Below are 56,671 nucleotides of genomic sequence, written 5' to 3'. Positions count from 1 at the left end.
TCGTCGGCACCCAGGAGCGTCGTGCCATCGGTGGTGATGATGTCATTGCCGATCTGGTCGAGCAGCACAGGATGCTCGCTGACGCGAATGACCTGCTGCGGGTCGCCCGTTAGCCGGATGTCGCCGCCCTGGTAATTCCTAACGATCTGCGGCTTGACGTTGGTACCGGTGAAATCCGGTGCCGTGTCCATATGAGAACAGTAGCAGATGACCGGAACCGGCTTGTCGACGTTTGAGGGAATTGTTGCGTAGACATAGCCGTGTTCGTCGAGATGCGCGTCCGATACGCCCATTGCCAGCAGCTCTTCGACCAGCAGTCGGCCGAGCGTCTTCTGTTTCTCGGTGGTGGGCGTGGTCTTCGACTTGGCATCCGATTGAGTGTCGATAACGACGTAACGGAGGAAGCGATCGATAACAGTGTCGGTCATAAGCAACGTGTCCAATATATCTGCGTCAACGATGGTCCCGATATAACCGTCGCCGGCGTGCCCGTGAATGGACTTTTCGCCGCGCCGACGCGTTTTGTCGGCGAGGCAGAGGTCGGGTTACGGCGCGGACCGCCATCCATGGTCCATCAGACCAGTCTATCTGGCCCGATGCGCTGCCTTGCCCTTGGTGACTAGTCGGCTACGTGTGTTACGACGATTTCGCCGTCGAACACGCAAGCACCGCTTCCGTCTTGGCGCGGAGACCGAAGACGAGCAGGCTTGCGGCGGCCGACAGCCAGACACCGATGGCGCCATAGAGCATGACCCAGCCGAAACCCTCGCCGAGCGCCGTATGGATGACCGTCTCCGACAGGCCATAGTCCGAAGTCAGCATGCCGCCGGCCGAGATCTTCTCGGCGAGCGTACGCAGCTCGGTGTCGGTCACTCGCCCGAAAAGCGAGCTGTGCAGCGAAGACAGCACGCCTTCGACCAGGATCAGCCCCATCAGCGCGATGTTGATCGCCAGCGAGATCATCCGCGCGCTGGTGTCGATGCCCGAGGCCATGCCGGCGCGCTCCGCGGCGACAGCGCCGGTCGCGGCGTTGGTCACCGTGGTATTGGTGAAGCCGAGGCCGATGCCGGCCAGCACGCACCCCGGCAGCATCGTTAGCCAGCTGGCATTCTCAACGCTGCTGCCGATCTTCATCATGAGGAAGCCGAGACCGATCGTGAACAGGCCGGCCGGGATGACGATCCCTGGACGAAAGCGAAGCATCAGCCGTTCGGCAAAAGGCGGGACGATAAGCGGGGGCAGCGTGTAGGCGAGCAGGGCGATGCTGGCGGTGACGCCGTCATAGCCGAGGCCCGCCTGGAACCAGATCGGCAGATAGATCATGAACGGCCAGAAGCTGATGTTCATGCCCACCGAACCGAACAGCGCACCTGAGAAGCTGCGGATGCGGAACACCGAAAAGTCGAACATCGGCCGGGCGCTGACTTTCTCGGCAATCACGAAGCCGATCAGGCTGACGATGGCAATGCCGAGGATTGACAGTGCGGTCGGGCTGGCAAAGCCGAGTTCGGGGCCTTGGGTAATGAAATAGGCGATGCAGAAGACCGCGGCCGACAACGTCACGATGCCGGCGACGTCGAGGCTCTCGGCGCCAGGATCGCGCGATTCCTTGACGCCTGCGAGCGCAAGCGCCACCGTCACGCCTGAAAGCAGGACGTGGACAAGAAACACCCATTCCCAGCTCAAGAGCGCGACCGTCGCGCCGCCGACGATCGGACCAAAACCGAGGCCGATCCCGAAGATGATGCCCCACCAGCTAAACGCGATCCCGCGCTGGCGGCCGGACTGGAACTGCTGCGACAGGACGGCGATCTGGCAGATGAGCATCACGCCGCCGGCCATGCCCTGGAGGAAGCGGGCGACGATCAATACTGATATGTTGTCGGTCAGCCCGCAGATCAGCGAGGCGATGCCGAAGGCGATGATGCCGGCGACGAAGATGCGCTTGCGGCCGTAGCGATCGGCCAATGTGCCTGCTCCCATCAGAACCGCCGTGACGGCGATGGTGTAGGCGTTCATGATCCATTGCAGCTGCTTGAAATCTGCGCCGAGCACCTGCTCCAGCGTCGGCAAGATTGCCGGAATGCTCGAAATCTCCAGGCCGAACATCAGCGAGGAGAGGCAGACGGCTGCCAGTGCCAGCGCACTGCGGCGGGTTATGGGTTCGTTCATGCTCACGGTCTTTCGATGCTTTGGCGGGCATCGCGGAAAACCGGTTCCGGCTTTTCCACACGCTCCGCCCGAATTGAAATCGCTTGGGGACCGGGGCACCATAGTCTGGCCTTGATCACAACTGAATTGGATGGTTAGGTATTTCAGAGATAACAAAATCGGATGGTTGCGATGACGACTCTGGATGTGGACGCGGTTCAAGCCTTTGTCGCGATTGCCGATTTTCAAAGCTTTACCCGCGCTGCGGAGTTCCTCGGCAGCACGCAAGGGGCGATCAGCGTCAAGCTGAAACGGCTCGAAGATCGGCTCGGCGTCAGGCTGCTCGAGCGCACGCCGAGGCAGGTTCGCCTTTCGGCGCAGGGCGCTGTCTTCATCGAGGGCGCGCGCGAATTCCTCGCCGCCCATGAGCGCGCGCTGGCAGGGCTGTCGTCGACACGTCGCCGCTTCGGCCTCGGCATTGCTGCCCACGTCGCCGGCCCGGAAGTGCCGACATTGCTGGCGCGGCTCTATGCCCATGACCCCGGCCTGTGCATCGAGGTCAGGCTCGAGACATCGCGAAACCTGCTTGGCGCGTTCGACCGCGGAGAGCTCGATGCCGTCATCATCCGGCGCGACGAAGACCGGCGCGATGGCGAGACGCTTGGGCCGGAACATTTCGGCTGGTTCGCCTCACCCGGCTTCAAGCGCGGGCCGGGTGAGCCGCTGCGACTGGCAGCGCTGGCGCCGCTCTGCGGCGTGCGCGACATCGCCACGCGCGCGCTCGACGCGGCCGGCGTTCCCTGGGTGGAGGTGTTCGTCGGCGTGTCGACCGCTGTCAACGCTGCAGTCTCGGCGGGGCTCGCCGTCGGCCCATTCTCCTGTCGCCTTGCGCCCTCCGACACGATCGAAGTCAGCAAACAGTTTGGCCTGCCGCCGCTTCCGTCCTCGGAGATCGTTCTGCATTCGACCCTGACCGACGCGCGATCCCGCAAGGCCCTGCAAACCCTTGCTGCCGCCTTCCGCGAGCGGCATTCGGTAGCGATCGAGACCGACCCATCGGTCCAAAAGACCTGGCCGAAGATCGAGCTGTCGGCATCCTGAGTGCTGCGGGCGAGACTGATCGTGGAGGCCCTGCCCGCTGCTGTTATGTAATGATTCTAAAAGCTACAGCGCTGAAGTCTGCAGCGTCCCGGCCTGAATCAAAAGCGATTTCGGGGACGCCATGGGCGGAAAATTACCGCGTGGTGGCGAAACGCCGTTGCTCCAAGCCGATCCTGCGCGCCGGTGCCGCAGGCGCCTTGACCCAGCCCTGGGCGGCCGGCGCCTTTCTGTCGGGCTTGCTGGCGCTCGGCCCCTTCAGCCAGCGAATGATGGCCTCGAAGCCGTGCTTGGCCAGGCGCTTGGTGATCCGCAGGCTGTCGTCGTCGAGATCGCAGGCAAGGCCGATTTCCTTCCAGTCGAGCTTGTTGCCGCTCTGCGGCGGCATTGCCCGCCGGGTGACGAAATCAAGCATGTAGTGACGGAGGTTGTCGTAGTCGTGCTTGGGAAGGGCGCGGGCAAGCCGGAGCTCGCAAAACGATGCAATCTTTTGATGAAAACTGTGAACCGGGGCAGTCAATGGGGGCATGTCAGTTGGAACTCATACGTGGTTGGCCGGCGAGACGCCGGGGTACGGGCAGCTAAGTGAATCGCGTTAACGAAGCGTTTCGCTAGCCGGGTCGATTCATCGACGTGCCGCGCCGAGAAATCGTTAGAAACGTTGGAAGCCCAATCACCTGGCGATGACTGGGCTTCGTCCATGTACCAGCCAGCCGCCCTAAATGACGACCGACCGGAGATGGTTCGGCTTATTGTTTCAGGAGAACGTCAATGCGCGGTCGCCGTCCGCATCCTTGATGCGGGTGGGAAGTCCGATCCGGTTGAGGATGTCGAGGAACGGGCGCGGCGGCAGTTCTTCGACGTTGACCATCTGCTTCACGTCCCACTCGCCCGAGGCGATCAGCATGGCGGCGGCGACCGGCGGTACGCCGGCGGTGTAGGAGATGCCCTGCGATCCGACTTCTTCGAAAGCGTCCTTGTGGTCGGCGACGTTGTAGATGAAGACTTCGCGTTCCTGCCCGTCCTTGAGGCCCTTGACGAAATCGCCAATGCAGGTCTTGCCCTGATAGTTCGGAGCCAGCGACGACGGATCCGGCAGCACCGCCTTGACCACCTTCAACGGCACGACCTCGAGGCCTTCGGCCGTCTTTACCGGCTGTTCCGACAGGAGGCCGAGGTTCTTCAGGACGGTAAAGACGTTGATGTAGTGATCGCCAAAGCCCATCCAGAAGCGGACGTCGGCGCCGTCCATATGCTTTGCCAGCGAATGAACCTCGTCATGGCCGGTCATGTAGGCCTTGCATTTGCCGACCACCGGCAGGTCGTATTCCTTGCCGACCTCGAACATCGAATTGGTCTGCCACTGGCCGTTCTGCCAGGAATAGACGACGCCGGTGAATTCGCGGAAGTTGATCTCCGGATCGAAGTTGGTGGCGAAATATTTGCCGTGGCTGCCGGCATTGATGTCGACGATATCGACGGCGGTGACCTTGTCGAAATACTCATCCTTGGCGAGGCGCGCATAGGCGTTGACCACGCCCGGGTCGAAGCCGACGCCGAGGATGGCGGTGACGCCCCTTTCCTTGCATTCCTGCGCGCGCTTCCATTCGTAGTTTCCGTACCACGGCGGCGTCTCGCAGATCTTCTTTGGATCTTCGTGGATCGCGGTGTCCATGTAGGCAGCACCCGTATCCATGCAGGCACGCAGCACCGACATGTTGACGAAGGCGGAGCCGACATTGATGACGATGTCGGCCCTGGTCTTTTCGATCAGCGCCTTTGTCGCCTCGACATCCATGGCGTCGAGCGCATGCGCCTCGAGCGTCACTTCGGTTTTCAGGCTCTTTTTCTCGCGGACCGAGTCGACGATCGCGCGGCACTTTTCGACCGTCCTGGATGCGATATGGATGTCTCCCAGTACATCGCAGTTCTGTGCGCATTTGTGCGCCACGACCTGAGCCACGCCACCGGCGCCGATGATGAGAACGTTCTTTTTCATTTCGGGGGATGTCTCCTTTTCCTTTGGGGATATGACGAGCCTAGAGCGCCGTGCGTTCGGACGAACGCATCCTGGACGCTCTAGGTGTTTGATTCCAAAGCATCATGTCCGCCTTAAGTGATGCCACTTGCAGGCGGGATGCTTTAGGAGAGGCTTTGTTCGTAGTCGGCGAAGGTGAATTCGCGGACGAGCCTGACGCTGCCGTCAAGGTCTCGGATGGCGATCGATGGCATGCCGACGCCGTTGAACCAGTTCTTCTTGACCATGGTGTAGCCGGCCGCATCCTGGAACGAGACGCGGTCGCCGACCTTCAATGGCTCGGGAAAGCGGAACTCGCCGAAGATATCGCCGGCAAGGCAGGATTTGCCGCAGATCATGACGCTGTGTGGGCCAGCATTGGGCTCGACCTTTGCGCTTTCGCGGTAGATCAAGAGGTCCAGCATATGCGCCTCGATCGAGCTGTCGACGACGGCGAGATCCTTGCCGTTGTTGAGTGTGTCGAGAACGGTGGTCTCGAGCGTCGTGCTCCGGGTGATCGACGCTTCTCCGGGCTCGAGATAGATCTGGACGCCATGGCGGCCGGAAAAGGCCTTCAGGCGCTCGCAGAAGGCATCGACCGGATAGTCGTCGCCGGTGAAGTGAATACCGCCGCCTAGGCTGATCCACTCGGCGCGGGAAAGTAGCGCGCCGAACTTTTCCTCGATCTCCGACAGCATCCGGTCGAACAGGCCGAAGTCCTTGTTCTCGCAGTTGTTGTGGATCATGAAGCCGCTGATGCGGTCCATGACGGCCTCGACCTTGGCCGCATCCCATTCGCCGAGCCGGCTGAAGGGGCGGGCGGGATCGGCAAGGTCGAAACTGGATGAGCTCATTCCCGGATTGAGGCGCAGGCCGCGGGCGATGCCGGATGCCTTGTCCGCGAAACGGTCCAGCTGGCCGATCGAGTTGAAGATGATCTTGTCGGCATGGCCGATCACCTCTTCGATTTCGTTGTCGCCATAGGCGACGCTGTAGGCATGGGTTTCGCCGCCGAATTTCTCGCGCCCGAGCCGCACCTCATAGAGCGACGAAGAGGTCGTGCCATCCATGTATTCGCGCATCAGATCGAAGACCGACCAGGTGGCGAAACACTTGAGCGCGAGGAGCGCCTTGGCCCCCGATTTGTCGCGCACGTAAGCGATCTTCTCCATGTTTCGAAGCAGCTTCGCCTTGTCGATCAAGTAATAGGGGGTCTGGATCATGATGTGCCTTGTGTCTTCAAAAGCTCGCGGTGTCGGTGAAAGGAGTAGGGCTATCTGATGTGCAGCCCGAGTGCCCGTCGTTTCATGGCGCGGGCGGCAAGCGAGATATTGACCGAGCGCTTCGAGCGATAATTCGTGGCCAATGTCGCCGCCCTGCCTGCGTCGCCCAACAGGATGGAGGTGGGCAAGCGCTCGGGAGCGTGAGAACCGCTTGCCGCCGACGTCGGTTGGAACACTTCGTCTCCCGTCGAGCCCAACCAGATCAGCTCGTGCTCGGCGGGTCGCCGGAGAAAGGCCGCGGCCTCAAGAAAGTCGGCTTGAGCGGCCGCATCCTGCGGGTCGAGAAGAAGGCGTTCCTGGCTGGCGTGGATCGCCGTCCCGATCCTGTGCGGATCGTCCTTCGGTTTGCGCCACAGCAGATATCGTCCGTCGATCACGTCGATATATTCGTCGATCCTGCCGACGGGCAGAGGCTCTTCGGCAAACGGCCCGAAGAACTGGAAGGGATCTGCGGCGGATGCCGGTTCGCGGCTTGCGCATCTGTCCTCCCAAGCTTCGCGCTCGAAGTCGACAATACGTGCGACCGAGACCGCGATTTGCGGCCAGTTCGAAAGCGCTTGCTCGGCTACGCAAAGCGGCAGACCAGCGGCGCGCCAGAGGGCGTGGAGGATGGCAAGGCTGACACGCGCCGTTGCCGACAGGTCGAAGCACTCCGGATCGCCTGCGTCGGCCGGGCGTCGCGCGCCCCTCAGCATGTCGCAATCGAAAAGTTCGCCGAGCGCTGCCCGACTTTCGCCGAATGCGGTGACGATTTCGAGCTCGGTGAACAGGCCCGAGTGCCAGCTGTCAATTTGCGGGATGTTTTTCATATACGCTGTCGAGAACTAAGGGCCTGCTCGCTATCAGGAAGTCCGCTCAAGGCGGCACGAGCCGGCGATCGATTTCATCGTCTCAGCCAAAAGAGAGATAGCTGGGATGGAGTGACATACCCCGGTCGCGTACGACAAAAGCCGCGGCCGGGTTACGATCCCGTTTTCAGGCGAGCGGGTTCTCGAAGGGCATATGAAGTCACGATCAGCATGCCACTATCGTAATTGCGACGGCGCGTATGTCAAGGCGATGCGCCGGATGTGCGGAACCGCCGCACTTTCCCCATGCCCTTCCGCCCAATGGTGCCAGCCGCCCCCGTCCGGTCTCAGCCCAGCAAGGTTGCTGACTGCGGCGCAGCGGCCGAATTGAACGGAAATACGGTGGACGCTGGTTTGGCCGTGCTCGGATCTGAAGGTGAGACGGGAGCCTCACGAGATGGAACAAAATCGCGGCCGCCGTGCGAATATTGGAAGAGCGATCCCGCTCTGGCTTCCGTTCTGGTTTTGCATTGATTGAGAACCGGCGCCCGAGCTGTCACATTATCAGGGTCGCTTGACGTGCAGCCATCCTCCCGGCTGCGATAGCGATGTTCCCTCTGGAGGTTATACACCTCTCAATTTGAGGCCGCCGTCTGAACGGTGGCCTTTTTCTTTTTCTGTGTTCGACCGCTGGCAAAGCCGCATCCGAAGGGGTGGACTTGCGGACTCGAAATCTCCGTGGTAACGTTCCCATGAGTTCATGCCATGGGAGGGCGTGTTTGATGCAGCGGAGGCGGCCGACGATCATTGACGTCGCGCGCAAGGCGGGGGTGTCCAAGAGCACCGCCGGCCGGGCACTCTCCGGCGCGTCCAATGTCACGGACGAGGCGCGCGAGCGGGTTCTCGATGCGGCCCGTGCCGTCGGCTATGAGCGCAACGATCTCGCCGTCGGCATGCGGTCCGGCCGCACCGGTTTGCTTGGTCTCGTCATCCCTGACATTACCAACCCGTTCTGGGCCGAGGTGGCGCGCGGTGCGCAGGATCGCGCGGTCGAAAACGGGGCCTCGCTGCTGGTGTTTTCTTCCGATTGGGATCACAGCCGCGAAGCCAGCCACCTCCGGGCCCTGCGGCAGGCACGGGTCGATGGCGCGATTATCAATCCGGTCGCCGACAATTTCGACGATCTCGACAGGTTCGGACTGCCCTTCGTGCTGATCGGCTCGAGTGCCGAGCGTTTTCCGGCGACCTCCAGTGTCGGTTCCGATATCGCCCAGGCGGTACGGCTCGGCATGGACCATCTGGTTTCCAAGGGGCATCATGCGCCGGCGCTGATCCTGGGGCCGAAGTCGCGTATCGCGCGGGCCCGGTTTCTGCGGACTTTCCACGAGCATTGCGTCGACCGCGACATCGACCCGACAGCACTTCCAATGGAAGACGGTGAATATACCGTCGAAGGCGGGCGCACGGCGATGATGCGGTTGCTGCAACGCGACCGGGTCGGCCATCTCGCGGTCTTCGCCGCCAACGATCTGATGGCGCTTGGCGCCATGGTCGCAGTCCGCGAAGCCGGGCTTCGCTGCCCGGAGGATGTCTCGATCCTCGGTTTCGACGGCATTCCCGCAGGCGCATTTTCCTGGCCGGGACTGACGACGGTTGCCAAGCCCGGGCGTGAGATCGGCGTGCGCGCCGTCGACTGCCTGTTCGATGAAATCGCCGGCCGTCCCGAGCATGGCCGGGTGTTCATGCCATGCCGGCTGATCGAGCGCGGCTCGTTGGCCGATCTGTCGCTTGACCAGCCCAGACGCGCAGCAAGCTCCGGGAGGGGGTAGGAATGACCAATCGTGACGAGGTGGTGATCTCGCCTAAGTTTGGGAACGTTCCCAAATCAAGCGCACGCCGCAAGACGGGACGCGTTGCGCTCGCCGCCGACGGCTGGCGGCGCTGGTGGCCCTATTACGTCATGATGGCGCCGGGCATCCTGTTCTTCCTCGTCTTCCATTACCTGCCCATCTGGGAGGCGCGCATCGCCTTCGAACAGGTCCGGATCGTGCCGCCCAACATCTGGGTGGGCATCAAGCATTTCCAGGTGCTGTTCTCCTCACCGGTGTTCTGGCAGGTGCTCGCCAACACGCTGATCATCTCCGCGATGAAGATGGTATTCTTCCTGCCGGTGCCGATCATCGTCGCGCTGCTCCTGAACGAGGTTCGCGGCGGGTCGCTGCGCAAGTTCATCCAGTCGGCGATCTACCTGCCGCATTTCCTGTCCTGGGTGGTGATCGCCGGCATCTTCATCGCGGCGCTGTCGCCGACCGACGGTGCCGTCAACAATCTCATGGGCATGGCCGGCATGGCGCCCCGCTCGTTCATGACCGATACCGGCGCTATCCGCTGGGTACTCGTCTTCACGGAAATCTGGCGTTCGGCCGGTTGGGACAGCCTGCTCTATCTCGCCGCCATTATCGCTATCGACCAGCAGCTCTATGACGCAGCCGAGATCGACGGCGCCAACCGCTGGCAGAAGATCAGGCATGTCACCCTGCCGGGCATCGTGCCGACGATCGCGACGCTGTTCATCCTCAACGCCGGCATGTTCCTCAACGCCGACCTCAACCAGGTGATCAACCTCTCCAACGACGTAGTGCGCAGCAAGATCGATATCGTCGACACCTATGTCTACCGCATCGGTTTGCAGACCGGCGAATACTCTTTGGCAACGGCCGCCGGCCTGTTCAAGGCCGTGCTCGGCACGATGATGATCGTGATTGCCCACTTCGTTTCCAAACGCCTGACCGGGAAGGGAGTCTGGTAATGGCCCTGTCACGCAAGACCCCGATCGAACGCATCGAATATGCGATCATCGTTTCGACGCTGCTGTTGCTCGTCGTCGTCACGGTCCAGCCGATCCTCAACCTGCTCGCCGTCTCGCTGTCGGAGCCGGCAAAGGTGCCGGGCATGAGCGGGCTGACCATCATACCCAGGGGCTTCTCCTTCGAGGTCTGGAGCGTTCTCCTGCAGCACCCCAATGTGCAACGCGGCATCTTCAACTCGATCTTCATTACCGCCGTCAGCACCGTGATCGGCGTCGTCGGCACCGCACTGATGGCCTGGGGCCTTTCGCGGCCCGGCCTGCCTGGCCGCAAGGCGCTGTTCATCCTCGTTCTCGTCACCATCGTGTTCGAGCCCGGCATCATTCCGGACTACTTCGTCAACAAGCGCCTCGGCCTTCTCGACAGCTACTGGTCGGTGATCCTCTTCAAGGCGGTCAACGCCTGGTACCTGATCATCCTCATCCGCTTCTTCGAGGAAATCCCAAAGGAGCTGCTGGAAGCCGCCGAACTCGATGGCGCCAACCCTTTCCAGGTGTTCTGGCATCTGGTCCTTCCGCTCGCCAAGCCGGCGCTCGCGACCATCTCGCTGTTTTATCTCGTCTTTCACTGGAACGAGTTCTTCCGCGCGATGATCTATCTGAACGATCAGGGCAAGTGGCCGTTGCAGGTGGTGCTGCGCCAGTTTGTCATCGACGGTGACAAGGTCGCGATCGTCGGCGCCAACAACGCCAGCAACAATACCGGCGCGAGCCAGATCGATCTGAGGTCGCTCAAGGCCGGCATGATCCTTCTGACCATCGTGCCGATCCTGGCGATCTACCCGCTGATCCTGAAATTCTTCACCAAGGGAACCATGAGCGGCGCGCTCAAGGGGTGACGACGACACGAGACACGACAAAGAAGCCTATCTAAACGGAGGAGACGAAATGCTTAGAAAAATGGTCCTGCTGGCATCGACAGCCCTGGCGCTCAGCCTTGGTGCTGCCGCCCCGACAATGGCCGAACCGGTCAAGATCCGGGTTGTGTCCAAGGACTTCACCCCATCCAACCCAGACGACGTCAAGCACCTGCAGCGTATTGAGGAAGCGCTCCGGGCGCAGGGCACCGATCTCGACATCGAACTCGTCGACCTGCCGTCTTCCGGCTATGCCGACAAGCTGTCGGTCATGCTGCTTTCGGGCGATATCCCCGACCTGATCTATTTTCAGGGTGGCGACGCCAAGATGGTCGAGCAGGGCGTGCTTGAAGACCTCGGCCCGATGTTGGCCGACACCAAGTACCTGAAGGACGCGCTGTGGCCGCACAATGTCGAGCGCCTCAAGAACTATCCCTACCTGCTCTACGTCTATCCGGTACGCGGACCCCAGCCGGTGATCCGCAAGGACTGGCTGGAAAAGACCGGCCTCAAGGCGCCCGAAACCGTCGAAGACTATGTGACTTTGTTCAAGGCCATCAAGGACGGTGATCTCGACGGCAATGGCGTCGCCGACAGCTACGGCGTGACCACGGCCGACAACACCAACGAGCTCGATTCGATCTTCAACCAGGCCTTCGGCATCACCGGAACCTGGATGAAGAACGCAGGCGGTGAGTGGGTGCAGTCGCGCATCACCTCCCAAGAGAAGGATAAGATCGCCTTCTACGCCTCGCTGCGCGAGCAGGGCCTCTACGATCCCGAATACATCACCACCAAGTTCGACGTGAAGGAAGACAAGTTCTACACCGGCCGGGCGGGCGTGATCTTCGGCTCCTCCGGCGAAGTCATCGACATCTATGGCGGCAAGATGCGCCAGGTCCATCCGGGTACCGAACTGGTGCTTCTGGCGCCACCGAAGGGACCGGGCGGGCAGGGCCTTGCAGCGGTCGACGTCTCCAAGGAATCGCGCGGGCTGGCGATTTCCGCCATCTCCGAGCACAAGGCCGAAGTGATGAAGCTGCTCGACTTCATGGCGAGCCCCGAAGGCCAGATGTTCGATCGCCTCGGCTTCGAGGGTCAGGAATACACCAAGGACGGCGACAGCTACAAAGTCACCGACAAGATCGCGACATGGTACGCCCGTTTCATGGTTGCGGCCAACTGGACCCCACCCGTCGTTTGGCAGTCCGAAGCGGCGCAGCAGTCGCTGGCGACGATCCAGAAGGACTTCAAGCCGGACAACACCTTCGTGTGGCCGGCGGACTACGCGGCCGATCTCGACGCGACCGAAAACGTCTATCGGTCCTGGGTCTACAAGTTCATCTCCGGCGCCGCCAAGATGGATCAGTGGGACCAGTATGTCGCGGAGTGGGAAGCGGCAGGGGGAAAACGTCTCAACGAGTATGCAAGGACAGTTCTAGATGCAGAAAAGTAGCGTTCAAGGGCTCTCCCTGAAGGGGAGGGTCCGCGCGCTCATCCATGGCGTCGCGCTCGGCGACGCCATGGGGGCGCCGGTTGAAAAGCTGCCGGCCGCGGAGATCGCGGCCAGGTATGGGCGGGTGACGTCGCTTAACACCGAGTGGCACAAGATGTCGCTGGATGCCACGGCCCGCAACGGCCGGGTGCGCGGCAACGGCATCGTCACCGACGACACGCTGATGACGCTCTGCCTGATGGATATCTATGGCGAGGTCCGCAGGCATCTCGATGCCTGGGACATGGCCGACGGCATGGTCAAGCAGATCGCCTGGGTGCCGCGCTACGTGCCGGAACTGCAGCGCGAAGCGATGCTGATCGAGCGGCTGTTCTATCCCGAGAAGTGGATATTCCAGCGCCACCAGCTTACCTCGTGCGATCCGCGCCAAGGTGGCATCGGCAACATGGTCAATTGCGGCGCGGCGATGTATGTGGCGCCGATCGGCGTCGTCAATGCCTGCGATCCGAAGGCCGCCTATGACGAGGCGATCGCATTCGCCTCCGGCCACCAGGAAAGCTTCGGGCTTGAAGCTGCCGGCGCGTTTGCCGCCGCAGTCGCCGCGGCCTTCATCCCGGGAACGGATATCGAAGGCGTGATCGAAGCGGTTCTGGCACTGGCCAAGGACGGCACGCGCAACGCCATTGCTGACATCGCCGAAGTTGCCCGCAAGCTCAAGGCGCAGGGTGCGGACTATCAGACCGTCGTTGCCGCGTTTCATGCGGCCATCGCGCCCTATTCTCCCATGGGCGACGACGTCAACCACACGCCCGCCAAGGCAGGGCGGCTGACTGCCGCCTATCAGCCAAGCCGCCTCGGCTCGATCGAGGAACTGCCTTTGGCACTTGGATTCTGCCTGTTCAACGACGGCGATTTCCGCCGGTCGATCGAGGATGGCATCAATTCCGGCCGCGATACCGACTCGATCGGCGTCATGGCCGGCGCGATTCTTGGCGCGATGCATGGCGAAGGCGTCATCGATGCCGCCGACCACGCCCTGCTCGACGATGTCAACAAGCTGGACCTCACCGCCTCCGCCGATCGGTTCTCCGAAACGGCGACCATCATCCAGGCCGCCGACCAGGCGGTAGCCGACCGGCGGACCAGCTTCCGCGCTGCCCTCACATTCTGATTGATAACGAAAGACGCATGATGCCCAAGCTCAGCAAAGAGACGATTTACGAGAAGATCTATGCCGGTTTCATCGGCAAGGCCATTGGCGTTCGCCTTGGTGCGCCGGTCGAACCGACGATCTGGAGCTATGAGCGCGTCCAGAAGACCTATGGCGAAGTTACCCAGTACCTGCGCGATTTCAAGAATTTTGCCGCCGATGACGACACCAACGGCCCGGTCTACTTCATCCGTGCTCTGCGCGACTATGGCCTCAAGGCCAGTGCGGCCGATGTCGGCAAGACCTGGGTGAACTATGCCGCCGAAGAGCATGGCATGTACTGGTGGGGCGGTTTCGGCGTCTCGACCGAACACACCGCCTACCGCAACCTGCGCGCCGGCATCCCCGCGCCGCAGTCCGGATCGATCGCCCAGAACGGCGCAACCGTTGCCGAACAGATCGGCGGCCAGATCTTCATCGACAGCTGGGGCTGGGTGCATCCGGGCGAGCCGCAGAAGGCGGCTGACGCTTCGGCCCGTGCGGCAAGCGTCGCCCATGACGGCGACGGCCTGAATGGCGCCCGCTTCTGCGCTGCCGCAATCGCCAAGGCATTCGAGGCGACGTCGATCGCCGAGGTGATCGACGCTGCCATGGCGACCATTGACGCAAAATCGACCTATGCCCGCGTTGCGCAGGCCGTGATCGACTTCCACAAGGCCAGCCCCGGCAACTGGCGCGCCTGCCGTGACATGCTGACGGCCGAATGGGGCTATGACCGCTATCCCGGCGTCTGCCACATCATCCCGAACGCCGGTGTCACTGTCATGGCGATCCTTTATGGCGAAGGCGATCTGCCGCGCACCGCCGAGATCGCGACCATGGCCGGCTGGGATACCGACTGCAACGCCGGCAATGCCGGTGCCATCGTAGGCACGTTCCAGGGGCTTCAGCCGAACTGGCACAAGTACCGCAAGCCAATCAACGACTTCATCGTCGCCTCGGGCGTCGTCGGCTCGATCAACATCGTCGATATTCCGTCTTTTGCCCGGGAACTGACCGTGCTGGCGCTGCAACTGCGCGAAGACGATGTGCCGGCCCTTTGGTTCGAGGACTTTACCCGCCGTGGCGTCCGCTTCGACTTCGATCTGCCGGGCTCGACCCATGGTTTCCGCACCGAGGGCTTCAACCAGATCAGCCTCAAGGGCTCGGCCGAAAGGCAGGCCGAAGGCTCGCGCGGCTCGCTCGAGATCCAGCTTGACCGGCTCGAGCGCGGCCAGGGTGGACGTATCTTCTGGAAGCCGTTCTATCGCCGGTCCGATTTCGACGACGAGCGCTATCGTCCGATGTTCTCGCCGCTGGTCGATGCCGGCCAGAAAGTGTCGTTCAAGCTATGGCTCGATCCGTGGAACGGTGACGGCAACCTGCGCGTCGCGCCCTATATCCGCCGCGCGATGTCAGGCGCGATCGAAGAGACCGGTGCGTGGCACGTTCCCAACCACGAAGGCTGGCAGGACTACGCATTCACCGTGCCGGAAGGCGCCGAAGCGATCGACGAGATCGGCATTCAGGTCGAGTACTTCGGTCGTCTGAAATTCCTCGGCCGCCTGTTCCTCGCCGATTTCAAGATCGAGGGTGCTGGCAAGACTGTCATCGACCCCAAGACCGAAGTGCAGGAGTGGGGTGCGATCTCGCGCTTTACCTGGAACCGTGGTCACTGGACGCTGCAGGACGGCCGCATTCACGCCCATACGGCCAGCGATGCCGATATGTGGACGGGCCATTACTACGCCCGCGACGTCGAGGTCCTGGCGGATATCAAGCCGCTTACCGGGCCGTCGCAACTGGTGACGGCCCGCGTGCAGGGCACCAGCCGGTTCTATGCCGCAGGCTTCGACGGCGACGACGTCGTCATCCTCAAGGAGGATTTCGGCACCACCGTTCTCGCGCGCGCCCCGTTCAAGCGTGAGCTCGGCAAGAGCTACGGTTTCGCGTTTTCGGTAAAGGGCGATGCGCTGTCCTTTGCCATCGACGGCAAGCCGTTGATCGAGGCGAGCGATGACCAGTTTGCCTATGGCATGGCCGGCCTTCGCCTCGGCGCGCTCGGTCGCATGAGCGTCGGAACGTTCGAGATTATCGAGTCCGCCTGAGCGGGTTTGATCCTGCCTGCCGGTCCAACGGGCCGGCGGGCCAAGAACCGCGTCGGCGTATCAAGTGGGAGGAGAGACCATGTCCGAGATCGAACTGCGGAATGTGGGCAAGAGTTACGGCAGCCTGTCGGTGCTCGATAATATTTCGCTGGACATGGGCAGCGGCGAATTCGTGGTCCTAGTCGGCCCGTCCGGTTGCGGAAAGTCGACGCTGCTGCGGATGATCGCCGGGCTGGAAGACATCAGCGCCGGCGAAATCACCATCGGCGGACGCATCGTCAACGACATGCCGGCCAAGGAGCGCGACCTTGCCATGGTGTTCCAGAGCTATGCGCTCTATCCGCACATGAAGGTAGCAGACAACATGAGCTTCGCGCTGAAGCTTGCCGGTGTTTCGAAGAGCGAGATCAGTCGCCGCGTCAACGAAGCCGCCGACATCCTCGGGCTCGAACACCTGCTCGAACGGCTTCCGCGCGAACTGTCGGGCGGTCAGCGTCAGCGTGTGGCCATGGGGCGCGCCATCGTGCGCGATCCGCGTGCATTTCTCTTCGACGAGCCGCTTTCCAACCTCGACGCCAAGCTCCGGGTTAAGATGCGCGGCGAGATCAAGAAGCTGCATCAGCGCCTGGGCAAGACCACGATCTACGTCACCCACGACCAGACGGAAGCCATGACCATGGCCGACAAGATCGTCGTTCTGAACGGCGGCAAGATCGAGCAGATGGGGCCGCCGCTGGAGCTTTACAAAAACCCGCAGAACCTGTTCGTTGCCAGCTTCATCGGCTCGCCTGAGATCAACCTCTTGCGTGGCGAGGTCGACGGCCAGATGCTACGGCTTGCCGACGACGCCCGCCTGCCGCTGCCTTCGGGCCATGGGCTCGCACAGGGGCGCAAGGTCGTCTACGGCATCCGCCCGCAACACATCCAGCTTGCCGACAACGGCATCGCCGCCGAGGTTGTGCTGGTCGAGCCGACCGGGGAGGCACAGGAGGTCATGCTGCGACTCGAGACCACGGATATCACCGTGGTTCTCGGCGAAAGCGCATTACTGCAATCGGGCGCGAACGTGACGATCGGTTTCGACACCGCCAATATCCTATTGTTCGACGACAAGACCGGCGGGCGCATCCAATGAGCGAATTTGCCAGGAAACACTGGGATCCGAACGCCGAGGGGCCTCTCGAAGGGGTCAAGGTTCTCGACCTTTCGCGTCTCGTCGCCGGCAACATGTTGTCGCTGCAGCTTGCCGATTTCGGCGCCGACGTGATCAAGATCGAACCGCCGGCCGGTGATCCGCTGCGCGAATGGAAAGACGAAGGCCTGTCGCTGTTCTGGAAGACCTATGGGCGCAACAAGCGCTCTGTCGTCCTGAATTTGCGCGAAACGGCCGACCGCGAGGCACTCTGGGCGCTGGTTGCGAGCGCCGACGTCTTCATCGAGAATTTTCGCCCGGGAACGCTCGAACAGATGGGCTTTGGCCCGGAGGCGCTGCTCGCGCGCAATCCCGATCTCGTCGTCGTGCGCATATCCGGTTTCGGGCAGACAGGCCCCTATGCGGAATTTCCCGGCTTCGGCACCATCGTCGAAGGCATGAGCGGCTATGCCTACCGCACCGGTTTTCCCGACCGCGAACCTGTGCTGCCGCCGCTCGCGCTCGCCGACATGATCGCCGGTGTCTACGGCATGTCGGCGACGATGACGGCGCTCTTTGCGCGCGAAAAGGGCAGAGCGCGCGGGCAGGTCATCGACCTGTCGCTGCTGGAGCCGATCTTTTCCGTGCTTGGCCCCGAGGCCGGCATCTACGCGCTCAACGGCACGGTCAAGGAACGCATCGGCAGCGCCTCGAACACCGCATGCCCGCGCAACGTCTACCGCTGCGCCGATGGCAAATACGTCGCGCTCTCCGGTTCGACGCCGGCGGTCGCCCGGCGGATATTCGAGATCATCGGCCGGGCCGACATGAACGATGATCCGCGCTTCCGCTCCAACAGCGAACGCCTCAAGCATCGCGATCTGGTCGATGACGCCATCGGAGCCTGGTTTGCCGTGCGCTCGCATGACGAAGCCCTTGCCACCATGCGCGACAGTGGCGCAACGGTCGGGCCGATCTACAACATTGCCGACGCCACCGAGGACGCACATTTTGCCGAGCGCGAGGTGATCGTATCGCTGGATGATGCGGAGCACGGTGCGCTGCCCATGCACAACATCGTGCCGCGCATGTCCGAAACACCGGGACGCTTCCGGCGTCCGGCACCGGCGCTTGGTGAACATACGGCCGAGGTGCTGGCAGAAGTGGGGTTTAATGCCACGATAGCGGCGGCGATCGTTGCCGGAGCAGGCCGATAAGGCTGCGTCCCGCTTTACGCGCCGGCCATTCGGACCGTTACGGTAAAAGGGGCAGAAGGTCATCTCTACAGACGACATGCACCTTGTTGCCGTCGGGGTCGCGCAGATATGCACCGTAGTAGCCATCTCCATAGTGCGGCCTCGGACCGGGAACGCCCTCGTCCGTACCGCCGGCCGCAAGGCCGGCAGCATGGGCCTGGTCGACCGCCGCAGGTGTCGGCGCGAGAAATGCGACCATGCTACCGTTTCCCACACTGGCAGGCTTCCTGTCGAACGGCTCATAGACGTAGAAGCGCGGCAATGCCTGACCTGATGCGATCCAGCACGCTGCAGCCGGTCCGCCATCCGGAGCAACTGTTCGCCTGACAAGACCAAGAGGCGCGAGAACGGCGTCGTAGAAGACGGAGGCACGATCAAGGTCGCTGCAACCAACCGTGACGTGGCTGAACATGTTCATGCCCTGCCGACCGTTGGCTCTCCACTCGCCAGGATGGCGCCGGCAAGATCCAAATCGACGTTCCGGCCGGATAGCGTGACGGCAAACGTACGTCCCTCGAGCGGTATCTTGCGGGCGAGCACAGCCGCCAACGCGACAGCGCTTCCAGGCTCGAGAGCCAAGCCGAATTCGCTGAAGGCCACGCGCATGGCCTCCTTTGCTTCGTCATCCGTGACAGCAAGCGTACCGGCCAGATCAGGTCTGATGATCTCGAAGGGAATCTCTGCCATGTAGAGCCCGCTGATGGCGTCGCAGATCGAATGGCCGCCTGGTGCCAGGTTGATGCGTTTGCCGGCTGCGAGCGATTTCGCCATCTTCTCGAACCCAACGGCCTCGACGCCATAAACCTTGGTGGACGGAGACGCCTTGCTCAACCCCAGCAGGCAACCGGCGGTCAGTCCGCCGCCGGAGCAGCAGGTCAGCAATACATCGATCTGGGCATTCAGCCTCGCGGCCTGTTCCGCCATTTCAAGCGCGACGGTGCCGGCACCGGCAACCACCCAGAAATCGTCGGCCGGCGGTATAAGCACCCGATCCTCGCGACGCGTGATTTCAGCTGCCACGTCGGCGAGGTCTTTCATCGGAACCTTCACGACGCGTGCTCCATAGGCCGCGATCCGTTCGGCCTTTGCCGCCGGTGCGGTCTCCGGCACGACGACCACGGCTGATGTGCCCATCAGGCCGGCGCAATAGGCAATCGCAAGGCCGTGATTGCCGGAAGACCGGGCGACGACGCCACGCCGCCGTTCGTCGTCGGTCAGCGACCCCACCCTGTTGACCGCGCCACGCAGCTTGAACGAACCCGTGACCTGCAGGCTTTCAGCCTTGAGCAGCAACCGGCCACCATGTTTCTGGTTGAGATATTGCGATTCCAGCAGGGGCGTCTCGATGCAGTATTTGCCGATACGGCGGGCGGCCGCTTCGACATCGTGTAGAGTTGGCAGGGAAGTTGTCGGGACGGTGGAGAATGGCATGACGTTGATCCGGCGCTGCAATTTGTTTTACAAATGCACCGATGTCATAAGAGTTCAATTGGTTTATTGCCCTCGGAGCATTTGAGATGCTGGATTACCGCGCCGTCGCCGACGTTGTCGCCAGCGAGATCGCCTCTGGAAAGCTGCCGCCCGGTTCGCGGCTGCAGCCGCAAAGAACCTTTGCCTATGAGAGAGGAATAGCGGTCTCGACCGCCAGCCGTGTTTATGCCGAACTCGTTCGCCGCGGTCTGGTTATCGGCGAAGTCGGGCGTGGGACCTTCGTCAGGACGCCGGACCGGCTGCAATCTGCGCGGATTAGTGAGATCGCCGACGCGCCGATCGATTTGCAACTGGCGACATCGGGTTCCCTGCAGCAGGCGGCCCTGATGGCGCCGGCGTTCAAGAACATGGCCAACCCGGCAACACTCTTTGACGCCATGGACGCTCTCGGTCCCTTCGGGCCAAAGGGCGCCGGCGAGATCGTCACGCGCCATCTCGTGCACGATCATTGGTCCCCGAGGCCTGACGGCATCCTTCTTGCCGGTGGAGGACGCCAAGCGATTGCATGCGCCATGGCAGCTGTCTGCAAGCCTGGCGATCGCATCGGCGTCGAGCCGTTGACCTATCCCTCGGTCATCCGCATGGCGGCTCGGCTCGGCTTGCAGCTCGTGCCGCTTGAGATCGACGGTGACGGCGTCGACGTTGCGGCGCTTATCAGGGTGCATCGTGCGAAGCCGCTCGATGCGATCTACATCCAGCCGACTATCCATAACCCGCTCGGTTTTTCGATGTCGCACGCACGACGAACTGCCCTCGCCGAGGCGCTCGAGGAGACCGGGCTGCTCTGCATCGAGGACGCTGCCTTTGCATTCCTTTCCGACGCGGCACCGCTTGCGGCCTATGCGCCGGAGCGTGTCGTCTACGTCAACAGCATGCAGAAGCGGCTTGGTCCGGGCGTTGGCGTTGGCATTGTCGTCGCGCCGCCGCAGGTCAAGGATCGCATTGCCGCGGTGATGCGTGCCGGGGGCTGGATGGCGTCGTCTCTATCAATGCACCTGGTGCTATCCTGGATCTCTGACGGCACAGCCGCCCATGTTTCGGAGCTGAAGCGGAAGGATGGGCGCGATCGGCAGTTGCTGACGGCGCGCATTCTCGGCCACGTGTCGCCGTCGGCGGAAAGCAACGCCTTTCATATCTGGCTCGAACTGCCGGAGATCTGGAGTGCCGGGGCGTTCGTTTCGGCGGCAGCTGTACAAGGCGTCGCCATCACGCCTGCGGGCGTGTTTAGTGCCATCCCAGGGCGTGCACCAAACGCGGTGCGCGTCGCGATCTCCGCTCCGCCGCTCAAGGACCTGGAGCGCGGGCTTCACGTGATCCGATCCCTGCTGGCCTCGGTGCCTGGCGACGCCGAGATCGAGTGACGAAGACTTGAAGCAAGCGGGGGCATGGCCCGGCGCTTTTAATCTCGCCAACATCTCTACATCGGCGAACTACCATCCTGCCGCGCAGCATCTCACAACATGGTGAAATGCGGCTCGCGTCAGCCGACGAACAGCGCGCGCAGCCGGGCGAATAGGCCGCTGCGTTCGCCAGTCGAGATCGACCTGACGAGTTCTGCGGCCGTCTGCGCGTTCACCGTTGCACCGAAATGGCAGTAGCAGATCACGCCGTGCAGCTGCCAGTCGCGCAACTCGAAGAACCTGAGGGCTTCGCCATAGGTGTCGTTTTCCATGCCTGCGGCACGCAGCATGGTATCTTCGAACGCGACGGAGATCGGCGAGCCGTCGCTGCGCAATGTATCGCGCACGGCAGCGGACTGGTGTTCGGTTTCATACAATGTCGCCAAGTGTCGGGACGGGCTCTGCTCGAGAACCTCCGCCCAACGTTCGAGGCGTTCCCTGCGAGACATGCTCAGCGGCCGGCATTCCGGTTCGATTTGTGCAAAGACCTGCAATTGCTCGCGTGTATGGTGCTTCATTGTTGCCTCCATTTAGACGATAGATGCTCTGCGCCAGCCCATTTCACCCTACCGAAAGCGTGACTCTTGTTGGGCGCGAAGTCCAATCACGATGATGCTTCGTGACCCGCTGCCAATCCGGCGCCGCGACAATCCGTCCACAGGCAACACGCCCGCATGGGCGAAGTACCCAGATTTTGACATCTTGTGGGATCACTCAGGCTGCGTATTGAGGGAGGCTTCCATGAAGACAAAGGCACGCGACCGCGAACTCATCGACGTGATGAGACGATATTTCGCGGCAAAAGCTGAGCTATCCGAGCTACGAGCGCAGCTGGAGCAGGCCAGACGCGCCGCCGGTGCGGACATCGGTAGCTTTTACGATCCGCGCACCAATACCAGCCATGCAGACGACGTCATGCGTTCGCATGCTCTCAACAGCGAGATGCGCTCGCTGATGGATCGAGCCGAAGCCTGGGGCAGACAAGAGATTGCGACATTGAGACGAGATTTGCCGGCGGAGGAGTTGCAATCCGAACCGGATCCAACGGATGAGCCGGCTGCATCCGGTATCGAATAAGCGCCGTCCAACCCTGAGGTCGTGCCGAGAGCCTTGACGCGTGCCCGGATACAGGGACATGCCGCCGGCATGACAACCGTAACTGCGCAAGCGCGATAGGCTCGGAGCGCCAAGTCACCCTGAGCGTGCATTGGCGGTCTTCGGTCAAGCCGTGGCGCCAAGCAGCCAAGCCCCGCTGCAGCATTGGTGCTTTCGATGAACGCAGAGAGCGATCAGGGCCTTCGCCGCGGGACATCGGCCGCGATTCCCTGTCGTTGCGTCAAAAATTGGAATAAAACCTGGAGTGGAACGTAGAATAGACCGCCTGTCGATTACCCATTGGTGCTGGTAAGCTATGGAAACTCCCTTCTCCCACAGTAAATTCCCGGTTGAATTGCGTGAGGTATTAAGACAAACTCTGTCGCGCAATCGTTTGTCCAATCGCTTCCTAGATTAGTGGCCGAAGGGCTTAGATACTGCTGTTGAATTTTTTTCGGCACGCGGATGCCAATCAATATTGGCGGAACGGCTTAAAGGTACAAATGGCTTTCTTGCTGCAAACCTTTGGGGGCTTGAGGCTCGTCGATTCAGAGGGAAGGCAAATTGCCTATCCCGAGAAAGGTTTGTTACTTCTCGCTTATTTGCTCACGACCAAAGATGGAGCCGAACACCGAACGGTGATGGCCGCATTCTTGTGGGGCAACGAAGACAGTGCCGTTCCGCTCGTGAACATGCGCAAGTTGATTTCCAGGATAAAGGTCCGCCAGGACGAAATTGGAGCGCAATTCCTCTCCTTTACCAGTAGCATGATCCATATGGATCGCGCGTCGTTGTCATCGGACATGGATCCGGCGACCGATAGCGAAATAGCCGATCCCTTGCCCCAGCTCCGCAGCCTTGCAACGCTGATGCACAGGTCATTCCTGGGGGCGGTCGGCTGTCAGAGCCGCGCTTTTTATGGCTGGCTCGCGGAACAGAAAGACCGCCAAAATACCCTTCTCAAAGCTTTGTTGCGAAAAGCGGCGCGCGCGCCGCGTTCGGAGGAAGAGGCTGACGTTCTCAAGGATGCGGGGATATTGCTCATCGAGGCGGAATACGCGGATCCGAATCCCGATACGTTGCAGTTGCTTGTCGAAATCTTTCAAGCCGAAGAGCAAGTCGACCACCTCAGGAAAATTCTCGAGAGGCGACGCGATGCGCTTGCACGAGGTGCCGATCTCGTGAACACCTTGGCGAGCCGGGATGCCGGACCTGGACCGGTCGCACGGCCGTACGCTCGTGCCGCCAGCATGTCCGAACCTGATTTTCAGACTGGATCTGGACAAACGCACCGTCATGCAATCCCTCGTCTGGTGCTGTTGCCTCCAAGCGACTATGTCGGGCGCCCGGACTTTGGCTTCATCGCGAGCGCCCTGATCGAGGACATCACCATCGGGTTTTGCGCCTTCAACAGCCTTCAGGTGATCGCCCACCATTCTGCCGTCCGGATCGGGCGCCAGCTTGAGGACCAGGCTGATTTCTTTGAGCGATTTTCTCTGAACTACATCCTCGACAGCCGGATCAGCAGTCAGACAAGCGAAGGGACGTTGTTCGTCCAGCTCATCTTCTTTCCCGATAATGAAGTCGTGTGGGCGGAAAGGTTCAGCCTGAGCCATCCGGAACTCGTCGCCACCCGGCGTGTGATCGCACGAAACATCGCGCTTTCGGTTTCAAGCGAGATCGAGCGGCATGAGGCGGCGCGTCTTTATCGCGAGCTGAATCCGGCAGCGTACCACAGCTATCTCGTGGGACGACGGCACCTGAACCGGCTGACGCTGCCGGACCTGCGGCGCGCCCGCAAGGAGATGAAGACCGCACTCCATGCGAGCGCCGATTTTGCGCCGGCGCTGAGTTCGATCGCCAGGACCTACTCAAAGGAATGGCTGCTGACGGCACGTGGCGACCTCGAACTGCTGAAGGCGGCCGAGGTGTTTGCTACGCGTGCCATCGGGGCCCGCCGGAATCTGGCAGACGGCTATCGCGAGTTCGGCGTGGCCAAGCTGTTGCAGGGGGCTTTCGATGAAAGCGCGGAAGCAATGGAACTCGCGGAGACGCTTGGTCCCCATTATGCCGATATCATTGCCGACCATGCCGATACACTCGTCCATTGCTCGCTTCCCGGCAAGGCGTTGGAAAAGATCGAACATGCGATTGAGCTCAATCCGTTGAGCCCGGACTCCTATCTCTGGACCGCCGCAGGTGCGAACTACGCGTTGAGTGAATTCGAGACATCGCTGGATTACATCGGACGTATGGCCGATCCGAGCCTGGCCGACAGGCTCTCGGCCGCGAACTGGGCGATGTTGGGCCATAGGGACAGAGCGCGTGTCTTTGTTCGCCGGGTGCGCGAAGCCAACCCCAATTTCGACCTGGACACGTGGCTTGCCGCCGTTCCCAGCAAGGAACAATGGCACAAGGACCTCTACAGAGAAGGCTTGAAGAGGGCAGGATTTTAGACCGAGCAGATCCATAGTGAGAGGGGAATACGGATGGCCAAAGTTGTTGTGATAGGTATCGAAGGTGAGGACGGCCTTTGGATTGTCGATCTGAAGGCTCGCAGCGTCGAGCCGCTGGATTCACCGAAGGCCGGGGGACTGAAGACGGTTGCCGATCTACGTGCCGCCGGGGTGAGCGTGATCAAGGGGGCCGACGTGGCGTTGGTCGTCAAGTCGGCTGCCGCCGCGTCGTCGGGGCACTACGAAGGGTAGGGCGCCGGCTTAAAAAACGGCAGCACAAGCCTGGCTGAAGGCGTGGATTGTCTCGGCCATGGGGTCAAGGTGCAGCGCAATGCTGGTGTGAAGCCTCGGCGTGACTTGGTACGCCCCGAGTTTGGACTGCTGGCGCCAGAGCGTATGCAGCGCGGGGGATGCCTAGCAATCATCCAAGCGAACTCAGGCACGGGCCGGTTACATCACAAATCATCAGCGCGCTGACTCAGGACTCCACTTTAGCGGCTTTGAATAAATCCTGAGCTTCGTAGCCTGATTGTAGCCGCTCGCCTTATAGTATTCGGCAGTGGCGCCCTCACTTTGCGACAAAAGCCACGCGCTCGAAAAGCCGGAACTCAAGGCTTCAGCCTCAAGAAATCTTAGCAGTTGCTTGCCGATGCCACGTCCCTGGTGAGAAGGCAGAACCGCGATTTCAGGAATGTACAGGCCCCTGCCGGCCGCCGACGTATGGGGGAGGCCGATCGCAAAGCCAAGCAACGCGCCATTTTCCAATGCCCCGACGCCGAGCCAACCGGGAGTGGTCGACAACTCGCCCATCCGTGCCGTCGCTCTCTCCAAGGTCCACGCCTCGTTCCAAGGCGGCCCGATATATGCCTTCACGATGATGGCCGCCGCCCGCAACGCGTGGTCTTCATTTATCCGTTGGAAGATGACCGGCATTCAAGCTCCGCTTGTCACGTGCTGTTAAGGCAGAAATCACGGCCATTCAGTATTCCAATCGCTGGCAGATAACAACTCTACGGTATTGCTGATAGTAATTCAAACGCGCTGATTGAAGCGCGAGTATTACCGGCAATCCGCCAGTCTTGAGTTCGGAATGATCTGCCACGATTTGGGGTAGCCGACCTTCGGTCCTGCTTCACTGACGCTATCGATGCGAGGCGTTGCAGCCATCTTAGAAGCCGGTGCGTGCGCAGGTTCCTCGAACTGCAACATCGCGGTCGTGCGACAAGCGCTGCTCAACCTCAGGATAATGCAGGCGGTTTGGCTGGCGCGCGCCAAACCGTGCCGGTGGAAGCTTGAACCAGCACTCATGTGAGAACGAGACTGCCGCAAATGATCCGAGGCACCGAGCGGTTTAGCCAGGCAATAGAATCAAGAAGCCGGCGAGATGCCGGCTTCCTCTGGGTGTGAATCCAATCAGGCCGTCTGGAGGCCTACAGCCGGTTCCGGATCCTCTATGGACTTGCCGGCATTGTAGACGGTCTCGTCGAGAATGCCTTCGCGCTTGGAGACGATCGTTGGCACCAACGCCTGTCCGGCGACGTTGACGGCAGTGCGGCCCATGTCGAGGATCGGGTCGATGGCAAGCAACAGGCCGACACCTTCGAGCGGAAGGCCAAGCGTCGACAGGGTGAGCGTCAGCATGACGGTCGCCCCCGTCAGGCCGGCAGTCGCGGCCGAGCCGAGCACGGAAACGAAGATGATCAGCACATATTCCTGCAGCCCGAGCGGTACGCCAAAGAATTGCGCGATGAAAATCGCCGAGATTGCCGGGTAGATCGCCGCGCAACCATCCATCTTGGTCGTAGCGCCAAGCGGGACGGCAAAGGCGGCAAACTCGCGCGGCACGCCGAGGCTCTTCTCCGTCACGGTTTCGGTGACAGGCAGGGTGCCGACAGAGGAGCGCGAGACGAACGCGAGCTGGATTGCCGGCCATGCACCGGCAAAGAAGCGCGATGGCTTCAGGCCATGCGCGATCAGCAGCGCGGGATAGACGACGAAGAGCACGATGGCGAGGCCGATATAGACAGCAGCTGCATACCAGCCGAGTTGCGCCAGCGTTCCCCAGCCATATTGCGCCACGGCGCGGCCGAGCAGGCCGATGGTGCCGATCGGCGTCAGGCGAATGACCCACCAGAGGATCTTGCGGACGATCGCGAGAAGCGACTGGTTGAAGGCAAGGAAGGGCTTGGCCGCTTCGCCTGCTTTCAGCGCGGCGGCACCAAAGGCGATGGAAACAACGAGGATCTGCAGCACGTTGAAATTCAACGACGTACTGGCACTTCCTTCCGTCAGCTTGGTGCTTGCCTCCAGGCCCAGCATGTTGCCGGGAACCAGGCCCTTGAGGAAATCAAGCCATGAGCCGGCATAGGACGGCGCCTTGGCAGCCTCCTGCGACACCGCCGAGCCGACGCCTGGCTGGATGATGAGGCCGAGCGCGATGCCGATGATGACAGCGATGAACGAGGTGATCGCGAACCAGAGGAGGGTTTGCCAGACGAGCTTCGCTGCATTCTGAAGCGTCGCCAGATTGGCAATGGAGGCAACGATCGCCGTGAACACGAGCGGCGGGACCAACGCGCGCAGAAGCTGCACGAAGATGGAGCCGATCGTCTGGAGCGTCACGGTCAACCAGTTGGGGTTGCCGGCCGCATCGACGCCCATGTTTCGGGCGATGAGGCCGAGCAGCAGTCCAATGACCATGGCTGCCAGAACTTGGAAACCGAAGGACATGAAAAACGGCTTCGGCGGGGATTTGATAGTGGCTTGGGACACGATTCACACTCGATTGATTGATGGAGCAGAGCGTTCGGGAGGAAACTTCCGCAACGGCGACAAATTAGTCAAGGTTGTGACAGAGGATAAGCAACCGTTTGGCTCGGGACCAATCATAGGTGGAATAATTTTCCCGGTTGAACGCTTGGCCACGGTGCATGGCGGAGGGGCGAAACCGGCAATCCGTTACGTTGCGCCCGTTTGCTGGGCCGCAAGCCGTGTATTCGGGCGCTGGCGGGTAGCAGCGTAAGCTATCCACACATACCAATCCGACGCCACTGCTCTATCTGGTGCCTGTGGATTTCACCTCGAGGAGAAGAGCATGCAGATCAATCGCACAGGATCGGCGAAATGGGCCGGCGGTCTCAAGGACGGTAAGGGTCAGATTTCGACGCAGAGCGGCGCGCTCAAGGAGTATCCGTATGGTTTTGCAGCGCGCTTCGAAGGCGTCGCGGGTACCAACCCGGAGGAACTCATCGGTGCGGCTCACGCCGGTTGCTTTACCATGGCGTTGTCACTGATCCTTGGGGAGGCTGGCCTGACGGCCGACAGCATGGAGACGACCGCCAAGGTCACGCTTGAGTCCGTCGCCGATGGCTTTGCCATCACGGCTATCCACCTGGCGTTGAAGGGCCGTGTGCCGGGCGCGGATCTGGCAAAATTCACTGAGCTGGCAAACAAGGCGAAAGCGGGATGCCCGGTGTCAAAGGCACTTGGTGCGGTTCCGATAACACTCGACGTCAGTTTGGCATGAGAAGCCCGTGTGCGCCGACGACAGCGCCGCGCGTCTTATTGGACGCGCAAAGGTCACTGCAGCACTTTGAATGGCCGCAACTTTATCCTGAAATCGAATTGGATTTAAGGAAACATGCGGTAGGTCGGCGCACGCGGATATCTTCATGCCAGTCGAATTCGATCGCCGGTGCGAACGAACGCGTCTTGTCGCTCAACGCCAACTGAGCGCGGGCGCCACGTGCTTCAGGATCGCCTCGATGACGTGCGCATTGTAGTCGACGCCGAGCTGGTTCGGCACCGTCAGCAGCAGCGTATCGGCTTCGGCGACGGCTTCATCCCCGGCGAGCTGCTTGATGAGCACGTTAGGCTCGGCCGCATAAGACCGGCCGAAGATCGCCCGAGTGTTCTCATCGATGAAGCCGATCGTATCCTGCTCCTTGCCGCTTCGGCCGAAATAGGCACGGTCGCGATCATCGACGATGGCGAAGATGCTGCGGCTGACGGAAACCCTCGGCGTGCGGGTGTGGCCCGCTTCCTTCCACGCCTCCCGGTAGGCGCGGATCTGTGCTGCCTGCTGGACGTGGAACGGCTCGCCGGTCTCGTCGTCCTTCAGGGTCGAACTCTGCAGGTTCATGCCGAGCTTTGCCGCCCAGACGGCCGTGGCGTTCGAACTGGAACCCCACCAGATGCGGTCGCGCAACCCTTCGGAATGGGGCTCGAGGCGCAAAAGTCCTGGCGGGTTCGGGAACATCGGCCGTGGGTTGGGTTGGGCGAAACCGTTGCCTTTCAGTGCTTCGAGAAACACTTCGGCGTGGCTGCGGCCCATATCCGCATCCGACGCGCCGTCCTGCGGCTGGTAACCGAAATATCGCCAGCCATCGATCACCTGTTCCGGCGATCCTCGGCTGAGACCGAGCTGCAGGCGTGAGCCGGAGATCAGGTCGGCGGCACCGGCGTCTTCGGCCATGTAAAGCGGGTTCTCGTAGCGCATATCGATGACGGCCGTGCCGATCTCGATGCGCTTCGTCCTTGCGCCGACGGCAGCCAGAAGCGGGAAGGGGGAGGCAAGCTGCCGGGCAAAGTGATGAACACGGAAATAGGCGCCGTCAGCGCCGAGCTCCTCGGCGGCAACTGCAAGGTCGATGGACTGCAGAAGCGCATCGCCTGCCGAGCGGGTTTGCGACTGGGAGGAGGGGGTCCAATGGCCGAAGGAAAGGAATCCGATTTTCTTCACGATAGTGCCGCCTGCGAATATGTCGTTGATACTCTTCTAGATGGCATAGGACAGGCTCGAGGGACAGCAGTGGAGGGTCGAACGCTGTGTTTCCGATCTGCTCATGAACCACCATGTTGCACCAAGCTCCAAACACTCAACGCTCGTCATCCATATCCAACGCCGCAAGGCCATGGCAGAGTGGAAAGCCGTGACCGTAATGCCCACCTAAATCACGACCCGATGCTCCATTCCGTCCCTTTTCGAACAACGTGACAGAACCTCGGCAGGCTATGAAAAAGGCTCAAGCTGCGGAGGCGGCTCGGGGGAGAAGCCGTGACCTGAAGTTGTGATTTTCGCGGCCCGACGAGACAGCATAGTATATATTAGGCCCCAGGTCGCTTGCGCCGATCGTCTCGTATCGGGAGTTGGTCGCGTACGGTGCCCTTGTGGCAGATTTGACCGTTTCCGGCTCGAAGGGCCACACGAGAGGGATGGGGCTAAATGCGCTGGAACAAGTTGTATGCGCTCAAGAGCTACATGCGGTCCTCGCTGTGGGTCGTGCCTTTCTTCGCGCTCGTTCTGCAGCAAGCCTTCTTCCGCGCAGTGCTTGTATTCGAACTGTGGACAGAATGGGTGCCGATATGGCCCTTGGAGACAGAGGGTACGATTGCAGCGATGCAGGCGATCATCAGCCTGGCGCTTTCGTTCATCGTCTTCACGTTCGGCTCCCTGCTCGTCGCCATTCAGATTGCGAGCGGGCAGCTGACGCCCCGGATTATCGCGACCACGCTGCTGCGCGATAACGTGATCCGTTTCACCGTGGGCTTGTTCATCTTTACTCTTCTCTTTGCCATCGGGGCGATCAGTCGCGTCAGTACGCAGGCCCTGTCTCCCATCATGTGGATCTCGGGGATTCTTGGCGTTCTGTCGCTGGCCGCCTTCCTCTATTTCATCGATTATTCCGCCCGGCTATTACGTCCCGTCAGCATCATTCATCGCGTCGCCGAGCAGGGCTTTGCCGTTATCGAGGCGGTATATCCTGGCCCGCTGTCGGATGCCGACGAGCGACCACAACCGGACGAGCCGTGCGAGAAGCCGGGAAACATCGTTTTGCATGTCGGGTCGTCGGACATCATTCTTGCAGTCGACGTGAAGGCCTTGACCATTCAAGCACATCGAGCGGACGGCGTGATTGAACTTGCTGCGCGCGTCGGCGATTTTGTCTCATCCGGGCAGCCACTGTTCCGCCTCTATGGCGGCGCCAAGGCAATACCAGCCAAAGACCTTCGCAACAGTGTCGTCTTCGGGCGTGAGCGGACCATCGAGCAGGATCCGACCTTCGCCTTCAGGGTTATTGTCGACATCGCCAGCAAGGCGCTTTCGAAGGCTATAAACGACCCGACGACAGCGGTGCTTGCCATTGATCAGTTGCAGCGACTGCTACGCAGCGTTGGTGGGCGCGAACTGAGCAACGAGTACGTCCGCGATGCCCAGGGACGCCTTCGTGTGGTGTTCCCGACGCCGAACTGGGAAGATTTCGTGCAACTTACGTTTCGAGAGATCCGGATCTATGGAGCGGAAAATCTGCAGATCGCAAGGCGGCTGCACGCGATGATCGACGATCTCGAAGCGGTGCTGCCGGAAAGCCGGAAGGATGCGTTGGCCATTGAGCGCAACCTGCTCGACCAGACGATCGACAAGGTCTACCTGCTCCCCGAAGACGCAGCACTCGCGCATATTGCCGATACGCAAGGGCTGGGCGGCTCTCCTAAAGCATGACTGAAATTCGCGCATCCGCATAGCCAGTGTCCGAGACGTCCTGATGGCAGGCGCACGGATCCACCACGCTCCAATCACTCAGCGCTGGTCATCCATATTCACCGCCTCAAGGCCATGGCGGAGTGGAAAGCCGTGACCGTAATGCTTCCCTAAATCCGGTCTCTTCCTGAACTGCCGGCGGTAGCTTGCCGGCGAGATCGAGAAGGCGCGGGTAAAGTGCTGGCGCAGCGATACCGTTGAGCCGAAGCCGGCCATCTCTGCGACCCGGTCGATCGAGCAGGATCCGGTTTCGAGCAACCGTTGCGCGGTCGCCAGCCGCTGGTTCAAGAGCCATTGCGTAAAGGTGGTTCCGGTCGTCTTTCTGAAATGCCGGGTAAAACTGCGCAGGCTCATCCCGGCCCGTGCCGCCAGCTTTTCGAGCGACAATGGCTCGTCCAGATGCTCGATTGCCCAATTGATCGTCGCGCCGAGCTGCGCCTCGCCGGCGGCGGCAGGCATTGGCTTCTCGATATATTGGGTCTGGCCGCCATGCCGGTGCGGCGCCACCACCAGCCGCCGGGCGACGCGGTTGGCGATATCTGCCCCATGATCGCGACGTACGATATGCAGACAGCAGTCGATGGCCGCGGCCGTGCCGGCCGATGTCAGGATGTCACCATCATCGATATAGAGCGCATCCTGATCCAGGGCGACCCGCGGATAGCTTCGTTGGAACTCCTCCGCCCAGGCCCAATGGGTGGATGCCGGTCGCCCGTCCAGCACGCCCGCTTCCGCCAGTACGAATGTACCAAGGCAAAGCCCGACCAGCCGCGCGCCGCGTGCATGGGCGGCCCTGACGCTCCGCAGCAAGGCTTCGGGAGGACGCTCGTCCGGATCCCGCCAGGCCGGCACGATGACGGTGTCGGCCTCCCCCAGGTGGCTCAGATCATGCGTCACTTCAATGCGAAAGCCGGAGCCAGTGGCAACCGACCCGGTATTCTCGCCGCAGATCAACAGGCGATAGCGGGGCGCTCCGAGTTTCAAAAGCTCATCGCCGAACACGATGCAGGGCACCGACAGGTGGAAGGCGCTGATGCGTTCGAAGGCGATGACGGCAACGGTGTGCATCGGCGTGGCGATCCCAATCTAATGAATTGGCCAGAACCTAGCACATATTGTCATTCTGGCCACTTTCGCGAAGCCGCCGCATGCAGGATTTTTCCGCCATCAACAACGATGCGAAAGGACGCTTTCATGATGCAGCACCCCACCATCCGGACCATGGCTGGAGCCACAGCGCCGCAAAGTCTCGATCCTGCCAAGACCGCCCTGCTGGTGATCGACTTTCAGAACGAATATTTCAGCGGCAGGATGCCGATCCCGGATGGCGCAAAGGCGCTCTCCAACGCCAAGCGCCTCATCGAGCGTGCTGATCAGGACGGCATGAGAGTCTATCATGTCCAGCACGTGACACCGGCGGGAAGCCCGGTCTTTGCCGAGGACAGTGCGACCTCCCGGTTCCACGACCAGATCCAGCCATCAGCCAACCATTCGGTGGTGCGCAAATCGTCGGTGAGCGTGTTTCCAACCACCGACATCGACCAGAGGCTGAAACAGGCTGGCGTCGATACGCTCATCATTGCCGGCCTGATGACCCATGCCTGCGTGGCCGGCGCTGCCCGCGATGCCGTCCCCCTCGGCTACAATGTGATCGTGGCCGACGACGCCTGCGCCACGCGGGACGTCGATACGGCAGATGGGGAGACCGTGTCGCATGTTGCGCTGCACCGCGCAGCTCTGGCTTCGATCGACGACACCTTCGGCGATATCGTCACGACCGATCAGCTCCTGGCCCTGCCACTGACGCGCAAGTGAGACTTGAGCGCGGCTGAGTACGGGGCCTAATGATGGCTCTCCCGATCCCGCAGGAATTCAGGATCGGGAGGGCCATAGAGTCCTTCATCTCTCAGCCCGGCTGGAGCGCCACCTTGCGGGAGACGGCGACGAGCGAGGCGCCCAGCAGTGCGGCCAATGCCGCAAACATGAAGACGCCGGCAGGCCCCTGGAGTTCGACGATCAGTCCGCCGAGGATTGCTCCGGTGGAGATGGCGATCTGGAATGTCGTCAGCGTCGCCGCACCAGCGCCTTCCGCCTCGTCGCCGGCGGCCCGACTGATGAAGGACTGGACGCTGACAGGGAGCGCACCGAAGGCGAAGCCCCAGGCGGCCGTCGCTGCGGCTGCAATGCCCGGCAGCACGCCGGCGACCGCAAGCAGGAGCGCGGTGGCAGCGATGCCCGCGGCTGCCAGCGTCATCGACAGGCGGGTGTTGCGCTCCGCCAGGAAGCCGCCTGCGATATTGCCGAAGAAACCGCCGATACCGAATGCGAGCAGGATCGCGGTGATCATTTCGACGTCGAAACGCGGCACCTGCTCAAGATAGGGGCGGATATAGGTGAAGCCGGCAAAGTGACCGGTCACGACCAGTAGGATCGTGGCAAGGCCGAGCCGGATCGCCGGGCGCCTGAGAACCCTCACGATCGTGCCAAGGCCGGTGGTCCCGATCGGCGGCAGCGACGGGACGGTCAGCGCCTGGACGATAAAGGTAACCACCCCGACTACGGCTGCCAGCAGGAAAGCATAGCGCCATCCGAGCGTGGCGCCGATCCAGGCGCCGACGGGGGCGGCACAAACCGTTGCGATCGAGACGCCCGACATCACGATCGCCATGGCGCGGGGCATCAGCCTGGCGGGAACGAGCCGCATGGCCAGCGCCAGCGACATCGCCCAGAAGCCGCCGAGCGCGATACCGAGCAACACGCGGGCCGCAAGCAGGAAAGGAAGGTTGGGTGCAAAGCCCGCCATAAGGCTCGAGACGACCAGCAGGCCCGTCAAAGCCAGAAGCACCGTGCGCCGGTCGAACCGGCCTGTGTAGACGACGATCGCCGGGCCGGCGACCGCCGCAACGACAGCAGTGGTGGTCACCGACTGCCCGGCAGCTCCAACGCTGACCCCGAGATCCGCCGACATCGGCGTCAGCAGGCTTGCCGGTAGAAACTCTGCCGTTACCAGGCCGAAGACCCCAAGCGAAAGGGAAACGACAGCGCCCCATCGGGCTTTGTTCCGCTCGTCCGTCGGGGCACCTGATTTCGTCACGACGCCATCCATGATTTTCATCTCCGCGATTGTTAATGGCGAAGGTAGGCATGACCATCAGGAGTTTCTATGCTAGAAAATCCAAAAGACTGTGCCGTTTGTCCAAAATTGCGGAGCACCTTATGAGCGATGCGTTGACCGAGATTTTGCGCGGGCTGAGGCTCGACGGCGTCGAATACGGGCGTTGCCAACCCTGTGCGCCCTGGGCGACGGCCTATCCGGCACAGGAGCCCGCGCGATTCCATTTTCTGGCTGCAGGCTCAGCCCATCTTCAGACACCGGATGGTGAATGGATGGAGCTTGCCCAGGGCGACGCGGTGCTGTTGCCGAGGGGTGACGCGCATGTGCTTGCCAGCAAGCCGGGCATTCCTGCCGTTTCGATAGCCGACCTGCCGAGGCGACAGCTTTGTGACGGCATCATCGATGTGCAATGCCCGTCGACGGACAGCAAGAACCTCATCTTCTTTGCGGTGATGCAGTTCAATGTCGATCGTCTGCATCCTCTCCTGCAGTTGATGCCCGCCGTCATGCGCACGAGCGACCTTGCTGCGAGCGAACCTTCGATACCGGCACTGCTTGAGGCCATGATGCGCGAAGCAGAAATGCAGCGCGTCGGCTCGGGCGGCATTCTCTCGCGGCTTGCCGATGTGCTGACTGCAACGCTCATTCGAACCTGGGTGGAGCATGGCTGCGGCACGGCGACCGGCTGGCTGGCGGCCGTCCGCAATCCGGAGCTCGGGCGCGTCCTTGCCGCGATCCACCTTGAACCTGCGCGGGATTGGAGCGTGCCCGAACTGGCAAAGCTCATGGGTGCGTCACGGTCGGGCTTTGCCCAGCGGTTTGTCGACACCATGGGCGAGACGCCGGCCCGTTATGTTGCGCGCATGCGGATGCACCAGGCGCATCAATGGCTACAGGAAGGACAGCGGGTGGCCCTTGTCGCAGGCCGTCTCGGCTACGATTCGGAGGCCTCGTTCAGCCGCGCCTTCCGCAAGATCATCGGGGCACCACCGAGCCATTACCGAAACAAGAGCGTGGCCAGGGGACAACTGGTTTCCTGAGCCGGCTGCTGTTCAGATGATCGCGCAGGGAGGCTGGTTGAGAGCGGCTTGGAGCGTGACGACGCTTGCTGTCACCCGTTCGCTAAAAGCCGTGAAAAACCATATCGAGAGCGGCGACGATCTCGTCGTGCCGCTCCGATAGATTGGAAACAGGTTCTGCAAGTGCCGATACGGGTATCGCAGCCAGAAACTGAGTGACCAAGGTGTAGCGAACGCCGGATATTTCAAACACGGGATTGAGGCGCTTGGCCGGTTTAGGAGCCGCTTCCATTGGCAAAAGCGGGACGACGACACGCGTCTTCAACTCGTCCAGCACGTCGGCCTGCACATCAAGCACGAGGCCGCCGCCAGGATTGGCATAGACGTCATAACGCGCCATTAGAATTGACGGAACTGCGCCAGCGGCAGGCCATTTGCATCGACGAAGGCATTCGAACTCTGCAAAGCCTCGCTATTTTCTTTCTTCCAACGGGCAGCCTTGGCATCGGACACCGCCCTGGCGATCCCTGCCTCGGCAGCGCGAGAAATATTGATGTCGAAATGCCGTGCTTCTGCAAGAAGATCGGCGTCAATCGTCAAATTGGCTGCGCGCTTTGCAGAGGCAGATCGAGCATGCTCGGCCATGATTGTTCTCCTTTTGAGCAATCAATATATGCGCATCTTTCTGCGCATGCAAATACCCGGCCAGACAAGAGGCGATGGCATTGCCGATCGTCAGGAGAGTGGGTGGCGGGCAACCAACGCACCTTGACTTGCAAGCACTTAGCAATAGACTTCAAGGTACGAAGTATCGGGAAAGGGAGGCCATCTATGAACATAGACCTCTCGCGGCGCAGCTTCCTGAAGCTGGCCGGAGCGGGTGTCGTGGCAACTTCCGTCGGAGCACTTGGCTTCGGCGAATCCGAGGCGGCGGAAATCGCGCATGTGCGTGCTTTCAAGCTGAAGACCACGACCGAAACCCGCAACACCTGTCCGTACTGTTCCGTTGCCTGCGGCGTCATCATCTATTCGAAGGGTGACCCTCGAAAAGGCGAGACGGCGGACATTGTGCATATCGAGGGCGATGCCGATCACCCCACCAACCGCGGGACGCTCTGTCCCAAGGGGGCGGCACTCAAGGACTTCGTCAAGTCGCCGACCCGCCTTCAATATCCGATGCTGCGCAAGCCCGGTTCCGATACTTTCGAACGGATCTCCTGGGACGATGCTCTCGATCGCATTGCCCGCCTGATGAAGGACGATCGCGATGCGAACCTGATTGCGGCCAACGCCAAGGGCCTTCCGGTCAATCGCTGGACGACCGTCGGCATGCTGGCGGCGTCTGCAACAACCAATGAAACGGCCTGGGCGACCTTCAAATTCGCCAAGAGCCTGGGAATAGTCGGTTTCGATAATCAGGCACGCGTCTGACACGGCCCTACGGTGGCGAGTCTCGCCCCAACATTTGGCCGTGGAGCAATGACCAACTCCTGGACCGACATCAAGAACACCGACCTCGTCGTCGTCATGGGCGGCAATGCGGCGGAAGCCCACCCCTGCGGCTTCAAATGGGTGACGGAAGCCAAGGCCCATCGCGGTGCAAAGCTGATCGTCGTCGATCCGCGCTATACCCGCACCGCCTCGGTCTCGGACTATTACGCGCCGATCCGCCAGGGAACCGACATCGCGTTCCTAAACGGCGTCATGAAGTATTGCATCGACAACGACAAGGTGCAGTGGGAATACACCAAGGCCTTCACCAACGCAGCCTATCTGGTCAAGGACGGCTTCGCCTATAAGGACGGTCTCTTCACCGGCTATGATGCCGAGAAGCGCGACTACGACCGTTCGACCTGGGACTATGTGCTCGGCGACGATGGTTTCGTCGTCACCGATCCGACGCTGCAGAACCCCCGCTGTGTCTGGAACCTGCTTAAGGAGCATCTGGCGCCCTATACGCCCGAGATGGTTGCGCGCATCTGCGGAACGCCGAAGGAGAAATTCCTCAAAGTCGCCGAGATGATCTCGGAATGTTCGACGCCGACAAAGACGATGACGTCGATGTACGCCCTGGGCTGGACCCAGCACTCGCACGGCTCGCAGAACATCCGCGCCATGGCGATGCTGCAGCTGATCCTCGGCAATATCGGCGTGCGCGGCGGTGGCATGAACGCCCTTCGCGGCCATTCCAACATCCAGGGCCTGACCGATCTCGGCCTGATGTCGCACCTGCTCACCGGCTACCTGACGGCGCCGACCGAGAAGGACGAGGATTTCGAGACCTACATGTCGACCCGGCAGTTCAAGCCGCTTCGGCCGGGCCAGACAAGCTACTGGCAGAACTACCGCAAGTTCATGGTCTCGTTCCAGAAGGCCATGTGGGGCGATGCCGCGCGGGCCGACAACGACTGGGCCTTCAACTACCTCGCCAAGCTCGACGTGCCATCCTACGACGTGCTGCGCGTGTTTGAGCTGATGCATGCCGGCAAGGTCAACGGCTATCTCTGTCAGGGCTTCAACCCGCTGCTGGCCTTCCCCAATCGTGCCAAGAACACCAAGGCTCTTTCGAACCTGAAGTGGCTTGTCACCATGGATCCGCTGGAAACCGAGACGGCGCGGTTCTGGGAAAACCACGGCGATTTCAACCCGGTCGACACGGCCTCCATCCAGACCGAAGTCATCCAGCTGCCGACGACCTGCTTTGCCGAGGAGGAGGGTTCGCTGACGAACTCCGGCCGCTGGCTGCAGTGGCATTGGGCCGGCGGTACGCCGCCGGGCGAAGCCAAGCACGATACCTACATCATCGCGCAGATCTTCCTCAGAATGCGCGAACTCTACCGGACGGAGGGCGGCGCCTTCCCCGATCCGATCCTCAACCTGTCGTGGGAGTATGCCGACGAGAACGAACCGACGGCAGAAGAACTCGCCCGGGAAATCAACGGTCGAGCATTGAGCGATGTCATGGACACGACCGACCCGACCAAGGTTCTCGTGCCGGCCGGAAAGCAGGTGGTGAACTTTTCGCAGTTGCGCGACGACGGCTCGACCATGTCCGGCTGCTGGATCTATTCCGGCTGCTTCAACGAGCAGGGCAACAACATGGCTCGGCGGGACAATCAGGATCCCGACGACACCGGCACCTATCTCGGCTGGACCTTCGCCTGGCCGCTCAACCGCCGCACCCTCTACAACCGCGCCTCGGCGGACCTAGAGGGCAAGCCCTGGGATCCGAGCCGCAAGCTGTTGGAATGGGACGGCGCCAAGTGGACCGGCTATGACATTCCCGACATTGCGCCGACGGCCAAGCCTGGAGATGTCGGTCCCTTCATCATGAACCAGGAAGGCACCGCGCGTCTGTTCACCCGCGGACTGATGCGCGACGGCCCGTTCCCCGCGCATATGGAGCCGTTCGAATCGCCCGTTGCCAACGTCTTCAATCCGCAGATGCGCGGCAATCCGGTCAGCCGCATCTTCAAGGACGATGCCGAGCAGCTGGGGCTTTCAGACGAGTTCCCCTACGCGGCCACCTCCTACCGGCTCACCGAACATTTCCACTTCTGGACCAAGCACAACCGCGTCAACTCGGCGCTGCAGCCGGAGTTCTTCGTGGAAATTTCCGAGGAGCTGGCGCAGGAAAAGGGCATAACCAATGGTGGCTGGGTCAGGGTCTGGTCGAAGCGCGGCGAGGTCAAGGCCAAGGCGGTGGTGACCAAGCGCATCCGGCCGCTCATCTGCGACGGCAAGCCGGTCCATGTGGTCGGCATCCCCTTGCATTGGGGCTTCACCGGCTCTGCGAAAAAGGGTTTCGGCCCCAATTCGCTGGTGCCCTTCGTCGGCGACGCCAACATCGAGACGCCTGAGTCCAAGGCTTTCCTCGTCAATATCGAGCCTTCGACGCCGCCAAAGGACAAGGAGGCCACAGTGTGATGGATAGCCCGCGCACAGCCGTCAGCAATCCGCCGGTCCAGCCGATGGAGAGCAACCTCACGCAGCGCGATCTCGTTCGCCGCTCCGCCACGAGCGAGCTGCCGCCGCCGGAGCGGCAGCTGACGCCGGTCGCCAAGCTGATCGACGTTTCCAAATGCATCGGCTGCAAGGCCTGCCAGTCGGCCTGTATCGAGTGGAACGACACGTATCCGGATATTGAGGAGAATGTCGGGGTCTATACGAACCCGCACGATCTGACCGAGAACATGTTCACCCTGATGCGGTTTACCGAATGGGTGAACCCCGAAACGGACAATCTGGAGTGGCTGATCCGCAAGGACGGCTGCATGCACTGCGCCGATCCGGGCTGTCTCAGGGCATGTCCTTCACCCGGCGCGATCGTGCAATATTCCAACGGCATCGTCGACTTCATCCATGAAAACTGCATCGGCTGCGGCTACTGCGTGAAGGGCTGCCCGTTCAACATTCCGCGCATTTCGAAGGCCGATCATCGCGCCTACAAATGCACGCTCTGTTCCGATCGCGTCGCAATGGGGCAGGGCCCCGCCTGCGCCAAGGCTTGCCCGACACAGGCGATCGTGTTCGGTACCAAGGACGACATGATGAAGCATGCCGACGAACGTATCGCCGATCTCAAATCGCGCGGATACGCCAATGCCGGCCTCTACGATCCTCCCGGCGTCGGTGGGACCCATGTCATGTATGTCCTGCATCACAACGACAAGCCGCATATTTACGCCGACCTGCCTGATGACCCGAAGATTTCCGCCGTCATCGAGGCCTGGAAGGGCGTGACCAAATATACCGGCCTTGCGGCGATGGGGCTGGCGGCTGCGGGCGCGATCCTGCACGGCCTTTTCGGCAAGGCGAACCGGGTCGCACCTGAAGACGAGGTCAGTGCCGAAAAGCTCGTCGAGGAAGCCGAGGATCTCAGGGAGGGTGCCTGATGGCCAAGCCGAACGACATCCAGTCCGAAGACGCGATCCATCGCGGCCCGCCGGTGACTGTCGGTCGTTATGGACCCGGCAAGCGCCTCAACCATTGGATCACCGCTTCCTGCCTGATCCTGCTTCTGCTGTCCGGCCTCTCGATGTTCCATCCGTCGCTGTTCTTCCTGACGGATCTGTTCGGTGGCGGTCAGAACACGCGCATGCTGCATCCCTGGATCGGGGTCGTTCTGTTCCTGAGCTTCTTCATTTTCTTCGCCCAACTCTGGCGGGCCAACCTGCCGAACCGCACCGACGCGCAGTGGGTGTCGCAGATCGGCGACGTGGTCAAAGGCCATGAGGAGCGGCTGCCCGAGATCGGCAAGTACAATGCCGGACAGAAGTTCATCTTCTGGGGCATGGCGTTCTTCATCATCGTGCTGATCGTCAGCGGTATCATCATCTGGGACCAGTATTTTGGCGAGGCCACACCCATCGACGTGAGGCGCATTGCCATGCTGACCCATTCCGTTTCCGCGGTGCTGATCATTCTCATCTTCATCCTGCATGTCTATGCCGCGATCTGGACCCGCGGTACGCTGCGGGCGATGACGCGGGGTTCGGTCACCGGCGGCTGGGCCTGGCGGCACCATCGCAAATGGCTGAAGGAACTTGCTGGACGGGGCCGGATTGATCCTGCAGAATAACGACATAACAGCGGTGGCCGGTCGGCCCGCGAGGTGCAATGTCGATATCGTCCGTGCAGCCCGATCCCGCGATGATCGGTGGAATTCCCAAGGCTCCCTTCGTCTTGATGTCCAATCTGACGCGCCTTTTCGGGGATCGCGCCCAGCGTTTCCAAGTGCTGTCGGAAAGCAGCCGGCTTGCTCCCTACTTACGCTTCCTTGCAGGCACAGCAGTAATCCAGAGTGACCTCCTGTCCAGCCTGCCGCCGCTGGAGCCGATTTCCGCAGAACAGCGCGAGCGGGCGCGCGACAATGCGATGCCGCCGATCGATCGCTCGGCCATGGGCGCTTCTGCCGAGTGCCGGGACACGGTCCGACAGTTCCTTGCGCGGGTGGAGCAACTGGAAATGCCAAAGGCCGCGGCCGAAGCGCTTGCCCAGATCATTGCCGCTGACGACGAGGCGCTGGCGTGGATGATCGCCAATATCGCCGCCGACAATCTGCCGCTCGATAGCCTTGCGCACCATCTTTTCGTTGCCGCGGCCGTGCAGGTCCATGCGACACGCCTGGCCGCGGGGCTCGATCCTGGTCGCCTCGTGCCGGTCAGCATCGGCGTCTGTCCCGCCTGCGGCGGCAGGCCCGTCGCTTCGCTCGTCGTCGGTTTCCACGGCGCGGAAGGAACCCGCTACGCGGTATGCGCCTGCTGCTCGACCAAATGGAACGAGGTCCGGGTAAAATGCCTCTCCTGCGGCTCGACCAAGGGCATAGGATACCGCGCGGTCGAAACCGGTGATGAAGAGGCCACGGTTAAGGCAGAGGTTTGCGACAGCTGCCACGGCTGGACGAAGATCATGTATCAGAACAGGAACCCGGCACTCGATGCCGTGGCCGACGATGTCGGCAGTCTCGGCCTCGACGCGCTGATGAAGGATACCGGATACAAACGCGCGGGCTTCAATCCATTCCTGGTGGGGTATTGACGGGATGGCCGGGCTTGCCGAACTCCGCACCCTGCCGTCCGTCGACCAGATGTTGAAGGCGCCGGCCGTCGCGCCGCTTGTCGAGCGGCATGGTCGTGTCGTCGTGACCGAAGAGCTGCGCCTCGTGCTCGGCGAAATCCGCGAGATGGTTCGCAGTGGCGGCTTGCCCCCCGATGCGGACGGCGTCATGGCCTCACTTATGAGCCGGCTCGACTATCGGGATCGCTCCAATCTGCGCCCGCTCTTCAATCTCACCGGCACCGTGCTGCACACCAATCTTGGCCGTGCCCTCCTGGCCGAGGAGGCGATTGCCGCTGCCGTCGATGCGATGCGAGAGGCGGCGGCACTGGAGTTCGATCTCGACACCGGCCGGCGCGGCGAGCGCGACAGCCACCTGCGTGACCTGCTTTGCGAGCTGACGGGCGCCGAGGACGCGACAGTCGTCAACAACAATGCCGCCGCCGTGCTGATCGCACTGGGCACGGTTGGCGGCGGACGGCAGGCGATCGTCTCGCGCGGCGAACTGATCGAGATCGGCGGTGCGTTCCGCATGCCCGATATCATGGAACGTGCAGGTGTGGCGCTCATCGAGGTCGGCACCACGAACCGCACCCATGCAAGGGACTATCGTCGGGCGATCGGCCCCGAAACGGCGCTCATCCTCAAGGTGCACACGTCGAATTACCGGATCGAGGGGTTCACGGCCGAGGTCTCCGGCGCCGAACTTGCTGCGATCGCGCACGAAGCCGGTCTGGTTCTTCTGAACGATCTCGGCTCCGGGACGCTCGTCGATCTCCGGCGCTATGGCCTTAGCAAGGAGCCGACCGTTCGCGAAGCCGTGGCCGAAGGTGCAGATCTCGTTACATTTTCGGGCGACAAACTGCTGGGTGGCCCGCAGGCCGGCTTTATCGTCGGTCGCCGCGATCTGATCGCCGCGATCAACCGCAATCCGTTGAAGCGGGCCTTGCGGGTCGACAAGATCCGCATCGCGGCGACGGCCGCGACGTTGAAGCTATACCGCGACCCGGATCGGCTCGCAGCGCGGCTGCCCACCCTTCGCATGCTGGCGCGTCCGCAACACGAGATCCGCGCGCAGGCGGAACGGCTCGCGCCCGAGGTGGCGAGACTTCTTGCCTCGAGCGGACATCGGGTGGAAATCTGCCACTGTTCGAGCCAGATCGGTTCGGGCGCGCTGCCGGTCGACACGATCCAAAGCGCCGGCCTCCGGATCGAGGCTGCAAGCGGCAGCGCGCTCGAAGCGCTCGCGGCGCTTTTCCGTTCGCTTTCGCGCCCGATATTGGGGCGTCTGCAGGACGGGGCGCTCATCCTCGATCTTCGCTGTCTTTCCGACGAGAGCGAGTTCCTGAAAAGCCTCTCCGAGGGCGTCGGACATGCACTGGCTTGACCGTTTGACAGGGCGTATGCCCGAGGCGGCGTCGGACGCCGATGAGATGACACAAGCCCTGACTGCCGCCCGGAACGGCGACTATGAGACCGCCCTGCGCCTATGGGAGCCCCTGGCGCAATCCGGCGTCGCGCGGGCACAGAACAATATCGGCGCCTGTTTTGCCGAGGGGCTCGGCGTGCCGCAGGATCGGGCCCTGGCGGGCAAATGGCTGCGGCTGGCGGCCGAAGCGGGCGATCCCGTCGGCGAGCGCAACTATGCAGCCTTCCACATGCAGGACGCGGATGGCGATTATAGTATTGCCGCCGACTACTATCGCCGCGCCGCCGAGAAGGGCGACGCGCCGGCACAGGACATGCTGAGCTGGATGCTGCTCGAAGGCGAAATCATGCCGTCCGATCCGGTCGAGGCGCGCCACTGGGCGGAACGTGCCGCTGAAGCGGGCATTGCTTCGTCGATGACCCGGCTCGGCATGCTCTATCACAACGCTTCGGGTGTCGATCGCGATCCGGAGAGGGCCGTCGATTGGTGGCGCCGCGGCGCCATGGCGGGCGATGCCGACGCGCAGGCGATGCTTGGCGCCGCCTGTCACATGGGCGCCGGCACGGCCCGCGACGGCGTCGCGGCACTCGTCTGGCTGATCCGCGCGACCAATGGGGGCAGTGCCCTGGCGCAACCCTTCATCGGGCCGGTGCGCCAGAGCTTGTCGCCCGGCGAGATCGGCATCGCCGAGAGGCGCGCGCTTGAGCCCCCGGCGGAGGCGCGACCATGATCGTCGGAACCGCCGGTCATATCGACCACGGCAAGACCAGTCTGGTGAAAGCCTTGACCGGCGTCGATACCGATCGCCTCAAGGAGGAGAAGGCACGCGGCATCACCATCGATCTCGGCTTTGCCTATGCGAAATTTGCCGAAGCGGTCACCGGCTTTGTCGATGTGCCGGGCCATGAGCGTTTCATCCATACGATGCTCGCCGGTGCCGGCGGCATCGACTTCGCCCTCCTCGTCGTTGCGGCGGATGACGGCATCAAGCCGCAGACGCTCGAACACCTGGCCATTCTCGATCTGCTCGGCATCGAAAGGGGATTGGTCGCGATCACCAAGGCCGATCTTGCCGATGCGGAGCGATTGCTGGGGCTCAGTGTCGAGATCGGCAATATGCTTTCGGCAACGGGCCTTCGCACCGCCGAAATCCTTCCCGTGTCCGCCGCCACGGGCCTCGGTATCGCCGATCTCAGAGACCGCCTGGCCGAGGCCGAAAGGGCAACCGTGAAAGCAAATGCGGCGGGCCGGTTTCGGTTTTCGGTCGATCGCAGCTTCATTCTCTCGGGCGCCGGAACGGTGGTGACGGGAACGGTCCTTTCCGGTTCGGTTGCGGTCGGCGACAACGTAATGATTTCGCCATCCGGACAAGGGGCGCGCGTGCGCTCGATCCATGCCCAGGACCAGCGGTCGGAACGCGGGGTCGCGGGTCAACGCTGCGCGCTCAATCTGGTGGGAGACGGCATCTCCAAGGACAAGGTCGGCCGCGGCGACATGGTGCTCGATCCCTATCTGCATGCGCCGACCACACGCATCGATGCGGGCCTGTTTGTGCTCAAGGGTGAGCCGAAGCCGATCAGCGAGTGGTTTTCCGCGCGCCTGCATCATGGCAGTGCTGAAGTCGGGGTCCGTATTGTGCCGCTTGAAAACCCTGTAGGTCCCGGCGAGCGGGCGAAGGTCCAGCTTGTTCTCGATCGGCCGATCGCCGCCGCGGTCGGTGATCGCTACATCCTGCGCGACGTTTCCGCCCGGCGCACCATCGGAGGCGGGCGGCTTCTCGATCTGCGTGCGCCATTGCGCAAGCGCCGGACACCCGAGCGGATAGCCTATCTCGATGCGGCAGGCGTTGCGGAAACGGGCCCGGCCCTTGCAGCGCATCTGGAAGCGCCGCCCTATATCGTCGATCTCGATGCCTTCGCGCGCAATAGGGCCGTATCGGAGGAGGAGCTACGCGAGGCCGTCGAGTTATCCCACGCCATCGTGATCGAGGCCGGGCATGTGCGCCATGCCTTGTCTGTGTCGCTGTTGGACGACCTGTCGAAGGACGTCGGACGAATTCTCGCCGATTTCCATGTCGAAAATCCGGATCTGCAAGGCATCGGCCGAGAGCGCCTGCGCCTGCAGGTGACGCCGCGATTGCCGATGCCTGCCTTTCTCTTCCTGCTCAGGCAGGAACAGGCCGCCGGACGCCTCGTACTCGAGGGCGCCTTCGTTCGCCTGCCGGGCCATGAGGTTCGTTTAAGCGAGAGCGAGGAGGCGTTACTTGGCAAAATCTTGCCGCATCTCGAAGGAGAGGAGCGCTTTCGCCCGCCGCGCGTGCGCGACCTTGCAGACGTGCTCGGCGTCGACGAGCGGGAGATCCGGCGCGTGCTCAAACTATGGGCGAGGCTCGGACGTGTCGATGAGATCCGGCACGATCATTTCTTCATCCGTTCCACCACCGCAGAAATGGTTGAAATCATAAGGGATATCGCGGGCAAGGCCGAACGGGGCGAATTTGCCGCCGGTCTCTTTCGGGATCGCGTGAACAGCGGTAGAAAGGTGGCGATCGAGATCCTGGAGTTCTTCGATCGCCAGGGAGTGACGCTTCGGCGCGGCGACATCCGGCGCGTCAATCCCCACAGGCTCGACCTTTATGACGGAGCCACGCCCGAGGCGAAGCAAGGAAGAGATTCGTCCCCGGTGGGGCGTCCGGACTTCAAATCCGGGTGGGGCAGCGAGGCTGTCTTGGGTGGGTTCGACTCCCATTCTCTTCCGCCATCGGGAGATCGCTGATGGTTTATGCGCCCTGCAGCACCGACTTCGATGACTGGATCGTTTCCACCTATGGCGAGGCTGGCGCTTTCACCATGCTCTTCGTCCTGCTGGCGATCGGCGAGACCCGTTTAGACCTCCTGCGCTCGGCCTATCTTCACGTCGTCGGCGACGACACCCGATGGCAGGATATGGCCGCTCTTTTCGCCGGCGCCGGCGTCAAGTGGTCCGGCGTCGTGTTTTACCGCGCCGGCCCGGAGGGTCTTGTCGAAGACCATGTCGCCAGGGGACGGCTTGCCTTTCTGGTTCGCAATCTCAACGAGGACCGCTCACTGATCCGCGAGGGCGAGTTCTTCAATGTCGACGGATTGCGGCTGTCGATTGAGGAGATCAAGCCCCATTGATCTCCAGTCTCGGTCTTGTCCCGTTCGGCAATAGCGGTTCACGGCCTTTGTGCTGAAGGCTGAGTGCAATCATGCGCAGGCTAGCAACCGTTTTTCTTGATATCCTCGGGCGTCATTGCGAGATCGAGGCCACGCGCGGTCGGTGGTTGCCATGTCGGGGAGTCCTCGGACGCGCCTTGCGGATTTGTACCGATAAGGGCGCCGCCTGTTCCGCCGGTCCAGCCGGTCGAGCCGGCGTTGCCGGGTGCTGTACCATCCGCGCTCAAACGGTCGGGCTCCGTCGCCGGGTCCGCCTTCCCGGCGGTCGCATCGCATCCGGTGTTGGCATCGTTCTCCTGCGAATGTGCAGGGACAGTCATGCCCAGACAGGCGAGGAAGAGAGCGGTGGCAAGGGCAAATCGGGGATCGCGCATGGCATTCTCCTTCAGCGTTGCTCTACCAACGGGATGCTGCGGCCGGTTGTTCCATCCCCCCTTTTCACTCAGGCGCGAACCTCCACCTGCACGGGGCCAGGTTGCGTGTAGCCGACGATGCTGGCGAGCGGGTAGCCAGCGTCCCGGATCGTCTTGACCAGACTGTCAGCGCTGGCGGCATCGCAGGCCACCAGAAGTCCGCCTGATGTTTGCGGGTCGGCGAGCAAAAGACGCTGCCAGTCCGCCATACCATCGGGCAATTTGATCTCGCTGCTATAACTCGCCCAGTTGCGCTCCGACGCGCCGGTGATGAAGCCTTCTCGGGAAAGCGTTTCGGCCTGCGACAGGAACGGAATGTTCGCGAGGGAGAGCGACACGGTCAAGCCGGACGCGCGGGCCATTTCGAGCCCATGACCGAGAATACCGAAGCCGGTGACATCCGTCAGCGCATGCACATGCGGATCGGCGGCAAGCTCGGACCCGATCCGGTTGAGAAGGGTCGTCGAGGCGATCATCTCCTCATAACAAGCCCGCGGCAGCGCCTTCTTCTTGAAGGCGGAGGAATAGATGCCGACGCCAAGGCCCTTGGTGAGGATCAAGGCATCCCCCGGCTTCGCGCCGCTATTGCGCCGCACCTGTTCCGGGCGACAGATGCCGATGACGGCAAGGCCGTAGATGGGTTCGACCGAATCGATCGAATGCCCGCCTGCCACAGGGATGCCGGCCTGCGCGCAGATCGAGGCGCCGCCTTCGAGGATCTTGCCGATCGTCTCGGGGGAAAGCTTGTTGATCGGCATCCCAAGGATCGCAAGCGCCAGGATCGGCTTGCCGCCCATGGCGTAGATGTCGGAGATCGCGTTCGTTGCGGCGATGCGCCCGAAATCATGCGGGTCATCGACCACAGGCATGAAAAAATCGGTGGTGGCGATGATGCAGGTGTGGTCGTCGACCTGCCAGACCGCCGCGTCGTCCGCCATCTCGTTGCCGACGAGAAGCTGGGAGAAGGGCTGCATGGCCGGCTGATTGGCGAGAAGCCGCTGCAGAACCGAGGGCGCAAGCTTGCAGCCGCATCCTCCGCCATGGGCAAGCTCAGTCAGACGGGGTTCAAGAGATGTCATGTGTGCTCCCGCGTAAAAGATTTTGCCCGTTCGACCGCGTGGTCTCGCCGGCAACCGATAGTTGGCAAGTTAGGACGATGTCGTGCGGGAGCAAGGCCGCTTCGATGCTTCTGCGAGATATGGCCGTCCGGAGCGACAGGGTGACCGCGTCCCCGGTCGCTGCGACGGTTTGACCCGCCGAATCGACGCCTGCTGCGTGCGGGATTGTCGTGATCTGCCATGACAAGTTGTTGTATCCCTTTCGGTGTTGCGCCATGTGTACAACTGTCGATCAGCCGTCAGCCGAGCGGGGAAGTAACCTCGCGGGCAATTGGAGTCATGATTTTGTTTTCAAGAGTTTTTCTGCCTGCCCTTGCCGTCCTCGCCGTTTCAGGCGTGCCCGCAGCCTTTGCATCCGAAGATGTCGCGGCCTTTTATGACGGCGCCCTCTGCAACCCGCCCTACACGATGCAATCGGCAACCGAGTTCTATGACGCCGCCGAGAAGCTGGTGAAACCCGATACGTCGCTGCTGACGGCCTATGTCTACAAGCTGCCGTCCGACATCGGGCGTGATGGCTTTAAGACGAATGAGGTTATCTTCGCCGGCAGCTCCGTCGGCGTGCTGATCGAAGGCGCGCGGGCGGACGAATTGGCGGCCCGCTACCAGCTGGAGCGCGAAAAAAGCAGCATTCTCGGCACGTCCACCAAGGGCTATGCACGGGTTCTGCCCGATGCCGAACAGCCGACAGCGGAGATGGGCATCGTGTCGATCGTTGCCCGCGAAAGCGAAGCCATTCCCGGCAAGACCTTGCTCGCCTGCGAGTTCGTTTCGCATGCGGATCTGGAGGCGCTCAAGAATCTTGAAGGCGGCAACTAGGACGAAGCGATACGCCCGGCCGACAGGGCCGTCCGGGCGCATTCCGGGATGCGGGCGAAGTCACAAAGATCGCCTGCGTCCCGTCTGACGTGTACGGCAAGAGCATGTTAGGCTGATCGCATTTTCAACAATGCGAGGCGCGACGCGCCCGAAGGGAGACCATGTCCGGCTCGGATGGCAGTATGTTCGACTATCTCGGGATACTGGCCGTATTTCTGCTCGTTGCCGCCAACGGCTTTTTTGTTGCGGCCGAATTCTCGCTGGTTTCCGTCCGCCGCAGCCGCGTGACCGAATTGGTGGCACAGGGGCGAATGAACGCCAGTGCGCTCCAGCATGCCGTCGACAATCTCGACGCCAACCTGGCCGCCACTCAGCTCGGCATTACCATATCGTCGCTGGCGCTCGGCTGGGTGGGCGAGCCCGCTCTGGCGCATCTGATCCAGCCGCTGTTGAGCGGCCTGCCGATGGCATGGGCCTCGTTCGGTTCGCATGCGATCGCGGTCGCGATTTCGTTCATCATCATCACCGCGCTTCATATCGTGCTCGGAGAACTGGCGCCGAAGAGCCTGGCGCTGCAGCGCAGCGAGGGAACGGCCCTTGCGGTCGTGCGTCCGCTCGGATTTTTCCTGTTTCTGTTGCGTCCGGCGATTCTGGCTCTCAACGGCCTCGGCAATCTCGTGCTTCGACTGGTCGGTCTGCGGCCCGGCACCGGCGAGGCGTCGATGCATTCGCCCACCGAACTGAAGCTGCTTGTCGCCCAAAGCCAGGAGGCCGGTCTCCTCGATGTTGCCCAGCAGGAACTGGTCGAACGGATCTTCAACATCGGCGACCGCCGGATTTCCGATTTCATGACCCCGCGCATGGAAATCGACTGGATCGATGCAGACGACACGCGGGAGGAAATCCTGCGCACCGTCAGGGATTGTCACCATGAGCAGTTGCTCATCGGCCGAGGCGGCATCGACTATCCCTTGGGCATGGTGCTGAAGAAGGATCTGCTCGATCAATTGCTCGACGGCCAGACGCTCGATCCGATGAAGGCGATGCGAGAGCCGCTGGTGCTGCACGAATCGGCGCGCGTCTTCCGTGTCCTCGAAACCTTCAAGACCGCGCCCGTCCGTCTGGCGATCATCGTCGACGAATATGGCAGCCTCGAAGGCATCATCACCCAGACCGACCTGTTGGAGGCGATTGCAGGCGACCTGCCGGATACGGAGGCGAGCGATCCTGACATCGTCACCCGCGCGGATGGTTCGCTGCTGATTGAAGGACTGATGTCGGCGCACGACGCTTTCGAGCGGCTCGGCATTCACGACCGGCCGGAGGGCGATTTTCACACCATTGCCGGCTTCGCGCTGCAGATCCTCGGCCATCTTCCGCATGTCGGCGAAACCTTTGACTTCCAGGACTGGCGCTTCGAAATCATCGACATGGACGGCATGCGCATCGACAAGCTCTTGGCGTCGCGCCAGGAGTGATACCACTGCATGTTCCCCTTAATCCTTCGATTTAGGGATAAAAACATGCAGCAATTCAAGGTGCTACAGCGACCTTTGCGCGTCTAATAAGACGCGCGGCGCTGTAGGTCCCGCTGCTGCGGAACTCGTCTCCTGGTCGGCCAGGCGATGTGAAGGCCATGTCAGAGCGTCGCCAACGCGCGGTTGGACAGGGCGCCGCCATAGGCCTCGCGAATGGCTACCTTGTTTTCCAGGGCAATCACGATCTCTTCGGCGAAATCGATCGCATGCAGGGCCCGAATGGATTGCAGACCACCGGGTGTGAAGACATTGATCTCCAGGATCTTGTCGCCGACGATATCCAGGCCCACCAGGAACATGCCGTCGTCGATCAGTTTGGGCCTCAGCTTTTCAGCAATCGCCAGTATGGCCGGGGTAATGGTTGCCGCCTGGGCGGTGCCGCTCGCGTGGATGTTGGACCGCACCTCGCCCTTGGCCGGGACCCGTCGAAAAGCGGCATAGACGTCGTCGCGAACGAGCGGGCGGCCGTTCATCAGGAAAAGCCGGATATCGCCTGCCGTGGCTTCTGGCAGGTAGCTCTGGGCAATGAGATAGCCGATCTCGCTTACGGCCTCGAAGATCTGGTTGAGGTTGGCTTCCTCGCTCGACTTTATCTTGAAGACATTCCTGCCGCCTGAGCCCTGCAAGGGCTTGAGGATGACGCCGTCGCGATGATCGTCGATGAACGCGCGGATCTCTTCGATGTTCTTCGAAATCAGCGTCGTCGGGCGCACGGCCAGGGGGAAATCCTGAAAGTAAAGCTTGTTCTGCGCAAGCGACAGACCGGAGGGATCGTTGACGACGATCGCGCCGCGCTCCGAGGCGAGGCGCCCGAAGTTGGCGCCGACATTGGCGGCCCACGGCCGGCCTTCCGCATCTTCGGACGGGTCGTTGCGCAGAAACAGCACATCGATCTCGCTGATGTCGACGACGCTCATCTTCGCATCGTCGGCTTTCAAAGCCGAAATGAACGTTTCCGGCTTTTTCGGCTTCGTACCGTTGAGGCTGCGCGCCCGGATCATCAGCTTGTCGTCGGGCCGCAGGATGAAATCCGCCGGGGTGACGTAGCAGATTTCATGCCCGCGGGAAAGGGCGGCAAGCGCCAGCGCCGTCGTCGTGTAGGACGCTGTCTCGGAGTCTATCGAGTTGACGAAGAAGGCTATGCGCATCGGATCTCCTACTCTGCGACCATGTCGAGCGGGGTTATTCCCCCACTCGCCCGGTCCAGCCGGGCACGTGCATGGGCGTCATCCAGAAATATAGGGCGCACCGCCGGCGCACCCAGCAAGCCGCGCAAGCTCAACTCTTGCATGGCTGCGAAATGTGAGGCGGCGATCTTGCCCATCCAGAAGGGTTCAAGACTGCCGCCTGCGGCCAGATGGGCAAGCAGCTGAAGAAGCCCGCGCAGATAGATCGCGTCCTTCGCCAACCCGCCTCCGCGATAGATCCGCAGGACGATGTTGAAGGCGTCATCAGGCTGAAACCAGTGCTGATCGACGAGCAGCCGATAGGTCTCCGGGAAAAGCGCACCGTTCAACATCGCCGCGCAGGCAATCACGCGCGCCGCAATCAGCCGCAGGCGCCCCAGCGTCATGCCGCCGCTCAAATATTCGGCAAACACGGCAAGCCCTTCCTGCATGCCCTCGTAGCCTGCGAGGCCCGAGCGGAAGAGCCGCAGCCCCTGCGCCGAGCCGTTGAAATAGGTCAGCAGGTGCACGCCGATTTCGTGATTGAGCAGGGCCTCGACGCGGTGCCGGCTCATGGCCGTGCTGCGCGAAATCAACAGCTGGCTCCTCGACACCAGCAATCCGGCGGGAATGTCGTCGCGCAGCTCTACCGAGGCGGTGAAATCGGCATATTGCCGCTTATAGGCCGAAACCATCGTTTGCGCCCGGTTGCGAACGTAGTCGCAATCCACATTGTCAGCCGCCGGTTTTTGTCCGGGCTTGCCGGTCCGCTTTTGTGTCTGCACCAGGATATCGGTGGCGACGTCGAGGAGTTTAGCCTCCACCGGACCATAGAGCGCCCGGCCGAATTCGACGAATGTGCGGCTCTCGCGGGCCGAGATCATCGAAAGCTGCAGGTCGAGCTCCTGTTGTTTCTGGCGATAGAGCGCGTAGAGCAACGGGTCCTCGAGATGCTCGAAGCTGATCGAAAAAAGCTTCTTCTTTGCGGCCTCGACTTCAAGTGTCAGCGGCCGATAGAGCAGCTGCGGACCGACTTCGTATCGGCTCGAAACAAACTCCGCCCAGGCCGCATCGGCGTTGATCGGCGTTACCGCCAGGAGGAAATCGAAACTTGAGGCAATCTCGTCTATGGCGCGGTCGGTGCGGGCCACGGTCTCGACGAAGGTTTTACGGCCGAAGGCCCGGTGCGTCGAAACGCGCGTGTCCGTCGCGCATTGGGTCGCTGCCGCCAGCGCCTTGAGACCGGCATCGAAGATGTTGGCAATCAGGCGTTCTCTTAGTTCCGGGTAGATCCGTCGCGTGCCCGGCTCGCGATAGATCGGCGCAAATCGCACACTGATGTGGGGGAACGCCGTCAGCGCTTTGCCGTTGGCGTCTTGCGGCGGTGGCGACAGCAGGTCCATGTGGGCGGTGCGAAATTTGCCTTCGATCGTGCTGACGGAGCCGAGGAAGGCTTTTGCGGCGGCCTCAGCAGCCGGGTCCTCGCCAGCGGTGACTTCGATCGTGAAAGGCGGCAGATAGGGCGCGTCCTTGGCGGGCGCCTCGTCCCGTTCGAGTTCGCCATATTCGAGCACGAAGAAAGCGCCGAGACGCTGTCGAAGCGCGCTTCCGACGGCCTCGATGACAGCGGCAGCCGCCGCGGCGTCGGGTGCCATCAGGTAGGAGGCGTTGGACTGGGTGATCTCGCGTGCCACGACGGCTTGCTTCGCCTCGGCGATAAACACGCAGAGAAAGGGCAGCGGTCGGTCGATGTGCAGGCGCCCGCCCTCGGCAAATTCGCGCCGCACCGCTTTGCCGGCCTCAAGGCAGGCGATCACCTCGCCGAGCCACACATCATCTGGTGCCCGGTGCCCGGCTTCCTGATGATCCCGGGCGCTGTGATGCCTTGGCGTCGCTGCGCTCTTCATCGGCGCGCATCCAGTGCCTTGACGAGATCAGGCACAGTCGATGCCACTAGCGCGCGCAATGCCTCCAGCACCTCGAAATCCGGCTCGCCGGTCCATTCGTCCATGAAGAATTTCTTGAACTCGATGGCGATCGCGCAGCCCGTCTGCGGAAAGTACTCATGGATGAAACGCGTTTGTTCGCCGCGCCCCTGAAACGCGACATTCTCGCGAACGTCGAAACGCCTGCCCTGAAATTCGAAGCGGCGAAAGGTGTCGAGCAGTGTCGCGAGCACATCGGCCCAACGGTCGCGGTTCATCGAATGGGTGCCGATGTTGATCTCGGGCGCACCTTCGGGATCAGAGGGTGTGGCGGTCGACCCACCGCGCCGATGATTGTAGCTGTGCACATCCAGAACGACGAAGCTGCCATGCCGCCGCTCGATCGACAGCAGCATCGATCGCAGCATGCGATAATATTCGTCATGCAAGACGAGTGAGCCCTCGTGAAGTTCATGAGGAAGCGCGTCTCGCCAGACCGTAAGCCCCCAGGCCTGTAAGGGGTCGACATATACCGCGCCGTCGCGGGCACGGTTGAGATCGACCTCGAAGCGCGAGCGATGCACGATCACCCGGTTCACCAAGTCCTGAATGATATAGGCGGTGTAGGGATCCTCTTCCCGCAGGCGCTCTTCATCGGCAAGGGCTATCAGCGACCGCAGATTGGCGCGCAGGCCGTGCCCGTCGTGTATCGCCGTAGCGACGACGGGACTGTCGCCGCGATGCACGGTCCACCAGCTGTCTTCATCGAAGTCCTGTCGTTTATCACCTGTTCGATCAAGCATATTCGGGTCCCGTTCCTCCCTCGTCGATGGACCTGTGGTCTGGCTACAATTCGCGAGAGAACGGTTCGGTTCCAAACGCTGCGCAATTCGCATCGGGACGAGAGGTGCAGGGAGCATGCCGATGGCGGTCACACTGGGACGGTCGCGGCTCGTTGCGTCTTGGCTGCTGCACGGGCGACGGAACCAATGCGCCTCCGCCGCATTTTCCCAACACGTTACAACGCATTAGGGAAGGTGGAGCCATGCTTGGAACCATTCTGCTTATCGTATTGATTCTGCTGCTGATCGGTGCGTTTCCGAGCTGGCCGCATTCGACCAACTGGGGCTATGGCCCATCGGGCATACTCGGCGTTCTGGTCGTCGTTCTCTTGATCCTCCTGCTCCTGGGACGGATCTGACGGTGGCGTAAATCTTGTCATCCGCGTCGATGGAACCCGACCTCATCTACGTGACCGACGCCGATCCGGGCATAAGGCGCTACCGGAAGGGAAAGCGCTTCAGCTATCGCCTTCCGGACGGCTCGACCCTCAAGGATCCGGACACCCGAGCGCGTATTGCAGCGCTCGGCCTGCCACCCGCCTATGAGCGTGTCTGGATCTGTTCCAAGCAGAACGGCCACCTGCAGGCGACCGGCTTCGATGCGCGCGGGCGAAAGCAGTACCGCTACCATGATGCCTGGCAGGAAATGCGCAATCACGCCAAGTTCGATCAGTTGATCGACTTCGCCACGGCCCTGCCAAAAATTCGCCGGACCCTTCGCCGCCATATGGATGGGCCGCTTGACGATGCTCGCACCGTGCTCGCCGCCCTTTCGACACTGCTCGATCAGGCGAGCCTGCGCGTCGGCAACGCCACCTATGTCGAGGAAAACGGCACCTATGGCGCAACGACGCTTTTGAAACGGCATCTCAAGCTGCGCGATGAGGGCATCGAGCTTCGCTTCATGGGCAAGGGCGGCAAGCGTGTCGTTCGCCGGCTGCGTAGTCCGCGGCTGCAACGGTTGCTCGAAGATATTGCCGACCTGCCCGGACGCCAGCTTTTCGTCAGCAGGGACGCGAACGGTGATCTGCATCCGATCGATTCCGGTCGGCTCAATCGCTATCTCGCTGACATCTCCGGTGCACCGATCTCGGCCAAGACGTTTCGCACCTGGGCGGGTAGCGTCGCCGCTTTTACCGAGGCGCGCCTGGCGCTGGCGGAGGAGCGGCGCCCCTCGGTCAAGCGGATGTGCGAGGCGGCGGCCGACGTGTTGCACAACACCCCGGCTGTCTGCCGCAAGAGCTATGTTCACCCTGATATCATCGCCCTTGCCGATAGGGAGGGCAAAATCAACCTGCGGCGGCTTGAGGCGCGGCCAAGGCAAAGCAGCCTGTTGCGTGCCGAGGAGGATCGCCTGCTGCGGTTCCTCCAATACGCCGCGCGCGCGAAGAGGCGTGCGACCTGAGTTGGGTCGTGATCATTTGCCGGCCAGCAGGCCCTCAACTGTGCGGATGAGGTCTCGGCTGTTGAACGGCTTGGAAAGGCGGGGAAGGTTGCGATACTGCTCGGGAAGGTCGGAGGCGGCGTAGCCGGTCAGCAACAGCACCGGAACGCCGCGGGCCAGCAGCTCGTCTGCCACGGGATAGACGAACTCACCGTTGAGATTGACATCGAGCGTCGCTGCCTGCGGTGTCTCCCGCTTTGCCGCGGCGATCGAACTGCGCAGGCTGGTGAAGGGGCCGATAACATCGAAACCCGCGGCCTGCAGGTCGTCCTGGATCTGTATCGCCAGCAGATACTCGTCCTCGACAACAAAGACGCTCCGTTGTCCGCCATTCATCGTTCAGCACCTGCGGCGTAGGGCATGTGGATCGTGTACCTCAAACCGCTCTTTGCAAAATCCAGTTCGACGTCGGCGCCGAGGTCGGAGCCGACGACGCGTTCCAGCAGCAGCCGGCCAAAACCGTTTCTGGAAGGCGGGGCGACTACGGGACCACCGGTTTCACACCAGTCGATGTGAAGCGCCTTGTTGGCCCGATCCAGGCTCCAGCTGACGTCGACATGCCCGCTTTCCACCGAAAGCGCGCCATGCTTGGCGGCGTTGGTTGCGAGCTCATGGGCCGCCATGCCAAGGGCCAGAGCGTGCCGTGGCGAGAGCATGATCGCCGGTCCGCCGAAGGAGACGTTGCCGGCGTTTTCGTTCTTGTAGGGCGCAAGCTCATCGCAAAGGATCGTTTCCAGCGAAACGCCGGCCCAGGTTGCTTCCGCGAGCCGGGTATGCGTCTGGGCGAGAGCCCGGATGCGCGCATGAAACGACTGCTCGGCCTCCTTGCGGTCGGGGGTCATGGCGAAGGACTGGCGGGCGATCGAGGTGACGGTCGCGAGCGTGTTCTTGACACGGTGGCTGA

Annotated in this window: 52 protein-coding genes, 1 tRNA gene and 1 pseudogene (2 of these 54 cut by a window edge); 31 read left to right on the top strand and 23 right to left on the bottom strand. The window is 61.9% G+C overall.

The features are described from left to right. Positions 1–428, bottom strand: partial view of a peptidase T gene (gene pepT, locus C6558_RS24765; protein WP_057205879.1) — the 5' end (the start) only. Its footprint begins 805 nt before the window's first position; the window shows 428 of its 1,233 coding nt (coding positions 1–428); its start codon is at positions 426–428; the stop codon falls past the left edge of the window. A 208-nt stretch (positions 429–636) separates the two neighbouring features. Continuing rightward, positions 637–2,172: an MFS transporter gene (locus C6558_RS24760; protein WP_084815168.1), complete on the bottom strand. Its 1,536-nt coding sequence runs from the start codon at positions 2,170–2,172 to the stop codon at positions 637–639. Between the two features lie 171 nt (positions 2,173–2,343). Between C6558_RS24760 and C6558_RS24755 the strand changes: the two genes are divergently transcribed. Continuing rightward, complete coding sequence (locus tag C6558_RS24755) at positions 2,344–3,252, top strand: LysR family transcriptional regulator (protein WP_025429683.1); 909 nt, start codon at positions 2,344–2,346, stop codon at positions 3,250–3,252. Positions 3,253–3,385: 133 nt separating this feature from the next. Here C6558_RS24755 and C6558_RS24750 read toward each other — a convergent pair whose 3' ends face one another. From C6558_RS24750 to C6558_RS24735, 4 genes are all read right to left on the bottom strand, one after another. Further along, positions 3,386–3,778 carry a hypothetical protein gene (locus tag C6558_RS24750; RefSeq protein WP_128090501.1) on the bottom strand — a complete coding sequence of 131 codons (393 nt, stop codon included), beginning with the start codon at positions 3,776–3,778 and terminating at the stop codon, positions 3,386–3,388. 228 nt (positions 3,779–4,006) lie between these two features. After that, entirely contained in the window at positions 4,007–5,248 is a 1,242-nt protein-coding gene (locus C6558_RS24745) for a saccharopine dehydrogenase family protein (protein ID WP_084815166.1), read from the bottom strand. 143 nt (positions 5,249–5,391) lie between these two features. Further along, complete coding sequence (nspC, locus tag C6558_RS24740; protein WP_084815165.1) at positions 5,392–6,489, bottom strand: carboxynorspermidine decarboxylase; 1,098 nt, start codon at positions 6,487–6,489, stop codon at positions 5,392–5,394. Between the two features lie 50 nt (positions 6,490–6,539). Beyond that, entirely contained in the window at positions 6,540–7,358 is an 819-nt protein-coding gene (locus C6558_RS24735) for a hypothetical protein (RefSeq protein ID WP_107027872.1), read from the bottom strand. A 761-nt stretch (positions 7,359–8,119) separates the two neighbouring features. Here C6558_RS24735 and C6558_RS24730 point away from each other — a divergent pair. From C6558_RS24730 to C6558_RS24695, 8 genes are all read left to right on the top strand, one after another. Beyond that, a complete protein-coding gene (locus tag C6558_RS24730; protein ID WP_025429688.1) occupies positions 8,120–9,166 on the top strand; it encodes a LacI family DNA-binding transcriptional regulator in 1,047 nt (348 codons plus the stop codon). Between the two features lie 2 nt (positions 9,167–9,168). Then, the gene (locus C6558_RS24725; RefSeq protein ID WP_084815163.1) at positions 9,169–10,146 is read left to right on the top strand and encodes a sugar ABC transporter permease; all 978 of its coding nucleotides are present in this window, start codon (positions 9,169–9,171) and stop codon (positions 10,144–10,146) included. Continuing rightward, entirely contained in the window at positions 10,146–11,042 is an 897-nt protein-coding gene (locus C6558_RS24720) for a carbohydrate ABC transporter permease (protein ID WP_053247821.1), read from the top strand. The genes C6558_RS24725 and C6558_RS24720 overlap by 1 nt, the downstream gene beginning before the upstream one ends. Positions 11,043–11,091: 49 nt before the next feature. After that, a complete protein-coding gene (locus C6558_RS24715; RefSeq protein ID WP_225906381.1) occupies positions 11,092–12,516 on the top strand; it encodes an extracellular solute-binding protein in 1,425 nt (474 codons plus the stop codon). Next, positions 12,503–13,687 carry an ADP-ribosylglycohydrolase family protein gene (locus C6558_RS24710; protein ID WP_057205892.1) on the top strand — a complete coding sequence of 395 codons (1,185 nt, stop codon included), beginning with the start codon at positions 12,503–12,505 and terminating at the stop codon, positions 13,685–13,687. Before C6558_RS24715 ends, C6558_RS24710 begins: the two co-directional genes overlap by 14 nt. Positions 13,688–13,704: 17 nt before the next feature. Beyond that, on the top strand, positions 13,705–15,813 hold the full coding sequence (locus C6558_RS24705; protein WP_245317908.1) for an ADP-ribosylglycohydrolase family protein: 2,109 nt from the start codon (positions 13,705–13,707) through the stop codon (positions 15,811–15,813). A 79-nt stretch (positions 15,814–15,892) separates the two neighbouring features. Further along, the gene (locus tag C6558_RS24700) at positions 15,893–16,948 is read left to right on the top strand and encodes an ABC transporter ATP-binding protein (protein WP_084815162.1); all 1,056 of its coding nucleotides are present in this window, start codon (positions 15,893–15,895) and stop codon (positions 16,946–16,948) included. Next, positions 16,945–18,162, top strand: a complete 1,218-nt coding sequence (locus tag C6558_RS24695; RefSeq protein WP_057212711.1) for a CaiB/BaiF CoA-transferase family protein — start codon at positions 16,945–16,947, stop codon at positions 18,160–18,162. The genes C6558_RS24700 and C6558_RS24695 overlap by 4 nt, the downstream gene beginning before the upstream one ends. Positions 18,163–18,199: 37 nt before the next feature. Here the strand turns inward: C6558_RS24695 and C6558_RS24690 are convergent, their stop codons facing one another. Then, positions 18,200–18,613, bottom strand: a complete 414-nt coding sequence (locus C6558_RS24690; RefSeq protein ID WP_057206150.1) for a VOC family protein — start codon at positions 18,611–18,613, stop codon at positions 18,200–18,202. 2 nt (positions 18,614–18,615) lie between these two features. Further along, positions 18,616–19,632: a threonine/serine dehydratase gene (locus C6558_RS24685; RefSeq protein WP_084815161.1), complete on the bottom strand. Its 1,017-nt coding sequence runs from the start codon at positions 19,630–19,632 to the stop codon at positions 18,616–18,618. An 86-nt stretch (positions 19,633–19,718) separates the two neighbouring features. On the opposite strand from C6558_RS24685, the gene C6558_RS24680 reads away from it, so the two are divergent. Beyond that, entirely contained in the window at positions 19,719–21,053 is a 1,335-nt protein-coding gene (locus C6558_RS24680; protein WP_084815160.1) for a PLP-dependent aminotransferase family protein, read from the top strand. A gap of 119 nt (positions 21,054–21,172) precedes the next feature. On the opposite strand, the gene C6558_RS24675 is transcribed toward C6558_RS24680, so the two are convergent. Beyond that, positions 21,173–21,610 carry a hypothetical protein gene (locus tag C6558_RS24675; protein WP_025429699.1) on the bottom strand — a complete coding sequence of 146 codons (438 nt, stop codon included), beginning with the start codon at positions 21,608–21,610 and terminating at the stop codon, positions 21,173–21,175. A gap of 91 nt (positions 21,611–21,701) precedes the next feature. On the opposite strand from C6558_RS24675, the gene C6558_RS24670 reads away from it, so the two are divergent. The 3 genes from C6558_RS24670 (at position 21,702) to C6558_RS24660 (ending at position 24,895) form a co-directional block, all read left to right on the top strand. Next, a complete protein-coding gene (locus C6558_RS24670; RefSeq protein WP_371412293.1) occupies positions 21,702–22,169 on the top strand; it encodes a hypothetical protein in 468 nt (155 codons plus the stop codon). A 521-nt stretch (positions 22,170–22,690) separates the two neighbouring features. Continuing rightward, positions 22,691–24,643 (top strand): hypothetical protein, encoded by a 1,953-nt coding sequence (locus tag C6558_RS24665; RefSeq protein WP_057205902.1) that lies wholly within the window; start codon positions 22,691–22,693, stop codon positions 24,641–24,643. Positions 24,644–24,676: 33 nt separating this feature from the next. After that, positions 24,677–24,895: a hypothetical protein gene (locus C6558_RS24660; RefSeq protein ID WP_057205904.1), complete on the top strand. Its 219-nt coding sequence runs from the start codon at positions 24,677–24,679 to the stop codon at positions 24,893–24,895. A gap of 213 nt (positions 24,896–25,108) precedes the next feature. Here the strand turns inward: C6558_RS24660 and C6558_RS24655 are convergent, their stop codons facing one another. Continuing rightward, positions 25,109–25,576 carry a GNAT family N-acetyltransferase gene (locus tag C6558_RS24655; protein WP_025429703.1) on the bottom strand — a complete coding sequence of 156 codons (468 nt, stop codon included), beginning with the start codon at positions 25,574–25,576 and terminating at the stop codon, positions 25,109–25,111. 480 nt (positions 25,577–26,056) lie between these two features. After that, positions 26,057–27,373 (bottom strand): dicarboxylate/amino acid:cation symporter, encoded by a 1,317-nt coding sequence (locus C6558_RS24650; protein ID WP_107027871.1) that lies wholly within the window; start codon positions 27,371–27,373, stop codon positions 26,057–26,059. Between C6558_RS24650 and C6558_RS24645 the strand changes: the two genes are divergently transcribed. After that, a complete protein-coding gene (locus tag C6558_RS24645; protein ID WP_107027870.1) occupies positions 27,372–27,665 on the top strand; it encodes a hypothetical protein in 294 nt (97 codons plus the stop codon). The two genes, C6558_RS24650 and C6558_RS24645, sit on opposite strands and share 2 nt — an antisense overlap. A 72-nt stretch (positions 27,666–27,737) precedes the next feature. Next, positions 27,738–28,169: an OsmC family protein gene (locus tag C6558_RS24640; protein ID WP_025429705.1), complete on the top strand. Its 432-nt coding sequence runs from the start codon at positions 27,738–27,740 to the stop codon at positions 28,167–28,169. A 192-nt stretch (positions 28,170–28,361) separates the two neighbouring features. Here C6558_RS24640 and C6558_RS24635 read toward each other — a convergent pair whose 3' ends face one another. Continuing rightward, the gene (locus C6558_RS24635) at positions 28,362–29,384 is read right to left on the bottom strand and encodes an LLM class flavin-dependent oxidoreductase (RefSeq protein WP_025429706.1); all 1,023 of its coding nucleotides are present in this window, start codon (positions 29,382–29,384) and stop codon (positions 28,362–28,364) included. 483 nt (positions 29,385–29,867) lie between these two features. Between C6558_RS24635 and C6558_RS24630 the strand changes: the two genes are divergently transcribed. Beyond that, on the top strand, positions 29,868–31,145 hold the full coding sequence (locus tag C6558_RS24630; protein WP_025429707.1) for a DUF2254 domain-containing protein: 1,278 nt from the start codon (positions 29,868–29,870) through the stop codon (positions 31,143–31,145). 78 nt (positions 31,146–31,223) lie between these two features. On the opposite strand, the gene C6558_RS24625 is transcribed toward C6558_RS24630, so the two are convergent. Continuing rightward, positions 31,224–32,252 (bottom strand): GlxA family transcriptional regulator, encoded by a 1,029-nt coding sequence (locus C6558_RS24625; RefSeq protein WP_082571753.1) that lies wholly within the window; start codon positions 32,250–32,252, stop codon positions 31,224–31,226. A 126-nt stretch (positions 32,253–32,378) separates the two neighbouring features. Between C6558_RS24625 and C6558_RS24620 the strand changes: the two genes are divergently transcribed. Further along, positions 32,379–32,999, top strand: coding sequence for a cysteine hydrolase family protein (locus tag C6558_RS24620; protein WP_199197053.1), 621 nt, complete (start codon positions 32,379–32,381; stop codon positions 32,997–32,999). Positions 33,000–33,090: 91 nt separating this feature from the next. Here the strand turns inward: C6558_RS24620 and C6558_RS24615 are convergent, their stop codons facing one another. Further along, positions 33,091–34,290, bottom strand: a complete 1,200-nt coding sequence (locus C6558_RS24615; protein WP_025429709.1) for an MFS transporter — start codon at positions 34,288–34,290, stop codon at positions 33,091–33,093. A 110-nt stretch (positions 34,291–34,400) separates the two neighbouring features. Between C6558_RS24615 and C6558_RS24610 the strand changes: the two genes are divergently transcribed. Then, complete coding sequence (locus C6558_RS24610) at positions 34,401–35,339, top strand: AraC family transcriptional regulator (protein WP_107027869.1); 939 nt, start codon at positions 34,401–34,403, stop codon at positions 35,337–35,339. A gap of 82 nt (positions 35,340–35,421) precedes the next feature. Here C6558_RS24610 and C6558_RS24605 read toward each other — a convergent pair whose 3' ends face one another. Both C6558_RS24605 and C6558_RS24600 read right to left on the bottom strand, forming a co-directional pair. After that, complete coding sequence (locus C6558_RS24605) at positions 35,422–35,718, bottom strand: CcdB family protein (RefSeq protein WP_025429711.1); 297 nt, start codon at positions 35,716–35,718, stop codon at positions 35,422–35,424. Further along, positions 35,718–35,963 (bottom strand): type II toxin-antitoxin system CcdA family antitoxin, encoded by a 246-nt coding sequence (locus C6558_RS24600; protein WP_025429712.1) that lies wholly within the window; start codon positions 35,961–35,963, stop codon positions 35,718–35,720. The genes C6558_RS24605 and C6558_RS24600 overlap by 1 nt, the downstream gene beginning before the upstream one ends. A gap of 186 nt (positions 35,964–36,149) precedes the next feature. Here C6558_RS24600 and fdnG point away from each other — a divergent pair, with 186 nt between their 5' ends. The 9 genes and pseudogenes from fdnG to C6558_RS24560 all read left to right on the top strand — a co-directional run bounded on the left by fdnG (position 36,150) and on the right by C6558_RS24560 (position 46,463). Then, positions 36,150–39,245, top strand: a complete 3,096-nt coding sequence (gene fdnG, locus C6558_RS24595; RefSeq protein WP_107027868.1) for a formate dehydrogenase-N subunit alpha — start codon at positions 36,150–36,152, stop codon at positions 39,243–39,245. Next, a complete protein-coding gene (fdxH, locus tag C6558_RS24590) occupies positions 39,245–40,213 on the top strand; it encodes a formate dehydrogenase subunit beta (protein ID WP_371412292.1) in 969 nt (322 codons plus the stop codon). The genes fdnG and fdxH overlap by 1 nt, the downstream gene beginning before the upstream one ends. Next, positions 40,213–40,899: a formate dehydrogenase subunit gamma gene (locus tag C6558_RS24585; RefSeq protein WP_025429716.1), complete on the top strand. Its 687-nt coding sequence runs from the start codon at positions 40,213–40,215 to the stop codon at positions 40,897–40,899. The genes fdxH and C6558_RS24585 overlap by 1 nt, the downstream gene beginning before the upstream one ends. A 38-nt stretch (positions 40,900–40,937) precedes the next feature. Next, complete coding sequence (gene fdhE / locus C6558_RS24580) at positions 40,938–41,858, top strand: formate dehydrogenase accessory protein FdhE (RefSeq protein ID WP_107027866.1); 921 nt, start codon at positions 40,938–40,940, stop codon at positions 41,856–41,858. A 4-nt stretch (positions 41,859–41,862) separates the two neighbouring features. Next, on the top strand, positions 41,863–43,263 hold the full coding sequence (gene selA / locus C6558_RS24575) for an L-seryl-tRNA(Sec) selenium transferase (protein WP_057205918.1): 1,401 nt from the start codon (positions 41,863–41,865) through the stop codon (positions 43,261–43,263). After that, positions 43,250–44,035, top strand: a complete 786-nt coding sequence (locus tag C6558_RS24570; protein WP_057205920.1) for a tetratricopeptide repeat protein — start codon at positions 43,250–43,252, stop codon at positions 44,033–44,035. Before selA ends, C6558_RS24570 begins: the two co-directional genes overlap by 14 nt. After that, positions 44,032–45,855: pseudogene (selB, locus tag C6558_RS24565) on the top strand (selenocysteine-specific translation elongation factor); the annotation flags it as partial. The gene C6558_RS24570 and the pseudogene selB, both read left to right, overlap by 4 nt. Positions 45,856–45,969: 114 nt before the next feature. Next, positions 45,970–46,065, top strand: a tRNA-Sec gene (locus tag C6558_RS40005). A gap of 14 nt (positions 46,066–46,079) precedes the next feature. After that, positions 46,080–46,463, top strand: a complete 384-nt coding sequence (locus tag C6558_RS24560; RefSeq protein WP_107027864.1) for a hypothetical protein — start codon at positions 46,080–46,082, stop codon at positions 46,461–46,463. An 80-nt stretch (positions 46,464–46,543) separates the two neighbouring features. On the opposite strand, the gene C6558_RS24555 is transcribed toward C6558_RS24560, so the two are convergent. Together C6558_RS24555 and selD are read right to left on the bottom strand one after the other, a co-directional pair. After that, complete coding sequence (locus C6558_RS24555) at positions 46,544–46,876, bottom strand: hypothetical protein (RefSeq protein WP_025429722.1); 333 nt, start codon at positions 46,874–46,876, stop codon at positions 46,544–46,546. A gap of 68 nt (positions 46,877–46,944) precedes the next feature. Further along, positions 46,945–47,994, bottom strand: coding sequence for a selenide, water dikinase SelD (gene selD / locus C6558_RS24550; RefSeq protein WP_057205926.1), 1,050 nt, complete (start codon positions 47,992–47,994; stop codon positions 46,945–46,947). Between the two features lie 324 nt (positions 47,995–48,318). On the opposite strand from selD, the gene C6558_RS24545 reads away from it, so the two are divergent. Then, a complete protein-coding gene (locus C6558_RS24545; protein WP_225906383.1) occupies positions 48,319–48,852 on the top strand; it encodes a hypothetical protein in 534 nt (177 codons plus the stop codon). Positions 48,853–49,013: 161 nt separating this feature from the next. Then, complete coding sequence (locus tag C6558_RS24540; protein ID WP_057223827.1) at positions 49,014–50,330, top strand: hemolysin family protein; 1,317 nt, start codon at positions 49,014–49,016, stop codon at positions 50,328–50,330. 161 nt (positions 50,331–50,491) lie between these two features. Here C6558_RS24540 and C6558_RS24535 read toward each other — a convergent pair whose 3' ends face one another. Genes C6558_RS24535 through C6558_RS24525 form a run of 3 tightly spaced genes read right to left on the bottom strand, consistent with a single transcriptional unit; the run spans position 50,492 to position 54,284 of the window. Continuing rightward, positions 50,492–51,538, bottom strand: a complete 1,047-nt coding sequence (locus tag C6558_RS24535; protein ID WP_107027863.1) for a glutathione synthase — start codon at positions 51,536–51,538, stop codon at positions 50,492–50,494. Between the two features lie 8 nt (positions 51,539–51,546). After that, a complete protein-coding gene (locus C6558_RS24530) occupies positions 51,547–53,463 on the bottom strand; it encodes a flavohemoglobin expression-modulating QEGLA motif protein (protein ID WP_107027862.1) in 1,917 nt (638 codons plus the stop codon). Further along, on the bottom strand, positions 53,460–54,284 hold the full coding sequence (locus C6558_RS24525; RefSeq protein WP_107027861.1) for an N-formylglutamate amidohydrolase: 825 nt from the start codon (positions 54,282–54,284) through the stop codon (positions 53,460–53,462). Before C6558_RS24525 ends, C6558_RS24530 begins: the two co-directional genes overlap by 4 nt. A gap of 242 nt (positions 54,285–54,526) precedes the next feature. On the opposite strand from C6558_RS24525, the gene C6558_RS24520 reads away from it, so the two are divergent. Beyond that, positions 54,527–54,682: a DUF3309 family protein gene (locus C6558_RS24520; protein WP_082523479.1), complete on the top strand. Its 156-nt coding sequence runs from the start codon at positions 54,527–54,529 to the stop codon at positions 54,680–54,682. A 29-nt stretch (positions 54,683–54,711) separates the two neighbouring features. Then, positions 54,712–55,728, top strand: coding sequence for a DNA topoisomerase IB (locus C6558_RS24515; protein WP_082523480.1), 1,017 nt, complete (start codon positions 54,712–54,714; stop codon positions 55,726–55,728). 12 nt (positions 55,729–55,740) lie between these two features. Here the strand turns inward: C6558_RS24515 and C6558_RS24510 are convergent, their stop codons facing one another. Then, positions 55,741–56,103: a response regulator gene (locus tag C6558_RS24510; protein ID WP_057205942.1), complete on the bottom strand. Its 363-nt coding sequence runs from the start codon at positions 56,101–56,103 to the stop codon at positions 55,741–55,743. After that, on the bottom strand, positions 56,100–56,671 hold the 3' portion of the coding sequence (locus C6558_RS24505) for a PAS domain S-box protein (protein ID WP_057205944.1). The gene runs 2,722 nt beyond the window's last position; 572 of the gene's 3,294 nt are visible here — the last part of the coding sequence; the start codon falls outside the window, past its right edge — the gene reads right to left on this strand; its stop codon occupies positions 56,100–56,102. The genes C6558_RS24510 and C6558_RS24505 overlap by 4 nt, the downstream gene beginning before the upstream one ends.

The sequence above is a fragment of the Ensifer sp. NM-2 genome (assembly GCF_003024455.1).
Classification (GTDB): domain Bacteria; phylum Pseudomonadota; class Alphaproteobacteria; order Rhizobiales; family Rhizobiaceae; genus Ensifer; species Ensifer canadensis.
The sequence above is the reverse complement of the archived record's forward strand: the minus strand, read 5'-3'. Positions and strand labels throughout refer to the sequence as shown.

Coding starts and splice junctions, on each gene's coding strand:
- C6558_RS24760 (WP_084815168.1), bottom strand. CDS start 2,172: ATGAACGAACCCATAACCCGCCGCAGTGCGCTGGCACTGGCAGCCGTC.
- C6558_RS24755 (WP_025429683.1), top strand. CDS start 2,344: ATGACGACTCTGGATGTGGACGCGGTTCAAGCCTTTGTCGCGATTGCC.
- C6558_RS24750 (WP_128090501.1), bottom strand. CDS start 3,778: ATGCCCCCATTGACTGCCCCGGTTCACAGTTTTCATCAAAAGATTGCA.
- C6558_RS24745 (WP_084815166.1), bottom strand. CDS start 5,248: ATGAAAAAGAACGTTCTCATCATCGGCGCCGGTGGCGTGGCTCAGGTC.
- nspC (WP_084815165.1), bottom strand. CDS start 6,489: ATGATCCAGACCCCCTATTACTTGATCGACAAGGCGAAGCTGCTTCGA.
- C6558_RS24735 (WP_107027872.1), bottom strand. CDS start 7,358: ATGAAAAACATCCCGCAAATTGACAGCTGGCACTCGGGCCTGTTCACC.
- C6558_RS24730 (WP_025429688.1), top strand. CDS start 8,120: ATGCAGCGGAGGCGGCCGACGATCATTGACGTCGCGCGCAAGGCGGGG.
- C6558_RS24725 (WP_084815163.1), top strand. CDS start 9,169: ATGACCAATCGTGACGAGGTGGTGATCTCGCCTAAGTTTGGGAACGTT.
- C6558_RS24720 (WP_053247821.1), top strand. CDS start 10,146: ATGGCCCTGTCACGCAAGACCCCGATCGAACGCATCGAATATGCGATC.
- C6558_RS24715 (WP_225906381.1), top strand. CDS start 11,092: ATGCTTAGAAAAATGGTCCTGCTGGCATCGACAGCCCTGGCGCTCAGC.
- C6558_RS24710 (WP_057205892.1), top strand. CDS start 12,503: ATGCAGAAAAGTAGCGTTCAAGGGCTCTCCCTGAAGGGGAGGGTCCGC.
- C6558_RS24705 (WP_245317908.1), top strand. CDS start 13,705: ATGATGCCCAAGCTCAGCAAAGAGACGATTTACGAGAAGATCTATGCC.
- C6558_RS24700 (WP_084815162.1), top strand. CDS start 15,893: ATGTCCGAGATCGAACTGCGGAATGTGGGCAAGAGTTACGGCAGCCTG.
- C6558_RS24695 (WP_057212711.1), top strand. CDS start 16,945: ATGAGCGAATTTGCCAGGAAACACTGGGATCCGAACGCCGAGGGGCCT.
- C6558_RS24690 (WP_057206150.1), bottom strand. CDS start 18,613: ATGTTCAGCCACGTCACGGTTGGTTGCAGCGACCTTGATCGTGCCTCC.
- C6558_RS24685 (WP_084815161.1), bottom strand. CDS start 19,632: ATGCCATTCTCCACCGTCCCGACAACTTCCCTGCCAACTCTACACGAT.
- C6558_RS24680 (WP_084815160.1), top strand. CDS start 19,719: ATGCTGGATTACCGCGCCGTCGCCGACGTTGTCGCCAGCGAGATCGCC.
- C6558_RS24675 (WP_025429699.1), bottom strand. CDS start 21,610: ATGAAGCACCATACACGCGAGCAATTGCAGGTCTTTGCACAAATCGAA.
- C6558_RS24670 (WP_371412293.1), top strand. CDS start 21,702: ATGATGCTTCGTGACCCGCTGCCAATCCGGCGCCGCGACAATCCGTCC.
- C6558_RS24665 (WP_057205902.1), top strand. CDS start 22,691: ATGGCTTTCTTGCTGCAAACCTTTGGGGGCTTGAGGCTCGTCGATTCA.
- C6558_RS24660 (WP_057205904.1), top strand. CDS start 24,677: ATGGCCAAAGTTGTTGTGATAGGTATCGAAGGTGAGGACGGCCTTTGG.
- C6558_RS24655 (WP_025429703.1), bottom strand. CDS start 25,576: ATGCCGGTCATCTTCCAACGGATAAATGAAGACCACGCGTTGCGGGCG.
- C6558_RS24645 (WP_107027870.1), top strand. CDS start 27,372: ATGAAAAACGGCTTCGGCGGGGATTTGATAGTGGCTTGGGACACGATT.
- C6558_RS24650 (WP_107027871.1), bottom strand. CDS start 27,373: ATGTCCTTCGGTTTCCAAGTTCTGGCAGCCATGGTCATTGGACTGCTG.
- C6558_RS24640 (WP_025429705.1), top strand. CDS start 27,738: ATGCAGATCAATCGCACAGGATCGGCGAAATGGGCCGGCGGTCTCAAG.
- C6558_RS24630 (WP_025429707.1), top strand. CDS start 29,868: ATGCGCTGGAACAAGTTGTATGCGCTCAAGAGCTACATGCGGTCCTCG.
- C6558_RS24625 (WP_082571753.1), bottom strand. CDS start 32,252: ATGCACACCGTTGCCGTCATCGCCTTCGAACGCATCAGCGCCTTCCAC.
- C6558_RS24620 (WP_199197053.1), top strand. CDS start 32,379: ATGATGCAGCACCCCACCATCCGGACCATGGCTGGAGCCACAGCGCCG.
- C6558_RS24615 (WP_025429709.1), bottom strand. CDS start 34,290: ATGGATGGCGTCGTGACGAAATCAGGTGCCCCGACGGACGAGCGGAAC.
- C6558_RS24610 (WP_107027869.1), top strand. CDS start 34,401: ATGAGCGATGCGTTGACCGAGATTTTGCGCGGGCTGAGGCTCGACGGC.
- C6558_RS24605 (WP_025429711.1), bottom strand. CDS start 35,718: ATGGCGCGTTATGACGTCTATGCCAATCCTGGCGGCGGCCTCGTGCTT.
- C6558_RS24600 (WP_025429712.1), bottom strand. CDS start 35,963: ATGGCCGAGCATGCTCGATCTGCCTCTGCAAAGCGCGCAGCCAATTTG.
- fdxH (WP_371412292.1), top strand. CDS start 39,245: ATGGATAGCCCGCGCACAGCCGTCAGCAATCCGCCGGTCCAGCCGATG.
- C6558_RS24585 (WP_025429716.1), top strand. CDS start 40,213: ATGGCCAAGCCGAACGACATCCAGTCCGAAGACGCGATCCATCGCGGC.
- fdhE (WP_107027866.1), top strand. CDS start 40,938: ATGTCGATATCGTCCGTGCAGCCCGATCCCGCGATGATCGGTGGAATT.
- selA (WP_057205918.1), top strand. CDS start 41,863: ATGGCCGGGCTTGCCGAACTCCGCACCCTGCCGTCCGTCGACCAGATG.
- C6558_RS24570 (WP_057205920.1), top strand. CDS start 43,250: ATGCACTGGCTTGACCGTTTGACAGGGCGTATGCCCGAGGCGGCGTCG.
- C6558_RS24560 (WP_107027864.1), top strand. CDS start 46,080: ATGGTTTATGCGCCCTGCAGCACCGACTTCGATGACTGGATCGTTTCC.
- C6558_RS24555 (WP_025429722.1), bottom strand. CDS start 46,876: ATGCGCGATCCCCGATTTGCCCTTGCCACCGCTCTCTTCCTCGCCTGT.
- selD (WP_057205926.1), bottom strand. CDS start 47,994: ATGACATCTCTTGAACCCCGTCTGACTGAGCTTGCCCATGGCGGAGGA.
- C6558_RS24540 (WP_057223827.1), top strand. CDS start 49,014: ATGTCCGGCTCGGATGGCAGTATGTTCGACTATCTCGGGATACTGGCC.
- C6558_RS24535 (WP_107027863.1), bottom strand. CDS start 51,538: ATGCGCATAGCCTTCTTCGTCAACTCGATAGACTCCGAGACAGCGTCC.
- C6558_RS24530 (WP_107027862.1), bottom strand. CDS start 53,463: ATGAAGAGCGCAGCGACGCCAAGGCATCACAGCGCCCGGGATCATCAG.
- C6558_RS24525 (WP_107027861.1), bottom strand. CDS start 54,284: ATGCTTGATCGAACAGGTGATAAACGACAGGACTTCGATGAAGACAGC.
- C6558_RS24520 (WP_082523479.1), top strand. CDS start 54,527: ATGCTTGGAACCATTCTGCTTATCGTATTGATTCTGCTGCTGATCGGT.
- C6558_RS24515 (WP_082523480.1), top strand. CDS start 54,712: ATGGAACCCGACCTCATCTACGTGACCGACGCCGATCCGGGCATAAGG.
- C6558_RS24510 (WP_057205942.1), bottom strand. CDS start 56,103: ATGAATGGCGGACAACGGAGCGTCTTTGTTGTCGAGGACGAGTATCTG.